A 57671-nucleotide genomic window follows, 5' to 3' on the forward strand; every position below is an offset into this window, starting at 1 on the left:
TTTAATAAACCCATTTTTATCTACAGCTATTTTGCGATTTAAGCAAGTATTGTGAAATTGAGATTCCATAAAAACATCTTTGTTTGGATTGAAATATTTTTTGGAAATAATACCGCAGCATTGCTCACTTGCAAGTGTCTCTTCAGTATAATGTATGGTAGATAATCCTTTCACAACTTCTAGGTCATTTGTCTGAGGAGCGCCATGAAGAATGACTGTTGCCACTTTTGTATGCTCATACAATAAAGTGTTTAGTATCTGAGGAGTCAAATGCTCAGAATAACTCGTATATAATTCTATAGATTCAATACAAGTGTTGGTAATAGTGCTAACAAGATGTGTTATTTCATCTATAGTAAGTACGGTATATGATCTGATTTGAAGTGCTTGGCAACGTAATGTGTCTAATTGTCTAATGACATCACTATAGTAGTTTGAGGTTTCATGATAGCTTGCAATATCAATAATCGCATTAGAAATAATATGTGGTGATTTCCATTGCTTTTTTAAAGGAGGAAATTGCTCTTTAGTTACTTCATCAGTTAAAAAAATATATTCGTCTCGTAATAAGAAGTCTAAATATGACTCAAGTATTTCTTTATTAGATGCTCCATACATTGTGAAAATACTTCCTAAAGGGAGATGTTTTGTATTTTCAAGAAATGTAACCATATCATTAGGAATGAGCTCAAATGTGCCTCTTTGCGTATCAGATAGTAATGCCCTATTTTTTCCTTTTGTAATTAAGCAGGAAGCAAAAAGACATACATATTTTGAATTGTTATTTTCGTTTATTTGAAACATCTCGAAATTGATTTTGAATATTTAGAATCTACAGGGAAGCTTTCAGTATCATATTTTTTTAATGGGATCATTTTTAGGTGCCCCATTTCTTCTAATAGCGCCTTTTTAACACTAAATTCTGACAAGAAGAATATGGCTTCAAAAAGCCCTGGTTGTTCTTTCATTTTTGTTTTAAACGTATCTATAATTTCTTCTTCTTCCATGGTTATAAATGTTTTGCTATTTCAAGGTCTAAATAATAATTACAAGGAACAGAGACCATATCATACTGGCCTATAGGATTAATTTCTAAGAAAATATATTCCCCTTCTTCAGAATATATAAGATCGAGGGATGCACTTTTTAATGTGTATTCTGCTAAGAGTTTTCTTAATTTATTTTCAATCTTCATAGGAAGATGATAAGGGACTACACGATTAGGCTTTTTAAAGTTATAATTCCTAAAATCTACTTTTGTTTGATCGTCACTTTGGGAAAAAATAGCCATAGAATAAAATCTATCTATTAGGAAGAAAGTACGTATTTCAAATTGCTTTTTAATGAGTTTTTGAAAAACGCTGATATGAAATTTTTCAGGCAATTGTTCAATATTTTTGGGTGTGACTAGTTTTGTAGTAACATCAACAAAGCATTCCCCTTTTATATTCGGATCAATATTATTTACAGCTTTAGTGATCACATCTCCATGCGTCTCTATAAAGTTAGAAACAGCTTCTCTAGTATTTGTGACCAGTGTTTCAGGAACAGTAATATCTAATGCCCTGCAACTCTTAAGTACTTTTGTCTTATTGATATTTGAAGAATTTAGAAATGTGTTTAATGCATTTGGTGCTAATTGACTTTCTATAAGTTCTACAATATCTTTTTCTGCTTCCTTCGTAAAATATTTAAGATACCGATGTAACCACTGTTGTTTTACATTCCCTAAACTTCCTCGTTGTGTAGAAGCCCATGAGCCACGTCTATACCAGTATGTCTTTATGTCTTTTGTATTAAATGAAATAGCGTCTGCCGTTATAGAAATAGCATCCCCATCGGTAGTAATATTATTTATGGGCGTTGTATCATTAATACGTACGTATGGTTTTTCTAAATGAAGTAACCATTTTATAACTTGTGTAGTAGAGTAGTCTTGTGCGGTTGATTTAATTAAGATCATAGTTAACTGTTTTAAAAAGAAGGAGTAATATCATATTACTCCTTCCAGAAATGTGTATTACATTCCTACTTCTTCATATCTCTCCTCATGAGGTAGTTGATCGTAATCATACCTTGTATCCGTCCATGAATCTGTCATAGGTGGATGAGGAGGACAGTTAGTTTGAGCAGATCTATACGTCGTAAATGACGATGTAGCCCCATCTGCTTGACTAGTAGCCCCTACAAAATGTCCAGGATTTTTAAGCTCCTTAGACTTGAATTTGCTGTTTTCTAAACTTTCAAGTTTTTTCATAATTCTTGATTTTTAAAGTGATTGCATACTCTCTTAAAGGCTTTTCTGCATACGCCTATCTGAAATTTATATGCTAGTATGACGTCTAGTACCAACATATCGGTTTGATGCATCTAACCAACCTATAGTATCTATTTTAAAATTTCATTACCCACATTATTGTGTATTATATAATTACGCTTTCGCGAAAGCGTATACGGTCGTGATATAAATGATATAATTTAATAGTTGAAAACATAGAGTTATGTGCCTGTTTTCAGGTTTCTTTTTTATCTTCGCCTCCTAATGAGATCATAAAAGATTAACTGCTTTCCTGCCTACCGGCAGGCAGGCGTGAAAGCAAAAAAAGATGAGTTTACAAACAGCTATAATGACAGCAATGAAAGAAGCAATGAAAGCAAAAGATCAAAATGCTTTAACCTCTTTGCGTGCTGTAAAATCTGCTATACTATTGGCACAAACAGAAAGTGGAGCTAAGGAAGAATTAACAGAAGAGCAAGAACTTAAATTATTACAGAAACTTGTAAAACAACGTAAAGACAGCGCAAAAATATTTGCAGAACAAGGGCGTAATGATTTGGCAGAGCCAGAATTAGCACAAGCAGCAGTGATCGCAAAGTTTTTACCAGAGCAAATGAGTGAAGATGCTATAGCTGCTATTGTAGATGATGTCATTACTGCAACAGGCGCTTCCAGTATGAAAGATATGGGTAAAGTGATGGGGCAAGTAAATGCAAAAGTAGCTGGAAAAGCAGATGGTAGTACAGTTGCAAAAATTGTAAAAAATAAACTTACCTAGTAGTAAAGAATATCCTCAACTAATTTTTTATCTTTACACTGTAAATAATACACCATTCCCCCGTCTTTATTGTTATAAATTATTAATCATTACCAATGAGTAAGAGAATGTGTTTACATCTAACATTACTATTGATGTTAGTTTGTATAGGATCAAGTTTTGGACAACAATCAAAACTTGCTCGGGCAGACAAGAAATTTGCGCAATATGCTTATATAGATGCTATAGAAATTTACAAAGACTTAGCAGCAGAAGGGTATGAGTCGTTTAAGATGTATACCCGTATTGCAGATGCATATTACTACAATGCTAGATATACAGAAGCTCAAGAGTGGTACACAAAAATATCTCAAAAGTATAAAGATTCAGTATCTAAAGAATTCTACTTTAGATACTCTCAATCTTTGAGAGCTGTAAAGGAATATGCAAAAGCAGATGAGGCTATGCATTTATTTGCATCTTTAGGTGGTGAAGACTATAGAGCTAAGCTATTCATAGAACAACCTGATTATGTTTCTGTAAGTGGGTATAAGAAGAGTGATTATAAAGTGGATATGATACGAGAGATTAATTCTCGATATTCTGATTTTGGACCCTCTTATTATAAAAACCAGTTAGTTTTTGCTTCTGCTAGAGATACAGGTGTTTTTTCAAGAAGAATTCATAAATGGAATAATCAGCCGTTTTTAGATTTATATTGGTCTACGATTAAAAAAGATGGAAGTTTAACGCCACCTACGGTATTTGTAAAAAAGCTAAACACAAAATTTCACGAAAGTACAAGTTGTTTTTCTGAAGATGGAAATACCATGTACTTCACTAGAAATAACTATACAGAAAATAAATACGGTAAATCAACAGCGGGCGTTAATAAGCTTAAGATCTATATAACAACAAAAACGGATAAAGGATGGAGTAGAGCAGAAGAGCTACCCTTTAATAATAAAGAATATTCCTGTGCACATCCTGCGTTAAGTAAAGATGGAAAGTTCTTATACTTTGCATCCGATATGCCAGGGACTATTGGTAATTCAGATATTTGGAGAGTAGCACTTATTGATGATGAGGATTCGGGAGAAAAAACATATGGAACACCTGAAAATATAGGGAGGCCAGTTAATACAGAAGGAAGGGAATCTTTTCCGTATATAAGTGATTCAGGGCACCTTTATTTTGCTTCAGATGGGCATCCAGGCTTAGGAGGATTAGATATTTATGTGACACATCCAAACGAAGAAGAAATGGTTATACTAAGTCTCGGTAATCCTATAAATAGTTCTAATGATGATTTTGCTTTTATTGTGAATGATAGTACAAAAACAGGCTTTTTCTCATCTAGCAGGAAGAGTGGTATGGGGAGTGATGATATCTATAAGTTTGTACAAAAAGAATTGCCAGATCCTACTTGTGATATCACGATAACTGGAGTTATTACAGATCAAAAAACAAAAGAGATTATACCAGATGCAAAAGTCCAACTATTGAATCAAGATAATGAGTTGGTAGAAGAAGTATCGGTCAATAAAGAAGGGCGATATTCTTTTATGACTGATTGTAATGAACGTTATATAGTAAGAGCTAGCGCCGACCTCTATTATTCTAAAGAGGTATTGGTTACAAATCCTTCTGCAACAGAAACGCTTACTAGAAATATTGAATTAGAAAATAGAGTTACAGAAGTAAATTTAGGAGATGACTTAGCAAAACTCCTGGATCTTAAACCTATTTATTTTGATTTTAATAAGTCAGATATTCGTCCTGATGCAGCTATTGAACTTTTAAAAATAGTTTCAGCAATGCGTCAAATACCTACAATGAAAATTAGTGCAAGATCGCATACTGATAGTAGAGGGCGTGATGCTTATAATTTAGTATTATCAGATAGAAGAGCGAAATCAACAGTAGCATATATCATTAGTAAAGGCATAGATGCCGATAGAATTACGGGGAAAGGCTATGGAGAAAAAGAACTGGTAAATGAATGTTCTAACGGAGTAGAATGTTCAGAAGAAGAACATCAATTAAATCGTAGGTCAGAATTTATTGTGGTTAGCCAATAAACGATACATTTGCACAAGAATTTAAAATGGCCTCGTAGTTCAACTGGATACCTGCCTGCCGGCAGGCAGGGAATATCAGAAATAATATATGTATTTTGTTTATGTCTTAAGAAGTGAAGTTGATGGTAGGTTGTATAAAGGACTAACACAAGATATAGAGAATAGACTTAGAGAACATAATAGTGGTAAGATGAAATCAACGAAAGGATATATTCCTTGGGTTTTGGTGTATCAAGAAAAAATAGAAACAAGGGTAGAAGCCAGAAAAAGAGAGAAATATTTAAAAAGCGGAGTAGGAAGAGAGTTTCTCAAGAAATACTTAAATACATAATGGCCTCGTAGTTCAACTGGATAGAATATCAGATTTCGGCTCTGACGGTTGGGGGTTCGAATCCCTTCGAGGTCACGAATAAATAGTTTCAAAAGAAAAAACGCCAAGCTTGCTTGAGCGTTTTTTTGTTGAAACTATTTTCAAAGCGGAGCTTTGCGGGATCACCGAGCGTAGCGAGGTAATCCTACTATAAAAGAGCATCAAACTCGCTTGAGCGTTTTTTTGTTGAAACTATTTTCAAAGCGGAGCTTTGCGGGATCACCGAGTGTAGCGAGGTAATCCTAGTTTAAATTAATTAAGCTTCCCTGAAAACAACTACTGCTTTCTGTATTTTAAAAAACTATTTACGCTTATAAAGCACGTTTTTTAATCTTAATGATATGTAGATAATCTAGACATTTAAGAAAGAAAAAAATAGGATCAAATTCATACCATTTTTTTGCCAAATTTAACTTGTGCGGAAACTTATGGTGATTGTTATGGTAGGCTTCTCCTAAAAATAAGAGGTCCAATCTTAAAATATTACGCGAGTTATCTGCAGTATTATAATTTCTATATCCAACTTTATGAGCCAAATGATTCACAAGTCCACCCTGTAAAGCTCCCATGGCAACTGTAATAGGAAGTAAAAGATAGTGCCACCATTGCTCAGCTATTACAGAATACAGAAATATATATACGATCACCCAAGTAACTCTACTTAACCAATGATGACCTAATCTATCTAAAAATTTCCATTCGGGATATGTTCTTGCAGGTTGACTGTTTTTACGACCGTGATATACGTCCTGATAACTATTTCTAGCCCTAACAATAGTACCCAAAAACCCCCATGTATTAGATGGAGTATGCGGATCTTCTTCCCCGTCTGCATGATGATGATGCAGTTCGTGCATTCTTGCAAAAGCAGCAGGACTCATATATGAAGAGCCAAATATGATATAATTGAGAATGAAAAAGAACTTTTCTAAGTATGTATTCATTTCAAAATTCTGGTGTGCAACATAACGGTGTAGAAATAAGGATTGTATAAAAATTCCTATGTACCAATGTGCTATAATCAAGATGACTACGTTCATATACTTGTTTTATAATTGTTTCTTTGCTTCTATTACTTTATTTCTAAGGTTGTTGAAAAACTTGAGACGATCTTTTTGGTTTTCAACGCTTATAGGAGTAGACTTACTCGCAATGGTATCGATATTATTTTTGGTGTAATTACTAAAATCTTCATCAAAGGTGGTGAGAAAGTTTATAGTACTATGATTAACATAGGCAATTTGTGCATTTGCAATTTGAATTAATTGCATATTGTCACCCATGGTAAGTTCATTCTTATACATCTTATAAGATACCTCACTTGTAGTAGGCTCTTGTCCAAGTGTGAGTTTTTTACCAGATTCAGCTTGTTGTTCAATATGATCTATCAGTTCAATAAGCTTATCATAGAGAATCTCTACATCATCTAGAGAGGCAAAAGACCCAATTTCTTTATAGTATTCTATTTGATGTAATGTACTTCTAATATTTTCTACATGCCAAATTTCAGTACTTGGAATAGATGAAAAAAGATCACTAATTTTTTTACACCACTTATAATAATGACCAAAGTCATCTGCTAATGAAAACTTTGCATTTTTGAGATCTTCGTAATCCAATACAGATCTCATAATAAAGTAAGATTTAAAAGCTGCAATTTCTGGAATAAGAAAATAATAGAAAAAAGGAATCTCCTTTGCCAAATAATACATTTGATTAGGTGGGTTATCTGCAATTTGTTGTAAATGTTGTACACATAATTTTAACCACTCCTCATAATTAAAATCCGAATTATTTATAATTCTTCCATTAAAAAGAAATGTATTATTGTTAATCTGAAATAACTTGTCAAGAGAGATATTAAAATGAGATGATAATTTATAAATCTCATCCAGTATTAATAACTTTTCCCCTCTAACGCGTCTATACACACTATCATGACTCACATCAAGGAGTTCTGAAACTGCAGCAACTAATGACAAATGAGGAGGAAGCTTTAACTTTATTTCCTGAAATAGTTTTTCTTGTAATTGTATTGGTGACATTTCTTTCTTTTTATATGCAGTATTCATAGAATACGATGGTATGTTAACAAATGTATCTAAAATAGTATCTTAATGAGCATGAACCATTCGCGTTATTTAGCAATAGTTGAGGATGATAAAAAAAGTTTTTGCATAAATTACTAAAACCGATGTTATTAAACTAAAGTTTCTATTAGATGTAGTTCTTCTTTATACGCTTTCGCGAAAGCGTATACAAATTTTTAGCAAATGTATAGATGGAGATGCAATGTTAGAAGTTCGTTTTGTAACTCAAAAGAATTAAAAAGCCTATATGGTATCTCCAAAAAACACCTATTTATATATAGACAGCGGAGTATTGATAAGGACCTAAAAGACTATTTCCAGTGTTTTGATAATGCGTCAAAATTTTTTTTTTCGGAAACAATAATCTGATAATGAGTAAGCTAAGACATGGTGCTGTTTTATTTTTTTTATCTAATGTAAGTTGCTTTAAAATCACCGTCAATAAGCGATAAGGGTCTATTGAAATAGAGGTCCTTTTTTAGGTAAGTTAGAAACAATATATCGCTTATTATGGATCACGAAGAATCAGATAATTCAAAGAAGTCTATTGAATGTTTGTTTGGAAAGATTGCTTTTCCAATGCAAAAAGGATTTAGGTTTGAGGACATTAACGATATACTCTATATTATTGCAAACGGAAGCTACTCTGAGGTTTACTTTAAAGATCAAAAACAGCTCTTAGTATCTAAAAACTTGAAATTTTATGAACTAAAATTATGCAATAAAGAGTTTATGCGTATCCATCCTTCGGCATTAATCAATTTTCAATATATAAAAGAATTAGACCGTTCTGAGGGTGGTAGTGTGATCATGCAAGATGGAAAACAACTTCCTATTTCTAGACAGAAGCGATTAGAATTAGAAGCACTCATTCGTGAAAACTAAACCATCAATATATGATATGATTGCAAATGAATCTAGGAATATATTCTTCCTACTTTAAAAATCATATTTTTTCTATAAACACACTTTCTTACATTGGTAAATACTATTTTTTGAATAGTAAGTAAATTAATACTATTAATGTATAAATCAATACTGTATTCAAATGAAATAGCATTTATTTAGGTACTTTATTACAGATATATTGCATTTTAATAATAAGAAATACTCATTCTTTTTATCATGGTTCCCTAAATCATCCACTATGAAGTATATTACGTTTCTAGTACTCTTAATTTCACAAATATGTTTTTCTCAAATAGGTATTAATACTGCAGACCCAAGTGCTTTATTAGATATTAATAGTGAGACTCAAGGTGTGTTAATGCCTCGAGTAAAACTAGTAGAAACTATGCAAGCATTACCTGTAGTAAATCCTAAAGGAGACCCCCTTGAAGATGGTACCCTTGTCTATAATACAGAAACTATAAATGATGTACGACCTGGTTTTTATTATTGGCTTATTAATAGATGGGTGCGATTAAGCTCCGAGCCACAATTTTTACAGTTTACATCGATAACCCTCCCTTTTCCATCTAGTGCAAATGAAAATGTAGATTTTCTTCTAGATGGTATAAACTATACGTATAATGTCTTTAGAATAGAACATGCTGGTGCAGATTTAGGCGGTATAATAGGCGGTGAGCATGGAAGAATTCTCTATATATACAATGGAGATCCTATTAATGATTTAAAGCTATTAGCTGGTGGGAATTCAGGTTCAGATCCTGAAAATCAATTCTCTCTTCAAGGAGATGTTATATTAAAGCCAGGAAATGCCATTATTGTTTTTTATGATGGTATTTATTTAGATCGCTGGACTGTAGCTAGATCAGATAATTAACCCCCTTACCTGATACGTTTTCTAGTGATTATTTTACTAAAATAATCTTTCATCCCTATATAAAAACCTCACTATAAATCAGTGAGGTTTTTATATGTACTTTCTAGAAACATTGTGACGTAGGAGTTTATCCTAGGTATCGTCGATGTGCAAGCGCGTATATTCCATACGTCTAATAATTCATTTTATTTCAGAAAATAACAGCGTAGAATATATGATGAAACTACGGTTCTTTTAACCCTAGTTTATGATTGTTTTTCAATAGCTATTTGATTTAAAAAGATTAAATGGAATTTACTGAAAAGACTGATTTACAACCCTTAATTATTTCAGGAAATCAATATATACAGAGTAATTTGTAGTGTATAAAAAACACTGTATGATATGGATTTAAAAGAGATGTATAGAAAAAGAAAAGAAATTATTAATGGACATATGAATGAATTATACACCCTTGCAGGAATGACAAGCAAGAGTGATGCCGCTGTATTTAGCATTCGCGAGAAAATATGTAATGATTGTCCACTTAAAATAAATAATACATGTAATACCAACTTGTGGATTCATCCAACAACTATGGAGACTTCAAATTCAGGTAAAGAAGGATTTGTAAGAGGATGCGGCTGTAGATTAAGCGCAAAACAAAAATCAAAATATAGCAAATGCCCAGCAGGTTTTTGGGGAGATGAGTTTAGTTCAAAATAGAAATACACTATGGAGAAGCATATTATACATAAAGTATATCTAGAACTTAACACTTCAAATGTGGCCGAAGCTCAAAAATTAAAGGAGAATATAGGAAGCTTTCTTCGTTCAGATGTATTTCCATTATTAGAAAAGCAAATTGATATTATAAACGACGAAGTGCCGCAATATGCAATCCAATTAGATAAAATTAATGTTGAAATTACTGAAAAAGCAATTCGTTTAGACAATGAGCTGAAACATACTATTGTAGAAGCTATTGAAACCGAAACACAGAAAGTGATCAAGACTATTGATGATGATGAAAAAACAGAAGAAGGAGTCGTTAAAAAAAGAAAACTATCTTATAAAAACGAACATCAATTAGAAACGTTTATTCACTTTCTAAAAACGGGCACCAACCCTTGGTGGAGTAACGAATCTATTACACAACTGTTAATACCTAAAAACTTTAAAAAAATACTAGCGACACGAGATTTTGTACCAAAAGTAGTGCGCGTTCTTAGAGATCAAAAGGTGAGAGCTCGTATGCTGAATCAACTTACGAGAGCCTCTGTAAAAGAAATATGCATGGCTATTGCTAAAGAAAGTGATATACTAGATATAGCAGAAGTTGAGGTGCAAAAAATAAGGAAGCGCCCTGTCGTACAGCAACAACAAATTTGGAGAGTGCTACTAGCAGCAATAGTCTACCAAGAACCTATTGATATAACAACGATAATTCGTACAGTCAAGGAGGCAGAAACGCTTAAAAAGCAAGCAACGAAGCAATCTCCAAAAGAGAAGGAGAAAGATACCAAGAAAGCAATACAGTCTAAGAATCAAGAAAAAGAAGCAAAATCTAGCCAAGTTTCAGAAGAAAACCTACAACAAACAACAATAGACAAAGCATTTATTGAAGCCCTAGTAAACCCAAAACAAGATGTAAAAGCGCCAAAAACAACACCAACAGCAATAACAACAAATGCTGATGCTGTAATAGAAGGCGAATATGTTCAAAATGCAGGCTTAGTACTTGTACACCCATTTTTAAGGCACTTTTTTAGCCATTGCGGTTTACTAGATGAAGAAAATCAATTAAAAGATCCAGAACGCTGTGTCCATTTGTTACACTATATCGCAACAGGAAAAACAAAGCAAGTAGAAAGCGATATGGTATTTGAAAAGTTCTTGTGTAATATTCCGATTCATGAGTCTATCAATAGAGATATAACAATCTCTAAAAAACAAAAAGAACAAGTCACCAACCTTTTAAATGCGGTCAATGAAAATTGGGGCGCTTTACAAAAATCGTCACACGCATTATTACAGAACGAATTCTTACAACGTGTGGGGAAAATAGAAAAAAACAGTAACGGGACAACCATTCAAATGGAACGTAAAGCACAAGATATTTTACTAAAAAAACTGTCTTGGGGATTAGGATTGATACGGCTCCCATGGAAAAAGGAATTTATCTATGTAAACTGGTAATACCCAGTTGCCTTAATCAAGACTGTAACCTACTGAAACTACAGATTCCAAAAGAGGTTTTACTTGTTTTTAAGAGCACTTGACAGCATCTTTGTTATCTGATTATAGAAAGTGTAGTCGCAACATAAAATGCACTATACTTTATGGTTTTTAAAGTTAAGTAAACGACCTCTGGGTAAGCTCTTGAGGCATTTATACGAAACTGAATTTTAATTTTAATTTCGAGGTAAACCTAGGAGTAGAAAACCTTTTGGCAATGCCAATATAATACAAATAACAATTGACTATGCGTTTAGAACAGAAGGGCACACAACAAATTTTTGACTACCTAAAAGAAGTAATTCTTTGGCGATTAGAAAATACGGAAACACCACTTAAAGTGTGCCCTTTAAAGTATACACCTTCAACCTATGAAGAAAGTTCTCTAGGGAACTATATTGCAAAACATGCCTTAGATCAAGAAGAGATTATTTCGCTTTTACTCTCATTAGTACCACATGTATATCCTACATTTTTAAGAGATGTAAGTATCGAAAGCGAAAACGGAGTATTGTATTTCTTTTCACAAACACGCGCAGATCAAAAAAATGCAGACCCAACAGCAGAGACCATTTTGTATGCACTCGCAGGAGATGATGTAGCAGGAAGAATCGCTGCGATTCACTTCTTACATAACAATAGACTATTTAATGAATTACAAGTCTTACATACGGCTCCTACAGAAAAAGGAGAACCCGCAGTACGAGGAAAACTACTCATATATCAAGACGCTTTTCAGGAAATTGTACTAGGCAGTACTATTATACCTAAACTCAGTGAAGAGTTCCCTGCACAAGAAATCAAAACTCAAATGACATGGGATGATCTCATCTTATCAGAAAACACCTTGCAAAAACTACAAAACAGTAAGACATGGCTCAAGCATAACGATACCTTATTAGAAGAGCTGGGAATGAAAAAAAGGCTCAAACCAGGATATCGTGTGCTCTTTTATGGAGCGCCAGGAACAGGAAAAACACTTGCAGCGAGTCTATTAGGGAAGTATACTGGAAAATCGGTATTTAGAGTAGATCTCTCTGTATTGGTCTCTAAATACATAGGAGAAACAGAAAAACATTTAGCAAACCTATTTAACAAAGCAGAAAAGAAAGATTGGATTCTCTTTTTTGATGAAGCAGATTCTGTATTTGGAAAAAGAACCAATGTGCGAGATGCCCATGATAAATATGCAAACCAAGGCGTTTCCTATTTATTGCAAAAAATTGAAGCCTATCCAGGTATGGTGATTCTAGCATCAAATTATAAAGACAATATTGACACCGCATTTATGCGTCGTTTCCAGTCTATTATTCATTTTGAATTACCAAAAGCAAAAGAACGTTTACGTATCTGGAAGCATAATATTCCAGAAAAACTAGAACAAGATGCTTCATTAAAACTAGACGAAATAGCCTCAAAATATGTCCTGAATGGTTCTAATATTATGAACTGTATTCAAGATGCAAGTTTAAAGGCACTGGCAAACAAAGATAGAATCCTAACACAGGCAATGGTGTTAGAAAGTATAAAGAAAGAATATCATAAAGAAGATAAGGTGTTTTAATTATAGACATCTCTTTTTTATTTGGGCGTGACCATATTCCTGAAATCTTTTCAGGAATATGGTCGGGCTTTACACTACAATTCCTCGCACTTCCTTACAGTCAGGCTGTGGGATTTTCATTGCAATCCCTCACGCAAAAAATGACTAGTAATAACCGTGAGAAAGGATACATATGTCATGACATATTGTAAAAGACCATAATAACAATACTATGAGAACAGGTACGCAACCCGAAATAAGAGCATCTCAATTAGGTGCTGCTCAACAAAACAAAAAAGCAAAAAATGCTGTTGCTCTCCAAGGAAAGAAACAGCAAAAAGCAAATAAAGGAGTTCCTCCGTCGTTAGACGAAGCCCTCTTTGGAGCACCTCAAAAAATAAACACAACAGGTCTTAAGGATACAGACTTTAATGCAAAACAAGTAGGGCAGTTGGCAGCAGATCCTACAGTGGGAATACCCGATATTCTAGATGCGCAATTTTTAGATATCGCAAGTATTCCTACAGCAAAAGTATCAGTGCCAGAAGTTCCAAAAGAACCTGTTGCTAAAGAGACACCTGCTGTAAAAAATGAAGGTGAAACAATAACAATTGTCCAAAATACAGAAGCAAAAGCAGCAGCGCCAGCAACTACAAAAGATCCAGTAATAAAAGCAGCGCCAGCTATAAAAAATGCAGGAGAAGTGCCAGTAATTACAGAAAAAACAGAAGGAAAACCAATCCCAGAAGCTGGCACAAAAGCAGGTGTTCCTGTAACGATAGCAAAAACTCCAGAAGAAAACGAAAACTTCCAGGCTTTAAAAATGGAAGTAAGTGAGACTGCCAAAGGACAACAACAACATGAGTCGTCTGGCAAAGCAAGTGCAAAAGCACAAGCTGCAGCACCTTCACCAAGTAATGAGCGTGAGAGTATAGCACAAGCCAGACAAGTAGATGTCATGGCAGCGCAAGATGCAGAAGAATTTAGCGCAGCTGCTTTTAAAGTGCAATTACAAAGTCGTATTGCAGAAATGCAATTACCCGAAGATGAAGAGGCGGCAGATAAGTTTGATGAAAATAATAATATTGCAGAAGTAAATAAAAATGCGATGGGAGATGTGAGTGGTGCCTCACAAAAATCTTCAAGCGCGATTGCAAGCGCCACTTCTGCAAAACCAAATACGGCTGCTACACCTAAGCGAAATGTGGCCAAAATGCCAACCCCTAGATTTGGTAAAAAACCAAATGTAGCAGGTGCTGGAAAAGCCATGCCACCTACACGTACTGCTGCTGAGGTAGAGCAACCATTACAAGAGCAAAATAGTACCGTAGATAACGAGATGGCAACACATGGTGTAACCGATACTATGCTCGCCAACTCAAACGAAGCTTCTTTTACAGGAGCATTGGCAGAGAAGAATGCAGCCAAAGCGCAAAGTGACGCAGCTACACAACAATTCAGAACTCAAGAAGAGCAAGAGCAACAAAACGTGCAGCAAAACGCACAACAGCAAACCAATGCACAAATTGGAGGCATGAATGCAGCACGTGTTGCTGGGTTGAATAAAGTAGCAGGAAATCAAAAACAAACCGCATCCAAAGATTCAGCAGAACGTAAACGTATCGCCGATGCAATTAATGGAAAATATGAAGCAGCAAAATCTAAAGTAGATACTATTTTAGACCAACTGGATACAGATGTTGCCAAAGAGTTTGTAAAAGGATCAAATGCTGCCAAAAAAGCCTTTGAAGATCATATAGACAAAGAAATGACGGCCTATAAAGAAGAACGTTATGGAGGTGCTTGGTATAGCTGGAAAAACATTCGTCGTGTAGGCGATTACTTAGGAGGACTTCCAGAAGAAGTCAATGAATTCTTTGTGACAGGACGTGAAGTATATATCAACACCATGGATGGGTATATCGAAACCATTGCCAATATGGTAGCAAATAGACTCAATAAAGCAAAACAAGAAATAGCCAATGGTAAAAAAGATGTACAAGCGTATGTAAGTTCTTTAGATCCTAATCTACGTAAACTTGGTAAAGAAGCCGCTTCTGCTATAGAAGATAAGTTTGATAGCCTAGAACAAACCGTAAATGATAAGAAAGATACGCTTATAGAAGCATTAGCAGAACAATATGCAGCCAATATCGAAGCGGTAGATGCTCGTATTGAAGAACTCAAAGCTGCCAATGAAGGATTGGTAAGTAAAGCCCTAGGAGCTTTAAAAGGAGTCTTCGATTTTATTATCAAAGTAAAAAACACCTTAACCAATTTACTAGCAAAAATAGTAGAAGTAGTCGTGGCCATTATCGCAGATCCAATAGGATTCTTATCCAATATGATGGCAGGCGTAGGGCAAGGAATTTCCAACTTCTCTTCTAATATTGTAAAGCATTTACAAAGCGGTTTGATAAGTTGGCTTACAGGAGCCATGAGTGGTTTGAGTATTACCATGCCAGAAGATGTATTCTCTTTGAAAGGAATCTTCTCGCTGTCTTCACAGATCATGGGCTTTACCTGGCAAGCCGTGCGTAGAGTAGGAACCAGAGTGATTGGAGAACCGGTGATGAAAGCCTTAGAAACAGGCTTCGAACTCGTTAATATCCTACGTACAGAAGGACTCGCAGGATTGTGGGAATACATAAAAGAACAATTCCAAGATCTAAAAGCAACCGTCATAGATGCGGTGATGGACCTGATCCAGACACAAGTGGTACAAGCAGGTATCAAGTGGTTATTAGGATTACTTTCTCCAGTTGGGGCTTTTGTAAAAGCCGTGATGGCCATTATAGATGTGGTGAAATTCTTTATAGAACGTGCTGCACAAATCGCTGAGTTAGTGAGTGCCTTTATGGATTCTGTCTCAGCTATTGCTTCTGGAAAAGTAGGCGCGGTTGCAGCCTCTATAGAAAAAGCGCTAGGAAAAGCAGTACCCGTAGTAATAGGACTCCTAGCCTCTATTTTAGGTATAGGTGGCTTAGCGCGAAAAGTGATCAAGCTCTTTAAGAAAATCCAAAAACGTGTAGAAAAAGCATTGGTAAAACTTTGGAAGAAGATTAAGAAGATGGCGAAAAAGTTCTTGAAGAAGTTTAAAACTAAAAAAGGTGATGCAAAAAAGATCAAAAAAGAAAATGAAAAAGGTGAGATAGAGCAAATAACCTCAGAAGATAGAGCAGAGCATAAAAAAATTGCAAAAGCAATAAAAGTAAAACTAGAAACAACTCCTAAGAAGAAAGATCTTTCTTTTGAAGAACTATATGCAATTAAAAAGAAAGAAGCTACTACTTTAGAAGATGAGTATCAACCTAAACTTAAAAAAGGAATTAATTTAGATGTTAAGTTTAATCCAGTCATTTCTGATCAAAAAGATACTGATGTTGATATGCAAATTAAAATTGCACCTAATGACACGGTTGTTAATGCTACTTCTGAACTGAATTCTGAAAGCGAAAATAGTTTAGAGAGAATAAAATTAAAGGTAATTAAATTCAATTTGCCAGTTAAGAGGGAAACGCACCCTGAATTCAAAAGACAAATAAAGATTCAAGAAGAAGAGCTTAATAAAACTCTTGTGAGTAGATGGTTGAAAAATAGAGATTTGTTTATAAAAAGAGCTATTGAAACTGGTGAAGGAAGGGATCCTGAAGGAGATAAAGAAATAACAGAACTAAGAAAAATAATTAAAAGAGATTTAGCAGATTACTTTATTAGAGAAAATGGATCTAAACTAAGAAGTCAAGGAAAAACAAGAGATGAGATTGATATTTTAGCGAAAGAACATGCTGGAAATCTTTTAAATAAAAATAAAGTAATATTACATAACCCTGATCAGATAGCAGGAGGTGATCCTTTAGTAATTGAAAAGTTTAAGAAATTAAATAAAATTCATAATAAAGAGACGTTAGAAAACCACAAGATGGTTGGTGATAGATCTGCTAATAGCTCAATAGGTTCTCAATGGGGTAAGAAAAACAGAATAGAAGATTTACATTCACATGTTAAAAAAGAATATGACAAATTAAATGAAGATCAAAAAAAACATATTAAATTGAACGTTCAACTCAAATATTAAAAAGAAATTATAATGAAAGATATATATAAAGAGTTCATTTCTTTTATGGGTGACTCAATCAAATTCTCTAATGTCTCAGAAAAAGAAATAAAAAAATATCAAAAAGTTTTTATGGGGCCTAAAGATGAGGTTAATATTATAACTGAAATATGGAAAAATTATGGTTATTGTTCTTATAGAAATGGTTTATTTTCAATAATCAACCCAGAGGAATATAATGATTACGTAAAAAAGTTTCCTAGTATATCAAATGATGCAATTGCATTTGCAAAATCTGCTTCAGGATGTTTTTTTTTGTGGGATAAATTTAATTTCGGTTGGGCAATATCCCATTTAAATATACACACTGGTAAAACTAATATTTTAGGTTCTAATTTTGATATGCTTTTTGAGTGGAACCTTACAAGTGAAAATTTTTGGAGAGAAGATTGTTATGGGAATATAGAATTAGAAATAGTTAAAAAGAAAATTTCTTTAGAATTTGATGAATGTCTAACTTTTATGCCAGCATTAGCATTGGGAGGAGAAGAAAAAGTTTCTAATATGCAAAAAGTAAAAGTGAAAGAAAATTTAGAACTTTTAGCTCAATTTTATCAAAAAAAATAATTTGACACTAAATCATAATGAAGCATAGGTTTAATAAATATTTAGAATATTATTTAATCGAAGTTGAGAATGAAGAAAAAATTGAAAGCCTTAATTTTGAAATCCCCAATAATTTAGAATCAAAATTACCTCAATTAACTGCTTTGGATAAAGTACATTTCGGGATTGAAGATTTTTATGAAAATGCTTGCAATGGTTATGATATAGAATGGAGGAGGGATAGTGAATCGGAAGTTGGAGGTAGAATGAGACTTAATGACACGGAGTTTATGTTTAATGCACCTTACGAGCCAGATGAGTATATAGTGTCATTAAATCCTGAACTAGCTGATTTTAGAGATTTTGACCTATGTACAGATGAATCTCAAGTTGGTTTTCTTATTAATAAAGAAGACAATACAATTTCTAAATACTTATATTATCATATATCCGGTGATCCTGATTTGCATTTGTTAGATTTAAATTTTAGTGGATATACTCAAATGGCGGTTGAAGCTAGAGTTTTTTATGGTTGGCAACGGATATTACTTCACTATGATGGTTGGGAATATGGAAAAGAAGAAACAAAATTATTTAAAGAAGAAATGCCTAAATTATTCTCAGATTGGACATGGGAAGGTTTTATTGAGAAGTATGAGAGTTTAAGACTTTCAAAGAAATAAATTTACATAAATAGAGATATATGCCCCACAGTAACTTGTGGGGTTTTTCTTTTCGCGAAAGCGTGAGATAAAATATTATAGCTGAGATATACTTTGTAAATTGAAGAGACACTATTTCCTGCTAAATCACCACCAGTTACAAACTGGCAAATTCATAGTGATATGACTGATGATGAAAGGAAAGAGGCGCTAAAAAGATTGCAAAAACTAAAACAACATCCTAGAAGAGTTGAGGAGGTTTTCTACTTTGCTGTTGTAAAAGATGAATTAAAAAGAACTTTAGGAAAAGTGAGAGCTAAAACTGCTCATGGAGATATTTGGCTAGATAAATTATTTAAAAAATAAACTTAATGAAGAATATCAAGGATTTTTTAGATTTTTTGTTTGAAAGAGAACAAGAAGCACTTAATGCAGATAATTATAAAGAAGATTTTCAAAAATATAATAGTATAGTTGAAGAGATACAAACCCACCTTTATAATATTTCTGCAGGATTCAATTTACCAATATTAAAAAAACCAAAACCAGATTTCTTTTACTTAAAAACAAAGAATAAAGTTTTTCCAGCAAGACGTTACTTGTTTAAAATAAGTCAGTATGATAATAAAAAGTATAATACTATTTGGGCTTGCTATACCTCTGAATCAGATCCTACATCTGATAAAGTAAAAATGCTTACTACATGTTTTCTAATTGCAGAAATAAATAATGAATTAAAAATAATAGTAAAAAACAGACGTAATTTAGATAATGACAAGTGGGAATTTTTTGGAGGAGATGATGATAAAACATTACGATTACATGCTCTAGGACAACCTAAGGAAATTATACGTTATATGGAACCATTAGAAGATGAAGGAGGGTTAAAGTTATATAAAAAAGATATGTAATTTATTAGACTATTAAATTCAAAACCTCACAGTAACTTGTGGGGTTTTTCTTTTCGCGAAAGCGTGAGAGAAAATGTTATAGCTGAGATATACTTTGTAAATTGAAGAGGTACTATTTCTTACTCAAATCACCACCAGTTACAAACTGACGGTCAATGTCATTAAGTTAATGATGTATCTATTTGATTTTTAGTTATTTACATTTATTTGTTTGATGTTTATTTTGTGTATTATATTGATAATCAAATATTTATTGTCTTGAAAAAAACTGCTGTTTTTATTTTTGAAAAACTGAAAATAGAATTATTTAGTGAAAGTTTAAAAAATGAATTTCGTGCATCTGAAAATAATTTTATAAGAATTAGGAAACAACAATTTTCCCATACCTTGTTATTTATGTTAAACATGCTACGTAAAAGCCTATCTCTAGAGATTGAAAACTTTGTAAGTTTTCTGAAACTCAAAACACATCAGAGATTTACAAAAAGTGCTTTTGTTCAAGCTAGGATGAAAATTAAATCAGACGTTTTTAAATATCTTTCTCAAACTTTAATAAAAGAGTTTGGGGGTTATGATGATTTAGATGATCTAGAATTCCTCTTAGAAGAGAATGTTAAAATGAATACAACTAATCTGGAGAATTTGAATGTCTTGCTATCTTCTAAACAGAAAAAATTAATTACATTCAATTAAAATAATAATAATGCAGTATCCATTAACTAATAGTTTTAAGAGAATTAAAGAGGAAATTGATTCCCCTAATATAACCAACAAGATAATAAATTGTCATTTCCTAAACTATGAAGAGGAAAAGCGCGTTAAATCTAGAATTAAAAGATATGAAAGAGTAGGTTATTTAAATGTAATAGAAAGGTATATTGATGTCATAAATATTGATAACTTTTACTTTTATGCAGAATTAAAACTAAATGAATATTTTTCTAAATTAGAGTTCAGTATTGAAAACTTGTACTCAGGATTAAGATTACTGGAGAATGATTATGATTCTAAGTTATGGTATGATGGGCAATCAGAAGAAGAGATTGCTTTATGGAAAACATTTAGGGTTTTTGATACTCGCCCAGAGATAGGTGATGGTAAGATGGCTGTTTTTAGTATAAAGGAAGGGGAAGCACCTCCTAATGAACCTGAAATTTACTTTATAGACAGAGAAACTGCTTATAAAACTAACTTGACATTTGTTCAATATTACGAGGCAATATTGGATATGTTAGGTATGGCAAATTGGCAATATTTATACACAAATGTTTCTTTTAATGATCCTGTTAAGGAATATTTGTATGATAATATTAAAGAATCTCTAAATGCATTACAAAAAGCATTGCCTGATAAGAATTATCAAAAATATTTTGATTTATTGGAGGCTCGTAATAGCTAAGATTAACTTAAATTTAAATAAACCTCACAATGATTTGTGGGGTTTTTCTTTTCGCGAAAGCGTGAAAAAAGAAACTGTATATTAAACCAATCATATTGAGATAAATCCTCTCTTTTCTCATGATGTATTATACAATATATATTTAGCTCTGCTCGGGATAAACTTCTGTGTCACGATGTCCTTTAAAGTGTACAAAAATCTTAAGAAATCTTCTTTAAGGTACATGCTATAATCCTTACAATTCTTAAGTTTCTAAAGTGTAATAAAGATATATTTATTTGTAAAATGTGTTATTCTGATAAAAATATTACAAAATATAAGTGATTGGTTATTAGTTGTTTAATGTGTTTTTGTTGCTTACTTACTGAAGCTACGGATTAGACACTATCAAATGTTTTGAGAAACTATGTTCTCTGTGTATGTTTGTACTGTGATTAACAAATAACACAAGAAGTACTTCACTTATTAGCAATCACATTTGTCTTACCATTCTAGAAAATCAAGACAAGAAAAGCTAGTTGCACTGGCTACATAATAAATGCTTTTAGACAAAAATAAATCAATAAAAAGGAGACCATGATCTACGATGTATTAAGGATAATTAAAAATGAAATAGGAAATTATCTGGATGATGAAAACCTAGTAGTATTAGAGAATATAGCCAAAGCAGAAGATGCGAGTAATACGTCATTAAATGATAAAGTAATTGTTACTTTATTAAGTACAGAAGAAGAGTCTACACTCAAAAATACACCAAGACACGAAATAAAAAACGGCACTAAAGTTTATAAAAGTGGCGCAGCATATCTCAATGTGTATATGATGGTAGCAGCCAATAGAAGTACGTATGAAAAATCATTGCAATCTATTTCTAAAGTAGTAGAATTTTTTCAAGACAAATCCATTTTTACAAATAACAATACAGATACGTCCATTTTCACAGGAGATGAAGCAGACCCTCAAATTGAGGAATTCAAGTTTATGGTAGATCTCAAGTCACTTCGTATTGAAGAGTTGAGTTATGCTTGGACCGTATTAGGAGGAAGAACTATGCCTTCTGCTTTATATAAAGTGAGTATTGTAAAAGTACAGAGACAGAAAGTAAAAGGAAAAGGACCTGCTATTACTACAATACAAAAAACCGCACTCAATCTAACAGAAAATTTAACGGAAAACTTTACAGAAAATGAGTAGTACAATCAAATATGTGCAAATATTTAATTTAAATATTTTTCACAATTACTTTCTGGATAAGAAAGATACAACTGATAATGATATAATAGTAGTTTTTGACGATACTCAAAAAACAGAAGATTTATCAAGTTATAATGTGTCTGATTTTCTTCGAATAACACCTAGTCAAGACACAAAAAGAATACTGGCAAATCATAAAGTAGTTTTTAAAACAACAACAGATGGTGCTACTTGCTTTATTTCGGTAGATCAAGATTCAAAACCAATCATTGATAGTACGGGTGCAACGGTAGATTTACTAATCTATAGTCGAGATACTTTTCTGGAAAAGTATACAGATATGGATACAAATTCAGAGGGTATTTACTTCTTTACAAATGATATTGCAGAACCTGCAAATTCGATCAATACTTTAGATGCTGTTCCAGCTACAGATTTAGAACTATATAAAGTAGGCGTGAGTGCTGATCCAATGAGTAAATATCAAACACTTGTAGGCTCATTAACAGGAAGAGAACAACGCTCTTTATTGGGAATTGTATCTATACAACTAGATACATTATTAGATGGAGCAGGAGCTGTTGTAAATCCTACAGAGTTCAAAGTAGTTCTAAAGAATAGAAAAACAGTATGGGTATATCTAAATGATGATGGCACTGTAGCAGCAGAAACAGCTACGCCACAACCTTTTATGAATAAAGGAAATATTATCCCTAGAGATGCATCTAATGTTGTGATTCCGTATAGAATGGCAACTCCTTTTGATGCTTTTGCATTTCAAACAGATCCAAATCAGCCCATAAAAACACAAGTATATATTTAACCAAGAACTTTTTTAAAATAGATAAATATGTTAACACAATTGAAAACACCAGGAGCATTTATTGAGGAGGTATCAAAATTTCCTCCATCAGTAGCACAGGTGGAAACAGCAATTCCTGTATTTATAGGGATTACTGAGAAAGCAACAAGAAAGGTAGAGGGGGATTTGTCAGAGTCGCTTGTAAGAATTACGTCTTTACTAGAGTATGAAACGCTTTTTGGAGGCGCAAAGAAAGAAACAGTAGAGTTGATAGATGATGCCGAAAATGGACTTACACTGGTTGCACCAGAGGTGAAATTCTTGATGCCATATGCAATGCAATTATTTTTCGCAAATGGAGGAGGGCCTTGTTACATCATTTCGATAGGAGGGTTTGTTGATGAATCTTCATCAGAACTAAAATCAAGAATAGAAACATGCTTAGCTGAGGCAGCAAAAGAAGATGAAATTACATTATTAGTTTTTCCTGATGCAACGCAAACCCTTAATGAAGAGGATTTTTATGGAATGTATCAAATTGCATTAGATCAAGCAAATGAGTTGAAAGATCGTTTTGTACTTATAGATACGTATAAAGGAACTACTACAGATCTGACAACCATTGATACAAATGTAGATAAGGATACAATTTTCCATTTAAGGAATAATGTGCCTGGAGATAAATATGGAGCAGCCTATTTTCCATACTTAAAGACAATATTAAATCCTGTTTTTAATGAAAAAGCAGCTATTGTTCATACAGGAACTGGATATGATTACAGTGCTGAAGAAATACTATTAAATAATTTAATAGTTGAAATTAATGCTGATACAGCTGGAGATGATCTTGAAGAGAATAGAACAGCGCTTTTAGCCATTTTTGAAACAATCAATGAAACATATGATTTTCCATTTGATTTAACCCCATATATAGATGCTACAACTTCAGCAGAATTGGCAGCGGCATACTTTAATAATGTTGTAGATGCAGGAGGATTTAGTAGTGATAACTTAGGAGCTCTTAGCGGTCAAAAATTAGAGGATTTAAAGGGAACTACTCTTTACAATGAAATTCAAGCGTTAATTAATGCAGTTCCAGTTGTACTACCTCCATCTGCAGCTATGGCAGGAGTGTATGCTAAGACTGATAGCACTAGAGGAGTTTGGAAAGCGCCAGCAAATGTAGGATTAAACTTTGTGGTTGGACCTACAGAAAAAGTAGATAATACACAACAAGATGGACTAAATGTAGATGCTACTGCTGGAAAATCAATCAATGTGATTCGCACATTTACAGGAAAGGGTACCTTAGTATGGGGCGCAAGAACATTAGATGGCAATAGTAATGGGTGGCGTTACATATCTGTTCGTCGTTTCTTCAATATGGTGGAAGAGTCTGTAAAGAAAGCTTCAGAACGCTTTGTTTTTGACTCAAATGATGCCAATACGTGGATCAGAGTAAAAGGAATGATCGAAAATTTCTTAAATACCCAATGGAGAGCAGGAGCACTTGCAGGAGCGACACCAGAAGATGCCTATTTCGTAAGTGTTGGATTAGATGAAACGATGTCTGCACAAGATATTTTAGAAGGAAGAATGATAGTGGAAATTGGAATGGCAGCAGTACGTCCAGCAGAATTCATCATACTTCGATTCTCTCACAAATTACAAGAATCATAAAAATTAAACAGTAAAAATTAAAACAGAAAGTTATGAATGAATACCCATTAGTAAAGTTTTCCTTTCAAGTAGATTGGGGAGGAACTCAAATAGGTTTCCAAGAAGTGTCAGGATTAGACATCGAAGTAGAGCCTATTGAGTACCGTCAAGGAGCAAGTCCAGATTTTACAAAAATTAAGATGCCTGGAATGACCAAGTTTAGTAATATCACATTAAAACGTGGATCGTTTAAAGGAGATAATGAATACTTCGATTGGTTTAACAGTATCCAATTAAATACAGTAGAACGTAGAACGCTTACTATCTCATTATTAGCAGAAGATGGTGCTCCAGCAATTACTTGGAAAGTAAATAAAGCATTTCCAATTAAGGTACAATCTACAGACTTAAAAGCAGAAGGAAACGAAGTAGCAGTAGAATCTATCGAGATTGCTCATGAAGGATTAGTAATCGAAAACAGTTAATAACACATTAAAAATAAACATTAAACATTTTATATTATGAATTATAAAACACCAGGTGCATTCATAGAAGAGGTATCAATATTTCCACCTTCAGTAGCACAAGTTGAAACAGCGATCCCAGCTTTTGTGGGACGTACAGAAAAAGGTCCACAAAACGAACCTACTCGAATCACGTCTTTACTAGAGTACGAAACATTATTTGGAGGCGCAGAACCTCAAACAGGAATTACAGTGACTATTACTGATGGAGTAGCAGTAGCAACTCTTGCAGCAGCAAGCGCATTCAAAATGTACTATGCAATGCAAATGTATTTTGCTAATGGAGGTGGTCCTTGTTATATCGTATCTGAAGGAGTTTATGGGCCAATAGCATCAACAGTTACGAGTATTGGAGAAGGGTTAGCTGCAGTAGCTAAAGAAGATGAGCCAACATTATTAGTATTCCCAGATGCAGTATCATTATCAGAAAGTGATGCGCATTCAGTCTATAACAGTGCATTAGATCAATGTACATTATTACAAGATCGTTTTGTAATTATGGATACGGTTGCAGATAATCAAGCATCTGTAGATAGTTTTAGAACAGGAGTTACAAGTGATTTAAAATACGGAGCAGTATATTATCCACACTTACAAACGATCTTAAACTATGAATATAATGATGTAGATGTAGTTGTTGCCGCTAGTACAAATAGTGATGGAGTTGCAATTGCAGCAGAAAATTTAGCAGAATTAAAAGCAGAAAATTCAGGAGCTTATAATGCAGCTAAAAACGAGATCGCTTCATCATTACGTGTAGTGTTAGCGCCATCATCTGCAATTGCAGGAATCTATGCAAAAGTAGATAGTACAAGCGGAGTATGGAAAGCGCCAGCAAATGTAGGATTAAACTATGTAGTGGCACCTACAGTTAAAATTTCAAGCCAAGATCAAGAAGATCTAAATGTAGATCCTGTAGCAGGGAAATCAGTAAATGCGATCCGTACATTCACAGGAAAAGGAACTTTAGTTTGGGGAGCGAGAACACTAGATGGTAACAGTAACGAATGGCGTTATGTATCTGTTCGTCGTTTCTTTAACATGGTGGAAGAGTCTGTAAAGAAAGCGTCAGAACGTTTTGTTTTTGAATCTAATGATGCTAATACATGGGTACGTGTACGTGCTATGATCGAGAATTTCTTAAATACACAATGGAGAGCAGGTGCACTTGCAGGAGCGAGTCCAGAAGATGCGTATTTCGTAAGAGTAGGATTAGGAGAAACCATGTCTGCACAAGATGTATTAGAAGGTAGAATGATTGTAGAGATTGGAATGGCAGCAGTACGTCCAGCAGAATTCATTATTCTTCGTTTTTCTCACAAACTACAGGAATCATAAAAATAATTTAAGGGATAAAAATATAAATACGGCGTACGCTTTCGCGAAAGCGTAAGAAGGCTCACCACACGTAATTTATATTCTTTATTACAAATTAAATTAGAATAATTAAACAGTAAAAATTAAAACAGAAAGTTATGAATGAATACCCATTAGTAAAGTTTTCCTTTCAAGTAGATTGGGGAGGAACTCAAATAGGATTTCAAGAGGTTTCAGGTCTAGATATAGAAACAGAAGTAATTGAATATCGTCAAGGGGCGAGTCCTGATTTTACAAAAATCAAGATGCCAGGAATGATCAAGTATAGTAACATTACTTTAAAACGTGGATCGTTTAAAGGAGATAATGAATACTTTGATTGGTTTAACAGTATCCAATTAAATACCGTAGAGCGTAGAACAATTACGATCTCATTATTAGATGAAGCAGGAGTGCCAGCAATCACTTGGAAAGTGAATAAAGCATTCCCTATGAAGGTTCAGTCTACAGACCTAAAAGCAGAAGGAAACGAAGTAGCAGTGGAGTCTATTGAGATTTGTCACGAAGGATTAGTCATCGAAAACAACTAAAATCATGGCAGCAATATATCCACCAACTAGTTTCTCTTTTATTGTCAACGGGGTTTCTACTTTAGAAGGTATTGATTCTCAATTTCAATCGGTAACAGGTCTTAGTACTGAGATTGGAGTTGAAGAATATGCCGAAGGTGGAGAAAACAGATTCTTACATCAACTACCTACGCGTCCTAAGTATCCAAGCTTAGTTCTGAAAAGAGGGTTGATTACAAACTCTGGCTTGATTAAATGGAGTAGAGATGCTATGGAGAAATTTCAGTTTGAACCTCGAGATCTTATTATAACACTTAATGGAGGCTTAGAATCTACAGCACCTTTAATGGTGTGGAATGTAGTAGGAGCGTATCCTGTTAAATGGGATGTATCAGAATTCAATGCTGAAGAGAACAAATTGGCAATAGAAACTGTAGAGTTAAAATATAGATATTTTACAATACCTAGCGCTAGCTTTAGCTTATAAGTAATCAAAAAAATAACACATAGCGCACTGACTCACAGGAAGTAAATCAAAAACATTTTTTGAATAATACATACAGATTCATGGATATTCCGTGATGCTGATAGGACGTGCTATGTGTTTGATTTTTGAAGATGTTGTTTTAAAAAAAGAGTAAAACATAAGTAAATAAAACAATATGCCAATAGAAATTAAAGAGTTACACATAAAAATTAATGTGGACGAGGATACTACAGGAAGTACAGGAGTAACTACTGTTGATCAGAAAAGAGTGACGCATTTGATACAAGAAAATGTCGCACAAATAATGAAAATACATCACCGTAAAAAAGAAAGATAATGGAAGGCGAATTAGCAAAACTAGAAATAGCTACTTATACAAAGTCTGACTATAAAACTAAAGTAAGGAGCGGGGCATTTAATGCTTTTATAAATCCAGAAAGTTATTCTATAACGTATAAGAACAATTTTAATACTGATCGTAGTCCAGGTCAACAAAGAGATAATTATAAGTATGACTCATCAGTTTCGCCAGATTTAGATCTAGAGTTCCTTTTTGATGGTACAGGAGTAGTACAGCAGAATAGTGGAAACAGACTTTTGAATTTACTTTCAGGGGGTGCTGATTTTGTTAAGGATACTGTGAAAGGGCAGATTGATAAATTTTTAGAAGCTACCGGAGAATATGATGGTACTATTCATAAACCTTATAATGTCATTATAAGTTGGGGTGATTTTGAATTTAAAGGAGTGTTATTAGAATTAACTCTTGATTATAAGTTGTTTACTCCGGATGGAAAACCTCTTAGAGCAATAGGTAAGGCAAAATTTCATGAATCCATTAGTCCAGAATTAGCCGAAGCAGAAGTGAAAACTAATTCTCCAGATCTAACCCATATCAGAATGGTGAAAGCTGGTGATACATTACCATTGATGACTGAACGTATTTATGGAGATGATAAATACTACTTAGAAGTAGCTAAAATCAATAACATTACAAGTTTTAGACAATTACAACCAGGGACAGAAATTTTCTTTCCACCGATTGAAAAAGTATCATAGATATGAATAATAGTGGATACATACAAACATCAAAAAACCCTGACTTAGTTACTTATAAGGTACTATCAGGAGGCAATGAATTACCTGGGAAATATCGTGTGAAAAGCATTGTGGTAGAAAAGGAAGTCAATAGAGTTCCTTATGCTCAGCTTGTTATTTTAGACGGAAGTTCTCCAGATCAAGAGTTCGAATTGAGTAATGAAGAATTACTCATTCCTGGTAAAGAAATTGAAATTACTGCAGGATATCACTTAGATGAAGAAACTATTTTTAAAGGAATAGTTATCAAGCATAATATCAAGGTTAGAAGCGGAATTTCCTATCTCATTATTGAATGCAAGGATGAAGCAGTAAAAATGACCATTGGTAGAAAAAGCAACTATTTCTATGAAAGTACAGATAGTGATATCATTGAAGAGCTTATAGGTAATCAAGGATTAACAGCAGATGTAGAAGCTACAACAAATACACACCAGGAATTAGTACAATACCACGCTTCCGATTGGGATTTTATGGTCACAAGAGCACAAGCAAATGGAAAATTATGTTTTGTTGATGATGGTATTATAAAAGTTGCTACTCCAGAGTTAAGTGGAGATACGATAGAAACCGTAGTTTATGGATCATCCATTCATGAATTTGATGGAGAAATAGATGCTAGAGATCAATTTGATCGAATTACATCATATAGTTGGAATTATACAGATCAAGAACTTTTAGAAACAGAAGCACAAGATCCAGGAGTAAATCTTAATGGAGACATAGCTTCAAGTGATTTAGCTAGTGTTATACAATTAGAAAATCTAGAATTAAGACATGGCGGTAGTCTTTCTCAAGAAGAATTACAAGATTGGAGTGACGCAAAGGCATTGTATCAGCAATTAGCAAAAACCAGAGGTCGTGTAAAATTTCAAGGTATTCCAGCTGTAAAGCCAGGAGTTCTATTACAACTAGAAGGAATAGGTAATCGCTATAATGGAACTATTTATGTAACAGGAGTACGTCATGAAATTACTGATGGAAATTGGTTAGTAGATGCTCAATTTGGATTATGTCCTACTTGGTTTTCAGAAACCTATGATATTAGTGAAATGCCTGGTTCAGGAATCATACCTGCCATTAGTGGATTGCATATAGGAGTGACTACACAATTAGAATCAGATCCCGATGGAGAAGATAGAATCTTAGTGCAAATACCTATCATTAATAATGAAGAACAAGGTATTTGGGCACGTATAGCCACGCTAGACGCTGGAGAAAATAGAGGGTCTTTCTTTAGACCAGAAATAGGGGATGAGGTGATTGTAGGATTTATTAATGATGATCCTAATGATGCCGTCGTTTTAGGAATGCTAAATAGTAGTACAAAACCAGCTCCGCTAACAGCCTCTGATGATAATCATGAAAAAGGAATTGTCACTCGTAGTGAGATGAAAATGATTTTTAATGATGATAAGGTTTCATATGTGCTAGAAACCCCAGCTGGTAAAAAAGTAACCTTAGATGAAGATGCAGATCTCGTTCAAATAGAAGATGAACATGCAAATATTCTCACGTTTAATAGTGATGGGATTACTATGGAAAGTGCAGGAGATATAAATATTAAAGCTACCGGTGATGTCAATATAGAAGGAATGAATGTGAATGGAAAAGCAAATGCACAATTGACTGTTGAAGGTAGTGCAGGAGCAGAGATATCATCTGGAGCAGTAACAATTGTTAAAGGGTCACAAGTACAAATTAATTAATAAAAATAATAAATGAAACCAGCAGCTAGAATTACAGACATGCACACCTGTCCTCTGGTAACAGGAACTACTCCTCATGTAGGAGGACCTATACTACCAGCAGGAGAACCTACCGTATTGATAGGGAAAATGCCTGCCGCTAGAGTGGGAGATAAGGCACTATGTACAGGGCCTCCAGATACGATAGCAACAGGATCAGCGACAGTCTTAATTGGAGGGAAACCTGCAGCAAGATTAGGCGATACCACAGTTCATGGAGGCATGATAGTAGCAGGAGAAGCAACGGTTTTAATAGGAGGATAATTATGAAAATAGATAGAGATTTTTTAGGAAGAGGGTGGAGTTTTCCTCCTGAATTTAATAAGGCTCAAAAAGAGGTGACAATGACAACAGATGTAGAAGACATCAATAATAGTTTGATCATTTTGCTTTCTACTCGATTAGGAGAGCGTGTAATGCTTTCTGATTATGGGTGTGATCTGGAAGAACTATTGTTCAAACCACTTACGCTTACACTAATAACACAAATAAAAGGAATTGTAGAAAGAGCGATACTTTACCATGAACCAAGAGTTGATATTTTAAATATTGATATAGAAGGGTCTAATGAACTAGAAGGAGAAGTGTTAATAGCTGTTGAGTACTTAGTCAGAAATACAAATACAAGAAGTAATATCGTCTTCCCTTTCTATAAAGGAGAGGCAACAGAAATCTAAAAACATGAAGAAACAAATAGATACATTTTCACACTATAGCGACGGTAAATCACAATCGCAACGCTTTTTAGAGACATTAGATCCTAAGAGTTTCAAACTTCATGATTTAAACATGGCAGATTGGTTGCTTTTTGCATACAATTTTGCAAAGCATGTGAACTACTTTGATAAAGAAAATGACACAACTCCTGAAGGAAACTGGCAAGACTTTTTTAATTATTTTGATATTGATCAAGACAGTATTCCTAGAAGGGAGACTATTGCGTATAAAAAATTAGAAAAGAATGTTTTAAAAACGCTTTCTGAATTTGAAAATGAAAGAACGCTTACACCACATTTAAGTCTTTTTGTATGTTTTATTAGATTATTAGAGTTTTCTCAAGAAAAATTTAATAATCTCACAAAGAGACATCTTGACTTCTACTATGGAGAAATATTAAAAATAGAAAAGAAAGAGGCGGTTGCAGATAAAGCGTATATCATTTTTGAACTTGCTAAAAAAGCAATACAAGAAAAAATACCAGCAGGTACCGCATTAGATGGAGATAAAGACACTCAAGGTAAAAAAAGAGTATACAAAACAGATGAAGAGTTTGTTGCAAATCAAGCGAAGGTTGTTGCTTTAAAAAGTTTTTTGAATGATGAAAATAAGCAAGAACTTAAACTTGCTAGAAGAGCAGATTCCTTAGATGGTTTAGAAAAAGAGTTGCCAGAAGAAAGTAATTTTTGGTGGCCATTTGGATACAACTCTGACGAGGCTAATTATGAAGAATTACCAGATGCCAACTTAGGGTTTTCTATAGCTTCATCATTATTAAATCTAAAAGAAGGAAAAAGAAAAGTTACTGTAAAAATAGATTATGAAACTTCTTCAAGAGGTGTATTAGATTTTACAGCAAATGACTTTAGAAATACTATTGAAATTCAGTGTAGTGGGGAAGAAGAATGGTTGTCTGATATTACATTAAAGAATGTTACTAATGCCAATAAATCATTAACGCTTTCATTTGAATTAGCAAAAGATTTTCCTGCAGTTGTAAACTACAACCCAGAAGTGTTATTAGAAAGCTTTGATACAGAATTTCCAATTGCTCGATTTTTAATTAAAGGAAATAAAGGGTATGAATTATACCAAGCATTATCAGCAAAGGCAGTTAAAAATATAACCGTTTCTGTAGATGTAGAGGGAATAACAACCGCTATGATCGAGAATGATAACGGAACATTAAATGCAGAAAAGCCCTATTTTCCATTTACAGGACAACCTACTAGAGGTTCTAATTTTTACATTAAACATCCAGAAATTTTTTCTAAAAATTGGAATAATGTAAATGTTAAAATAAACTGGAAGAATACTCCAAATTCTATAACAGATCATTATAAAGCTTATGTGTTTAATTCTGGAGATAACCTCTCACAACAGACTTTTAAAACAATAGCTCCAACAGCAAGATTAGAATCTAGTTCAGAAGTATCACCTTTATCACAAGCGTTTTCGTTAGCAACATCTCAAGCCACAGGATCAGTAGTAAATTCGGATGCTTATTTTAGAGCCAATGCTTTTCTATTAGATAGAAAAGAATGGAACTTGAAAAATGCAAATGTTGTATTATTCAATAAAACAACAGATGGCTACAATACTAATTTTACAATCACAAATACAACAAGTGATGTAGGTACTGCAGAAGCAATACGATTATCTCTGAATCAAACAGCATTACAAGATGTATATCCTCAACTATATACATTGGCATTATTAGACTCTAATACAAATACGACAGGAGATTCTGAAACATTAATTCCTAATGAGCCGTATATTCCTGAAGCGCAAGATATTGAGTTAAGTTATTCAGCGTCAGATGTGGCTTATTCATACTTGTCAAAAAGTATAAGTGAAGGACCTTCGAAAAGTAAAGAAATAACGGTGTTTTGTGAAGATGTCTTTGGGCAATATGCAAAAACATCAAATTCTAAACAGTTGGTACCTGTATATGGTCCAGGTGGAGAATTTTATGTAGGATTAGAAGCAATGCCTAATCAAAGAATATCATTGCTTATTCAAACATTAGAAGGAAGTGAAAACCCTCTAGTTGAAACTTTTGAAGATCGCGAAAAAATAACTTGGGAAGTACTCTCAGGGAATGCATGGAGAAATTTGTCAGAATATATTCTAGAAGACAATACCAATAATTTCTTACGATCAGGAATTGTAAAATTTGATATTCCTAGAGATGTAGATGTAAATAATACCCGTCTTCCTAAAGATCTTATTTGGATAAAGGCGAGTATGAAGAGAAGTTATGATGCCGTGTGTAGAGTGCAAGGAGTTTTTGCACAAGCAGCTTTAGTAACATTTGAAAATAATGAGAATGACGTATCTCATTTAGAAACAGGACTAGCCGCAGAAACTATTAGTAAACTTATTACTAGGATTCCTAAAATTAAATCTGTAACCCAAAATTACAACTCATTTGGAGGTGTATATGAAGAGTCAGATGAGCAATATTACAGAAGAATTAGTGAGCGTTTAAGACATAAAAATAGAGCTATTACTTCATGGGATTATGAACAACTTGTTTTAGAAAACTTCCCAGAAGTGTTTAAAGTGAAATGTTTAAATCATACTTCTGAAGACTCTTTTATGTCGCCTGGTAATGTAACACTAGTTGTTGTACCAGATACGAGAAATAAAAATGCTTTTGATATTTATCAACCTAGAGTGAGTAGAAATAGTTTGACGACCATAAAAGAGTATGTAAATAGTTTAAACACAGCACATGTAAATGCTTCAGTAATGAATCCTAATTATCAAGAGGTAGAGGTGTCTATAGCTGTAAAATTCTTTGAGCAATTTGATGAAGAATTTTACAAAAAGCAATTGGATGAAGACATTAAAAAATACATTTCTCCTTGGGCTTTTGAAGCAGATCGTTCTGTTGTTTTTGATGTGTCTTTAAACACAAATCTCATGTTAAACTACGTGGAGCATTTACACTATGTAGATTACATAGACAACATTGCTGTATATGTAGATGGGGTATTACAAAGTAGCGCTTCGATAACGGCAGATCCTAAATCTATTTTAGTATCAGCAAAACAACATCAAGTAGTTATTACTCAGAAAGTTTGTGCTAGTACCGATAGTTTTCAAAGGACAGGTGAAAATAGTGAGGCTATGAGTCCACCAGAAAATCCAAATCCACCAACTGTAGGTTTATAAGGCGTTTACGCTTTCGCGAAAGCAAAAAAAATATTAATTAAAAAGTACATGTCATCTTGGTTTTGTACTTAGAAAAAACATAAATAAATGTTAGAAAATCAGCATATCAGTATACCTAAAAAAGTTGAGACTCAAGATGATTTGGATTTTCAATTTTTGAGAAGAACAGGTATTAATTATATAGAGCAATTAGGAAGTAAACTTTGGACTGATTTTAATTCTCATGATTCAGGTATCACAATATTAGAAGTATTAAGTTATGCCATAACTGATCTAGGTATGAGAATGAATCTGGATACCGCAGATATCTTAGCATCAAATGAAGCAACAAAAGGTATACAAGATCAATTTATCAAAGCTTCAGAGATTTTACCTGCCAAACCTTTAACACAAATAGATTATAGAAAGTTAATCATAGATATTGGAGATGGCTCAATGGGTGAAAAGCTCGTGAAAAATTGCTGGATCATGCCTAGAGAGCAAACGCTATATGTAGACTGTAAAACGGGCGATATCGCTTTTGATAGTGCAGAATTACAGACAGATAAGTTGCAGATTTTTAATGTAAAAGGACTTTACGATATCTTAATTGATTATAATGATGAGATAGATGATTGTGGGAGGTCTACAGTGTTATCAGAAACATTAAATCGATTTCATGATAATAGGAACTTGTGTGAAGATCTAATAGAGATTAAAGAAGTGCCTACTCAAAATATTGCGGTATGTACAAGAATTGAAGTAGAAAATAATGCAGATGAAGAATGGGTACATGCAAATGTTTTAAAAGTAATCAATAACTATCTAGCACCAGATATTAATTTCTATTCTTTAAATCAATTATTAGAACAGGGATATGCTACAGATGAAATATTTGAAGGTCCTATTCTGGATAATGGATTTATAAAGACAGAAGAATTATTGAATAGTCAATTACGTAGAGAAGTACGGGTTTCTGATCTTATTAAAGAAATTATGTCTGTAGAGGGTGTAAAAGTCATTAATGAAATTTCTATTAATAATTGTGATGGAAAAGTAAATCTAGATGATTGGGTGATATGTGTAGATTATGGGAAGAAACCTGTATTATGCGATTTAAGCTCTTTTAGTTATAGTAAAGGAACATTGCCTTTAAATATTAATGATGCACAAGTAAAAGCTTTTCAGCAACAAATTAGAGAAGAGGAAGCACTTGCTAGAGAAAATGCAAGACTTAATAAAGAATTAGTAGTACCACAAGGAACTGTTTTAAATATAGAAAACCATACGACCATACTTAATGATTTTCCAGACACGTATGGTGTAGGAGAGTCAGGTATTATAGGGAAATCCTCACCAGAAAGAGAAGCATTAGCAAAACAACTAAAAGGATATCTATTATTCTTTGATAAAATGCTTGCTAGTTATTTTCAGCATTTAGGAAAAGTGAAAGAGTTGTTAAGTGTGAATGGTTCATTAAAGCGCACGTATTTTACACAAGCAATAAAAGGGGTAAAAGGATTTGACGAATTAGTAAATGATTATACAACTTCTGATGATGATCAACTTACAGATGATCTTTACAAGGCATTAGATAATAGTGTAGAAAGAAGAAATCAAATTTTAGATCATCTTATCGCAAGGTTTTCAGAGCAATTTAATGAATATACCTTTTTAATGAAGACGCTATATGGAAGTGCTTCAGATGAGATTATTGTAAATAATAAAGAAGCATTTTTAGGAGCCTATAAAGACATTAGTGCAGAGAGAGGTTTAGGGTATAATTATTATGCACAACCAGATTCAGAATTATGGGATACTTCAAATATTTCGGGTGTACAGAAAAGAATAGCACGATTATTAGGAATACAAAATTATGATCGTAGATATGTGTCAGATTCACCCGTAGTGATTAATAGTGCGACAAGTACAGATGGAGATACCACGTATACTTGGAAAGTGAAAAATGCAATTGGAAATATTGCACTCTCATCTGTAAATACAAAAGAACTAGAGTATGCTGCTTTACAAGAAATGTATGAAGCCGTTTTTCTTTCTATACAAATAGATACGGAAGATCTTGACATTGCTTTTGAACAAACGTTAGAAGATGGAGATTTTGTAGGAAACTTAAAAATATGTGTATCTGGTTCAGGTAGATATTATTTCAAAGTAGTTAAAAGAGAAGTCGTAGATGGTGTTTCTACAGAAGAAGTAATAGCCGTTCATAATCCTACTTATATCACGGAGGAAGAATTAAAAGATGTTATTAGAACATTGATTGCTTACTTCAAGTTTGAGTTTTCAGAAGAAGGAATCTTTTTAGTAGAACATTTACTTCTAAAACCAAGAACGGCCCTTGATTATGAGCTTTTAGGTATAGGATGTATGGATGTAGATAGCAGTTTTATTGTAGCATCTGATGTCAAAACTGATGTTGAACCGGGGAGTGAAGAATTTATGACTTCTTGTGAAGAAGAGTGTGAAAAAGATGCGTTTGATCCGTATTCATATAGAGTAAGTATTGTGTTGCCAGGATATACGTTTCGTTTTTCTAATCCTGATTTCAGAAAATATGCTGAGACATTAATTAGAGAAGAACTTCCAGCACATGTATTAGCTAAAATTTGTTGGGTAGGAGATAGACAAGACGGTACCGCTGCCGCAAATGATCTTTATGACTTTGAAAAAGTATACAGGAAATATCTAATAGATAAGTCAGGAGAAGATCTAGCGAGCTTAGCTGAAAGCACAAGAGGTCTTATAACAGCAATGAATAACTTAAATAATATATACCCTCCAGGAAGACTTCTAGATTGTGATCAAGATAGTAATGATGACTTGAATGGAAAAATAATCTTAGGGCAATCAAACATTTAAAAGCGTTTAAAAAAAATAAAAGATGAATACTAAATTAGATAATATAACAGCACAGTATAGAAAGTTCAATGAGAACCAGGCGCTTACAGAAGACCAGTTGAACGAATTTATAGACTATTTTGAAGATCAAGATCGCCTTTCTAGAACCCGACTTAGTGGTACAGGTATTGTTTGTGGATTTTCAACAACTCCATCATTTGGATTATCAGATCCTACCTTAAATGGATTAGGAATTAGTCAAGGGGCAGGAGTGACAACAGATGGAGACATTATTACTCTTAGAAACAATTTAAACGGTTCTAAAGAAGTGTCAATAGATTTTCCTGGGAAAGTATATACACATTACAGAGCGTATGGAGCTAATGATAAAATATTTAAATACTCTCATTTTACGGAAGTAACGACTATTCTTGAATTAAGAAGTTCAAATGATATTCAAGATGATGAAGTAGGTTTTGTAGCATTAGATGAAGCTACTTTAGCAGGGAAAGTAGTACTTCTGTATTTAGATAGTTATGTAAATGAAGCAGGGGCTTGTGATACTGTAGATTGCGATAGTCAAGGTGACGAGCAAGTGTCAGAATTAAAGGTATTATTAGTGAATACTTCTGAGGCTCAAAATATTATAGAAGGCAACACTCAAGATACTATTTATAATGTGCACAATGCTTTTGAAGTGCTTTACGATGCCTTACCAAATATAGAAGTTGCTAGAGCCTTTTTAACAGCAGATGTAACAACAAACGCAGGAGTAAGAACAAAGTTTGCAAGCGCGATTGAAAGAGATAATATTCTTACAAATTTACGAACAGGGTTTTTATCAATTAGTTCAGCATTTAATATTGACTTAGGTGGATTGTCATTAGAAGAGGAATTAAACACTAATAATGGGTTGCTAAGTACAACAGGTACGGATTTTCAGTATCGTTATGATGTATTAAAGGACTTAGTAGCAACATATAATGAAATTAAAGGGTTGCTTTTACATTTGAAAGCTGAATGTTCACCTAGTATTTATTCATTTCCTAAACATCTTATGTTAGGTCCAGTAGGAGCTTCTCTAGAATTAGGAGAGAATACTATATATCGTCATGATTTTTATAAATCTCCTATTCTTTCAGAAGAAGATGAGAATTATACAAGAGTAGTATTATTAGCAGAACGTTTTGTGCAAAAAGTTAGAAATTTCAGAAAGTTTATTGGGCCTGTAAGAATTACACCTTCTAAAAAAGATACTGATCTAGGAGAAAAAGCAGTTCCTTTCTATTACAATGTGACAGATGATTTATTAGAGACTTGGGATTATGAAAAATCAGAAAATGATAAAGAAGATCATAATTTAAGTTACCACAAAGGAAATTTAGCTGATGATGATTTTATTCAAAATCCTTTAAACTACACATTAGATGATAATAACTTCTTTAGAATAGAAGGTCATTTAGGACAATCGTATAAGATTGCGTATGAAAATATCAATGCGATTAAGACAAAATACGGATTGCCATTTGATATTAAGACATTAATGTTGCGTAGAAAATCGGCAGATGTAATTAGTAGTGGTCCTATTCTTGGATTACCTACAAGAGAGATACCAACGACAAGAATTTCAGCAGAGCCTACAGAAACCTTAGGTGATATACAAAAAGTCAGTGCAGATGTAGTAAATAATGAAGACCTTTTAAGGAGAGCAGAATCATTTCCTGAATTATCTCTAGATTCTGAAGCGACAAAAATTTCGGTTGCAGATTTAAGACAACAATTATTAGAAGTGTCAGAAGCTTTTGTAAGTAACGCAGAAGTAGATCAGCAAGAGACATTACAAACGATTGCTAATCTAGATTATCAACTGAATTTATTAAATGAAGTTGAGGCTTTGACAAAACCACCATTAACACAAGACGGAGGTGTTACCGTAGTAACACAAGATCCTAAAGAAGATGAAATAGAAAGTGAGTTGTTGAGTGATTTTATGGAAAGACACTCAGGGTTAGAGCACTTTGCTGGAGTAGAGCCAGGAGGAACATTTATTCTTCTACATGAATCGGAAGATAGTCCGCAAGTGATTGCTGATTTCTCATTACCATATTTATGTTGTGATAAAAAAGATCCTGTATTCTTAGTATTACCAGCAACACAACTTTGTGAAAATGATGCACCTATTCCAATGACAGTAATCCCACTAGATGGAGAGATTAAAGCATTTGCCAATGGTGTAGCAATTTCAGGTATTGTAGCTCAAGGAGGACAAAGTGTATTCAATCCAAGCTTAGTGCCAGCAGCAAATCATGGAAGTCAAATTACATTTACGGTGAACGATGATCCAGTAGAAACAGTATTAACAGTAGTGCCTCAGTCACAAATAACTGTTGTAGCTGATAATATAGTATACGATGATAATGCAGAAAGTGCAGAAGTAGATTTTGTAGTAACAGGTCATAATTCAAGTTATACCTATGAGTGGAACTTTGGTGATGGTAGTCCATTAGTTGCAACTCAACCAGTAAAAGGTATTGTAAAGCATGTATACAACTTAGTAGTAGGACAAGAGGATATTTATAATCCAACTCTTACGATTACTAATGCAAATGGGTGTAGTACAATGGTAAGTATAGAACCTTTATCACTTAAACTTGTAATTAATAGAAATACACAAATACGTATTTATTTTGATTCATCAGGATCTATGAATTCTTCTCTAGCTCCTTTAACAACGATGAAAGACGGAATACTTAAGAATACATTATTGCCATTATATGATAATGATGTAGCAGCATATGAAGATAAGGTTAGAATACGTAATTATTCAAATGAGAGAACATTTAATGTACTTAATTTAGAAGGAGAAGTTGCTCCAGAAGGTAATGTGATTGTATTAGTATTCCAAGATGAGGCTAGTCCTGTTTATCATTCAAGTTCTATTACACCAAGAAGAGGTCAATTTGATACAGATATAGCAACATTTAAGAGTAGATTATCGAATAATTTTGGAACAGGAAATCCAAACTATTATAGAGGTATTGTATTCCAAGTAGATGGGAATGGAACATTTAAAACTTTAATGCAAGCCGTAGAAACGGGTAATCAATCTGAATATGCATCAGTTAGTAATAATTTAATTACAGAAGTAGCAGATGGTCAAGTACAATTCCAATATGATATTGAAGATGGAGATACAGCTCAGGACTACTTTAATATTATTAAAGCAGCGTTAGAGTCATTTGGATACGAAATACCTAATGCTACGTCACGAACTACTTTACCAGAAAGTCCGGCATCGCCTACTTCAACGCTATAATTGCTAAAAAAATAAAAGATGATGAATAATCGATTAACTAATATAACAACAGAATATAGAAAGTTCAGCAAAGGACAATATGTGGAGCATACGCAATTTAATGAGTTTTTAGATTATTTTGAAGATCAAGATCGCCTCTCTAAAACCTTATTACGAGGAGTAGGTATTGCCTGTGGATTTAAACACCAGCTCAAGTATTCTAATGCTAGAACCACTAATGGTATTAGAATTGTAAATGGAATAGAGATATCTCAAGGAGTTGGTGTTACTACAGATGGCGATTTTATTACACTTAGCAATACTTCACAAGTAAGTGATGAGTTAGGGGTAAGTGATCTAAAAACAATAGATTTAAAAGGTATATGTTATTCATACTTTAAACCTTATGACAATTCAAAAGCAAATTATCCTCCTTTTTATGATGATAATGGGGATCAGATTAGACTTTGGGAATTATCAGAAACTAATAAGGGAAGTGATGATTATATGCCTATTAATGAGACTAGTGATTCTATTTTAAATGCACTATATCTACTCATTTATGTAGAGTCATATGAGAAGGAAGTGCGCCCTTGTAGAGGAGTAGATTGTGATAATCATGGATTACAACAGGTACAAAATGTAAAAGTACTGTTTACCAATTTAAAAGGAATTACCAATATCGTTAATAAAGGGGATACACTATATCCTCATCCATTAAATACTTCTATTCCAGAACTGAGGTTAAAACGAGCTCTTGTAGATGCTGACATAGACAGTATTGATGATTTTAAAAAAGTGTACAGCGATATTGTCTTAGATACTACGTTGCTAAATGAAGTGTCTACAGGAATATCAAGGATCACATCACATTTCAGAATTGAAAATAGATTTGATGAGTTAGATGTAATATCAAAACTAACTAATGTGATAGCGCTTGGTAATGATGGGACTACAGGGTTTCAATATGCATATGACTTTATGAAAGATTTGGTAGAAACATATAATGAAATAAAAGCATTATTGCCAAAATCATTCACAAGTTGTTTTCCAGATATGAATGCATTTCCTAAACACATAATGATTGGGAAAATTGTAGATAATACACCTAATAATTATAAGCATACATTTTATAATTCTCCAGTATTGGATGATGAAGAGATTGAAGCTAAAGTAAAAATATTGATTGAAAGGTTTAACGAATTAGTCGATAAGTTTACGTTGCCAGAAGTCGTTAATAAGATGGCTCCAGATATTAATATTACACCGTCTAGAAAATCAATAGAATTAGGAAATAAAGCAATTCCATTTTACTATAGTATAGATGAAGAATTTTTAAAAAGATGGAGTTTTGATAAATCAAGACACAGAATAGCTAATAGGAATTTGACATACAATAATTTAAATCCTTTGTTGTCAAATGATCCAAATGTAATAGCTGCTGTCGCATTTAACTTAGAAAAATATACTTTTTACAGAATAGAAGGCCATCAATCGCAACCTTATACCTTAGTAAAAGAAGTACTTGATTTTAAAAAAGAAGCCTCTCAATTATCTTTTGATGTGATGTCACTTTCATTAGAAGAGTTGAATAACAACAAAGATCTTTCTAAAGCATATTATAAAGAGTATGTAGCAGAACATCCAGGTATAGAGCACATGGCTGGAGTAGAGCCAGGAGGAACATTTGTAATAGTATATGAATCAGAAGCAAATCCAACAGTAATTGCAGATTTCTCTCTTCCATACTTATGTTGTGGACCAAAAGTAGATGTAAGTTTGAGTCTTCCTGTAGATGAGATTTGTAGTGGAAGTAAAGCCATTCCTTTTACAGTATCTCCATTAGATGGGGTTGTTGCAATAGCTGATCCTATCAAAGGAAACGGAGGCGTTGTGAAAAAAGGAGAACAGTATTTCTTTGATCCAACACTTGTAAGTTCATTATTTTATGATACTGATATTGCATTTACGGTAAACGGAAAATCTACAGGAACTACGATAAGAGTGGTATCACAACCTAATGTGTTAATCACTGTAGAAGATATAACACTTTCTGAAAATGATACAGATGTGTTTGTGAAATACAAGATAGAAGGTACAAATATCACTAATTATCAGTATGAATTTGATTTCTTAGGTAATGGAAACTATACCTCAGTAATACCTCTTAATGGAATCGTTGAATATACATTTATCAATTACAGGAATAGAAAGAGTTTAGAGGCACCCGTGACTAACGTAATAGTAAGTGGAAATGGTTGTTCTGATAGTATAGATGTACCGGTAGATACAAGAGCTGTACCTCTTATAACAAATATCCTGTTTCCAGATGGAGCATGTTGTGAAGAGAGTGTAACTCCAAAAGTTAGTGCTGTTAATTTCCCAACAAATTGTTGTGAAGAAAATATAATTCCAAAGGTTAGTGCTGTTAACTTCTCAACAAATTGTTGCGAAGAACAAGGAGTAACACCAAGAGTAGCGGCAGTAGTTTTCCCAGATCCCGCTTGTTGCGAGACGTTAATATCTTAAATAATAGAGTAGTCATAAACATCACAAGTACAATAAATAGAATAAGTATAATAGAATAAATAAATTTTAAATTATGTGTAGTATAAATTTCGCAGTAGTGCCAGAGAGTACTGTTGACCCTATTACTAAAATTAATGGGAGATATAGATTATCTGGACAAGTAAACTGGATTGATTTTCCAGTAACGATATCAAATCCACAAACTCCAAATATTCCTTTAATAGGTACCTATGATATGGGTATTCAAATTGTAACAGCAGGAGGCACTAGTGAATGGTTCGATACGATAGCAGCATTTACTGTCGCTAGGATATGCCCTAGAGACTCTGGTGAAGGTGGAGATGGTGGTCCTATTGATATTGGTGACGTTCCTATTGGTGATGATCCTATTGGTGACGGCGGTGGCCCTATTGGAGGCGGTGGCGGTGGCGATGTTGTCGAAATCACAGATGCAAGTGATGAACAAGTAGATGCTCGATAAAGTTGTTAATAACAAATAGTAGTAAAGCCTAAGAAACACATCTTTATACTTTGAACTATTGTTTTTAGAGAAAGGAGTTATAAAAGATTGTTTCAACGTATGGTGTGTTTTCTAGGTTAAATTCTTTACTTAATAAGTAAATACCCCTCAAGATGTATCTTGAGGGGTATTTATATACGCTAACGTATGATTATAATACGGTGTGCATAAGTGTAAGTAGGGATGCTTGCCTTATGTAATTTTGTTTTTTTATAAAATTACTGGAAAGAATTAAAAAAATTACGGATAAAACGTAAGTTGTTGATAATCAGTGAATTTTGTGTAAATTTAGATAATTACTAATCTCATAAACACACTATCATGTTAAAATCAATTTTAAAATTAGACGGAGTTAAAGAACTAAATAATGCATCACAACGACAAATAGAAGGAGGATGGATTCCTAGAAATATATGCCATTCTGATGAAGAATGTCATCCTACACAAGAATGTATTGCTTGTATTTGTACAGCTCCAGGTGATCCAGTATAATATATAGTATTAGCCAGTTAAGTAAGCGAACTTTTTTAAGTTCGCTTTTTTTATCACTATTCATTTACGATAGAAAAAGTAAACAGACTTCTGTTTCTATAAATGTCATTAGGCTGTAATATACTAGAAGGAAATTGATCGTTATTTGGGGCATCTGGGAAATGTTGATTTTCAAAGCATATTGCAGGATATGCTTTATATACCGTAGCATCTTTGAAGTCTAATTCAGGGAATATTTTTGGCGTATACACAACCATCGCAGGTTGATTAGTAGCTATAGTCATTAGAATCCCTGAAGAGGTACTATATAACGAAGCTTTTTCTGATTGATCATTTAGAATAAAAGTGTCATCATATCCCTTAAAATTTGTACTTCCAATTTTAGATCGTTGTGTTCGATCATAACAGCTATTTAGAACAGGAATATTGTTTCCAGTAGGAACTAGGTTTGAATCTACTTCTAAATAAGAATCACTCGCTATTTGTAAATGATGATCTAAGATACTGCCAGCGCCATTAAGATTAAAGTAAGAATGATTTGTAAGATTTACATAGGTGTCTCTATCTGTTGTAGCCGTATATTCTATAATAACCTCATTTTCTTCGGTAAGTATATATGTAACAGAAACGTTTAAATTTCCAGGATACCCTTCTTCAAGATGTTTACTTATATAGGATAATGTAATTGTTTGGGAATTTTTTTGAGTTTCAAATGTCCAATATTTTTTATCAAACCCATGTTTGCCTCCATGTAAATGGACTCCATCATTAAACGTGAGATTTGTTCCTTTAAGAAGATTACTTTCTTTTGAGTTTGAAATACGACCTGCATATCTTCCTATAGTACATCCTAAATATAACCCATGTTTAGTATAAGGTACTTGTGTATAGGCTTCAGGTGTAGAAAGACCCGCAACAACATTAACGCTTTCTCCATGTTTGTTGGGAACTTTTAATGAGATGATCGTAGCTCCATAATTAGATACTTCTAAACTACATCCATTCGTATTTGTAAGTGTTTTCGTTTTAAGTGTGGGCATAAAAAAACTATAGGATCGAAATATAACTAACTTTTAGATGACCACAAAAGTAATATCAGGAAGTATCTTTGTATACGCTTTCGCGAAAGCGTACCCAGAAAAAATAGCATTAAAAGAGAGGGTTTACTCACTGAACCATTTCCGTACGGTCGCTTCTGTAGCCTTATTATTAGGTGTGAATGCTGTGTTTTCTGTACCACGATATTCAAGATAACTAGGAAATTTCCACCATAAAATACCCGCACACCAAGGTTCATTTTGAATCCCTTCAAAAATTACTTCATAGCAACGTCGTTGATGCTCCTCATTAAAAGGCGTGTCTCCATCTGCATGCGGATTTTTCCAAGGCATTTCAATACTTCTAAATCCTATTTCTGTAAAAACAATAGGCTTTTTATACGTCTTATATACTTTTTCAATCTTAGTTTTAATCGTTTCAAAATTAGCTTTTAACTCCTCATCTGTAGGTGTATCATTTTTGCTTAAAGGATAATACGAATTTAAACCAATGAAGTCCAATTCATTCCAAAAATCGATGGTCTCAAATTCTTCTCCCCAGTTGGCAGCATACGTCAGATTTCCTTGATACAAACCTCTCGTTTTTTGAAACATCTCTTTCCATTGTTCGCTATGCGAAAGTGTCGCTTTTACAAACTCAACCCCCATACACAAGGCATCTATTTGATGGATTTCAGCAAGGAAAGCATAATGTCGTATCCATCTGTAGTAATAATCAAAAAACGCATCCCAATCGGCTTCATTCTCATATTCAAGAGCCCCAGGCCAACTACTTCCAAAAAATACTTGTGGTTTTAATAGTGATTGCATGCCTCTTTTTTTAGCTTCAAATACACTATGTATCACACCTTGGTCATTTTCAGAACCCGCTCTACTCCCTATAGAAAGGTAGGTAGGGGTACTTCCCATTCGGATATAACTATAGGGAACAATAGCCATCGCATTACTTCCCATCTCTTGTTGTTTTACAATAGCTTCTGTCGCTTTTTGAGATAAATATCCGTTATAAATACTGTATCCTTCATGTGCAAAATTGAATCCTTTTAGATATTTGATGGCTGGTTTTTCTCTTTTCTTTTTGGTATGCTTTAGGGCTTCTTTGGCTAGGTATTGCTGCCATTTAGGTTCTAAAGATTGTAACTCTTTTTCTGAAGGCGTCCAGTTATTATATTGGCGTAAAAAAGTTTCTTTTCCTAGATGATCTATTAAGAATACAACTAGAGATGCAGACATGCACTCGGTAAGTAAGGGTGATTCTTTTTCAATCAACTCATTGTCAAAAAGCTCTTTTAAGGTAAGGGTGTTTTTTGATTCAAATAACCGAGCAGACCAATAGCGATATCCTTCTCTTTGCCATTGGTTTGTAAAGGAAACGGCAAGCCCTTTAGAGAGAACCTTAGACGCTGCACCTCCAAGTAGATGCTGTATAATGAGTTCGTTTTCTTTTTCTATATAATTGTCAAGATATTTGTCATTAATGATGGTGTGTACCGCATTGTTTTGAATATCAATATGTGCTTGTTGTGTGTTTCCTAACAGTAATCCTTTGTCTTCTGCGGTGTCATATATGTGATATGCAATCTTAGGAATTGTACTTTTACTACCGGTAAAATCGATGATTTTCTGATATGTGTCTTCTAAATCCGTAATCAGCGAATTTGCTTCTTCTTGTGATAGCGATTTTTGATGAGTAGTAATGGTGTAATGTGCTGATTGCGCAATACCATGATTTCCTTCGGAGTAATCAAAATATGTCGTAGTATCTAATTGCCACTGGGTATTAAAATTTCCCATGACAACTCTATTGTTTGTATGGTAAAGTTCATAATCCATATTTTGCCAAAAGAAAGAAGCACCTGCTTTTTGGATACTACGTTCAAAAAAATTGTATAGTGTTTGGGCATCATTTCCCGTAAAGAAACTAAATGGAAGTTTCTTGTTATCTGGATTAGGATAGAAAGAAACAGATAAGACATTAGAAGCGTCAGTATATATTTTTGAATGAAATGAAATTCCTTGATTAGAGATTTCAATTGGCATTGATTTTGTAAATCGATGTAGTAAAGAATGTTCTTTAGGAGTGCCTATTAAAAAAAGAATCTTGTTTTCTATATCGGATGCTGTGATTTCAGAAACTTCTTTATATAAAAAAGTAGCATTTCTACGTCTTCCATTTTGAGGAAGTTGGTTGATTGTATCTAGTAAGGCTTTATATTTTTTATTGAGCGTAGCGTCTGTCGTTCCATAGGCGATAAGAACCTCTCTTTTGTCAAAAAAACTACGTCTTAATTCGCGTCGAGTAGGAGGAGAGACTACTTCTTCTAATACATTGTTTTCGTGAATCGCGATATCTTTTGATGCCGTTGTAAATGCAGAAACACCAAAAATGACTAGCAAAATAGAAAAGAGTATTATGCCTACATACGTGCGTTTCATGAGGTAGTGTCGTTAGAATTTTTTAAAAGTACTGTAAAAAGTAATATATAATCTCTAAATATTTATTAAAGTTGAGATAAACGCTAGATCATATAGTGTATAGAAAAATAGATGAGTAATACTGTAATTTTAGTAGTAACTTGCCTACATAGTATGCATAACCAATCTTCTTGAATTGATATTCCGTAAATACATATATATAGGTTTCTTTTTATTGAGTTATACACTGTCTAGTCAGCAATTACAAATAGATGGAGGTGTATTACTCAAAGCAGAAATCACATTAGGGAATCAGAGTCAATGGCTTAAAGTAGGCGCTTTTGGTTTTGGAATTGCAAATTATGGAGATGTATCATTAGAAAGCGGTTTGTCTTTTGCGTCCTATCAATTTTTTAAAAAACATACCAAAAAGAGATCGGGTCTTGCTTATAGTTATGAGTTTTTTGCTTTAGGAGGTATAGGTAAAAATACAAACCTCTTAGGGTCTTCTGTTTCAGAAATGAATACAGCAATCATTTTTGATCCTCGTAAAAAAGGAGGATTTAATGGTCTGGGTTTTGGTTTCGGAAAAGATTATTTACCAAAAGACTTAAAGAGTTATGGTATAAAAAGAGGTCAGTTTATTATGCGATTTAGTAATGCAAACCATAGTGTTCATGCTGTATTTTCAAACGACTTTAAAATTGGTAAATTATTTAATGGAGAACGTACAGATTATGCCACAACAGGATCACTCACCGTAGGATTTGCTCATATTCAAAATGATTTTAGGGTGTATCAAGCAGGATTAGGAATAGAATTATTTACCCCTCAACCTGATTATTCAAGATCTCCTAGAAACAAAATAAATTCAGATGATGGTCGAAAAAACGTATGGTTTACCTTACCACCTTTTAAAGATCTTTTTTATGCAAATCTTTATGCGTTTGGGACCTATCAGGATGAAAACTATGAACTACATTCTAAGCTAGGAATCAATAGTCAATGGATAGGAGCTTATGTGCAGAACACATTACATGATGGTTTTGGTTTAAATCCTCGTTTCCCTTGGAATGTTGAAGAGAAAGATAAACTGTTTTTTGAACTAACAGGGAGTGTCATTTATACCTTAGGAGTACCCAATGATTAGAAGCAGTATCATAGTCGTTTTTATACTTGTAGTACTGACTAGTTGCAGTACATACAATACCTTTTATGGAGAAACTGTTAGAAGCTCAGAAGTTACTACAGAAACAAGGCGTTTAGACCTTAGTTATCAAAATATGCAAGAGGGGTCAATTGCATTTGAAAAACTGCAATCATTACGTATGCTCAACGTGTCGGGTAATACACAAATAGATGTTGGTGCTGTTCTAAGATCGCTTCCGTCCCCAGAAACCTTAGAAGTACTAGTTTTAGATAGTTTATCCCTAGATGAATTACCAAAAGAAATTCAGTTATTTAAAAATTTAAAACAACTATCACTTGCCTATAATCCCTCACTTCCATTAGAAAAAACAATCACTACGATTGAAGAAATACCGCTGGAGTTTTTAAACTTAAAAGGGAATCAAATCACACAGTTACCAGAAACGATCACGCATTTAGAAAGTATAAAAGACCTTAACCTATCGTATAATGAATTACACGATACGCAGAGTTATACATATCTGAGTAAGATGCCTAGCTTATATTCTTTGTGGTTAGATCATAACAAGTTAAAAACACTTCCCGAGACCTTTGGAAAAATAGCTCAAATACGGTACGTATATATAGATCATAATGAGTTGACAACATTACCAAACCTTTCTGGGCTAAAAAATACTTGGGTAGTACATGCAGGACATAATCGTTTTACCTCATTACCTGAAGAATTAATGGAAATGCCTGGATTGTTTTTAATACATATGAATAATAATAATATAGGTGCAATCCCCAGATCGTATGGAGAAAAAGACTACTCGATGATGGCTTTAATACTCGATCATAATCCACTTCCTGAAGAAGAACGTATTTGGGCGGAAAAAACATTTAAAAAATTCTTCTTATTATCTTTTAAACAAACATTTTAAAAAAGAATATATACATAGTTTGAATTATTTTTTTTGATAGGAATGCTGTACATTAGTTGCCTGTAAAATAACCCATGCAACCAGACCAACTTATAGCGAAATTTCAACAAAAGGACGAGAGTGCTTTTGCAGAAATTTATGCACGTTATAGTGAGAATATTCTTGGAGTTATACACAGTGTTTTACACGATCAAGAGTTGTCTGAAGAGGTATTACAAGATGTCTTTGTAAAAGCTTGGAATAATGCTAGTTCTTACAATGCACAAAAAGGTCGGTTTTTTACGTGGTTACTCAATATTGCACGTAATGCAGCTATTGATAAAACCCGTTCTAAAGCATTTAAAAATAGTAAACGAAACCAAGATGCAGCTTTTTTCGTAGATATCCTTGAAGATAAAAATAATTTCTCTTCAAAGGTAGATGCAATAGGAATTAAAAAGTATATAGAAGTACTAGAACCTATTTGTAAGAAGGTTATACAGTTATTATTTTTTAAAGGATATACACAGAAAGAAACAGCTGAAGCGTTAGACATTCCATTAGGGACGGTCAAAACTCGCAACAGGATTTGTATTAATAAGTTAAGAGACGTATTAGGAGTAACGTGATAGATATTCAAGAATATATCGACTCGGGAGTTTTAGAACTCTATGTCTACGGGACACTTTCCGAAGCAGAAAGTGCTGAGGTATCCCGATTAGTAGCATTACATCCTGAACTCAAGGCAGAAGTTGAGCATATTGAAATCGCATTGCAACAGCTCACAAGTGCTGCCGCTCCGTTTACACCGTCCAGTTTTGACAGCATCCAATCTAAAATCCAGTCAACAAATGGTGAAGATGTAATCCCGCTCCTACCTATCGACGAGGAAAGTTCGCAAAGGCCAATAAAACAAATAAGTAAACGTACTATATTTATTTCATCTTTAGGTTGGGTAGCAACAATACTGTTGCTTGTAGTTTTAGGGTATCAATTTGCAGGTGGTAAAAAACTCGAAGATAAAATTACTACGTTAGAACGTGAGCAAATCCTTCAACAAGCCAAAACTGACATGGCCGAAGAAGAGCTGGTCAAAGCAAATGAAATGCTTGATATACTCCGTACAAAAGACATTATTTCTGTACCATTAGGAGCGCAAGAAATCTCGCCAGAAGCCTATGCTTCTATCTACTGGAATAAAGAAACTGATAAAGCCTATGTAGATGTACGTGGTTTACCTACACCTCCAAAGGGTAAAGTATATCAATTATGGTCATTGACTTTAGATCCGCTTACACCTACAAGTATGGCTGTACTAGATCAATATGATGCAAACGGCACTCAACTTTTTGAAGTAAATAATCCAAATGCCTCTGAAGCTTTTGGAATTACGTTAGAGCCAGAAGGTGGTAGCGCATCTCCTACCTTAGAACAACTCTATGTTCTTGGAGTTGTCGAGCCTTGATATCACTATCAAATAGAGTTTATACATTTGTATAATGAATTTGATAGAAAAATTAAAACGCCACTATTCTTTATACAAAGTCAAGAAGAATGTTCTTAAAAAAATTACTCAGCAACAGATTGCTTATAAATTATATAAAGATGAAGAACAAAAATCTTTGGTAGATTATACTAGTGAATTAGATAGTGAGATTAAAAGTTATTTAAAAAAGAATAAGAATACGATATCTGGTGTAGATAAAGGTTGGTATACATATGTCTATCAAATGATAGAAGAATTACTAAATAATGGATTGACTAATGAAGATGTTATAGGATATAAAGAAAAATATGCAACATTTAGATGCTATATTCAAGCCACAACTAAAGAGAAACAATACATTTTTGATAAAATTATAAATACGTATACGAATGTTATCAATACTAGATGTCAGTTCTGTGATAATGCAGGAGTCATACAATCAATTGAAGGATGGGATTTTAATTTATGTTTAAAACATTATTTAAAGTATAAGTATGACCTATCTGTAGATGATTCTATTTATAATTATAAAGATTATTTCGGAGAAAGATTAGACAAGAGAAATTATAAGGATGTTTCAAACTCTTTGTATAGTCAAATAGAAGAACAATACTTGTCAATTTATATTTCAATGTTAAAACATTATTTAGAGAAGCAAGAATCGATTTCTTTAGAAACTATAAGAGTCGTATTAAAAGATTATTTTATGACGTTAAATGATATATGGGAAAGAGATGATGTTTTATCTATTGATAATAAAAAGTATAAAGCGGAAATAAATTTTATTGATGAAGAAGGTAACCGTATTATGATGCCTGATATTGATAAGAGTTTTCAAAGTAAAGGTGAGACTATAAGGCATCTTATAAATAAGTCTTTTAAATAAAACCGATAGATTCTCCTAAAATCATCATTTACTATGACGAAATCATCATTTCGTCAGTGTTTACAAGCTATTATGACGTATTTAGCATCATCAAAAATAAGATTATGTCTAAAAAACGCCGCATCCTTAAGTGGACATTCATTACATTTTTATCCTTAATAGTTATCCTTTTTTGTTTTGGGTTATGGTTTAAAAGCTTATTGCCACCTAAAGAAATAGGATTAGAAAATTCACTAGCTAAGAATTTGCCATATCTATCTGAAAATATACAACCCAAACGAGGTAAAATACTAGCCATAGTAACAAGTACAGATACGATGGGAAGTAGCGAAAAAGCAACAGGATATGAGTTGACAGAACTAGCCAGAGCTTATTATGTATTTGAAGCCAATGGTTTTGAAGTAGATATTGCAAGTCCATTAGGAGGAAAACCGCCAGTGATTATTGACGATGATGATATGGGAGCTTATGATTATGCGTTTTTAAATGATTCCATCGCGCAATATAAAACAAGTCATACGATAGCTGTAGAAAATATAGATCCTAGCGAGTATCAAGCCGTATTTTTTGCAGGAGGCAAAGGCGCTATGTTTGATTTTCCTGATAATAAAGCGATTCAATCCATTATCCGTGAGTATTACCAATCAGATAAAGTAGTTGGAGCCGTATGTCATGGTCCAGCAGCATTGGTAAATGTCGTTTTAGATAACAATCGTCCTTTGTTAGAAAACAAAACAGTAAGCGGTTTTACAAACGAAGAGGAGTTACTTCTTATCCCTGAAGCAGAAACCATATTCCCATTCTTATTACAAGATAAATTAACAGCCCAAGGCGCACAAGTAGATGAAGGGACGATGTATTTGGAGAAAATTAGTCATGATAAAAATTTAATTACGGGACAAAATCCATGGTCTACATGGACGTTAGCAGAAACGATGATCAAACAATTAGGACACACACCTAAGTATAGAGAAATTACCGCAGAAGAAAATGCAGTACAGGTATTGTCTGTATATCATAATGAAGGATCTAAAAAAGCAAAAGAGATCATCAAAAAAATGATAGTAACAGATAAGAAAAAAGTGAACAGAGTTTTGATTGCGGCCCATAGTATTGTCGCTGCAATGAAAGGAGATATAGGACAATTTTATGATATGATTCGTCTCGTGTCATATACTAAAAAACAGGAATCCATCTAAGTGAAATATAAGTACATTTGAAAAAAATAATCTATTGAGTTTTTTAGATATTCTTCTTATTATCATAAGTAGCGCAGGACTTTTGCATGGAGTTTTATTTGCGGTCTATTTATGTGCTATAAAAAAGAAGCGAACACTTCCCAATATTTTATTAAGCTTTATTTTAATCTGCATGGCATTCAGAATAGGAAAATCTGTGATGCTAAATTTTGGACATGAATTGGAACCTTTATTCATATTTGCAGGCTTATCTTTTTTATTACTTATAGGTCCTTTGTTACGATGGTACGTTTTAGGAATGACTCAGAATACATTTGAATTACCTGCCTATTATTACATAGAGCTTATTCCTTTTGTGATAGTATTTATTATGAGTTTTTTTATAACAAAAAACTGGTTTGATGAGGACAATAAACAAGCAATTATTGTATTTGGAAGTGTTCTGATATTTATATACCTACATTTTGCAGGCTATATTATTAGTGCTATTACGCTTTCGCGAAAAGCAAAAAAGAAGCATACAGATAGGCTTCATATAAAAGCAACGAAAGATATTTTTGAATGGTTATCAGTACTCTTAATTGGTTTCATTATTATTTGGTTTTCATATGTTTTGAATATTATTGAAGATACGGTTCCTTATATTGTAGGTCCTATTGTATATTCTGTAGTTATTTACTTTTTGAGCTACAAAGCATACATATTAAAAATTACAGATATTGATGGAAATGTGTTTCAGGAAAATGATCATGTGTCATTGTTTCATAAGATGAAAACAGTAGTGATAGATCAGAAATTATACCTAGAACCTGATGTTTCTCTTTCTCGCTTAGGAAAATTAATAGGAATAAGTGCTCAGAAAACATCTAAGATTATTAATCAGGAATCTGGTCGAAATTTTAATGACTTCATCAATTATCATAGAGTACAGCAAGCAAAAAAACAATTGCTCGATGCTTCTAACGTACATCATACTATTTCTTCTATAGCATTTGATACAGGTTTTAGTAGTCTATCCTCTTTTAATAGTGCTTTTAAAAAGTTTGAAGGAATGACACCTTCGTCTTATAGAGATAGAAAGAAAGGTTAATTTGTATTTTAAAAAACGCCTTACTCAATTAATCAGCAAGAGTAAGACGTTTAACTAAACAAAACCAAAATCAAATCAAACGTGTGGGTTTTTATTATAAGTCTTTAAGCACATTAGCGGTTAATGGACCTAATTCATAACTAGCATCTTTTAATTCTCTTTTTATAGAAATAACTTGATTATAAAGCTCATTTGCTTTATAAATCTCCGCGAGATGGTATTGAGCTACTGGCTCAAAGGTTTTATCTATGACATATGTATTTGCAATGTCAAGCGCTTTTTTATAATCCCCTTTTTGGTAGTATACATAAGCTAGTAAATCATAAGATAACGGGGTAGGTCTATTGGTAACTTCTTTCTGGGCAATTGCGAGTGCTGTATCATATGCTTTTTTTTCACTTACAAGAACTTCTACAGTGTGCATATTATACATGTCTCCATATGCGGGTTTTTTAATTTCTTCAAAGTATTGATTGAGATATTCATTCTTAGCAGTATAATCGTTCTGGTACTCGGCTATTTCGGCTTTTAATAAATAATAGTCTGGACTTTGATGTTGTTTTTGGATGATATCTAAAATACGTAACGCTTCCGTTGGATTTTTTTCGTGTGAATACGTAATCCATGCGATCCCTTTTTTCGCGTAAGCGTTACCAGGATCTATAGCTAATGATTTTAAATAATAATTGTATGCATCTTTAATGCGTCCTGCATGTCCATAATAATCACCAAGATTTGTATACGTCCATAACTTTAGCTTTTCATTATTGCTATATTCTGCAATTGCTTTTGCACGTTCCATATTATGAATGGTCGCATCTAGGTTGCCTTTATAATCTTTCCATTTTGCAAGACGGATAAGATAATTGAAATTAGAATAATCTGTAATTAAATATAAATAGGTTTCTGCAGCTTTATAGTTACCTAGTTCCATAGCTACATCAAATTGCATATAATGAGTTTCTAGTTTGTTAGGGGAAAAGAATTGTGCTTTTTGTAAAGCTGTAGCAGCTTCCTTAAATCTATGTTGAGAGATAAGATTCTTAGCGAGAGCTCTTAAATACCCGTCTTTAGAGATATGAGCATTATCTGCAGCTTTCTGTAATGCTATTTCTGCTTTTTTAAGAGACTCAATAGCTCCTGTGTTTTCAAAAAGTGTTGTGTATACTTGTGCACTTTTTCCTAACGCTATGATTTGAATACTGTCTTGTTTGATTCTAGTATTCCAAAATTGTAAATGTTGTGTTGTGAGGTCTTTGTTTTCTAGACTTGTTTCTTCTAAGTATTGATTGTAATCTTTAGGATTTGTGATTTGTTTCTCTTGACAAGCGTATAGAAAACAAATACATATAATTAGATATACTGATTTCATAGTGTTTTGATTTGTGTTTGTTGAGGTGTTGTTTTAAAAGGAGTTTGCAATACCTGCAAACTCCTTTTAAAAGAGATTTTTAATTATGTGGAGCTTCTAAGTATGGAAATGAATTAGAAGGTGTTTCTCCTGCAGCGCTTACTCCATCTGTAACCAGAATTGGCAAATCAGGAGTTCCATCACCATCTGTGTCTTGCCCATTAAAGCGATCGCCGTTTTGACCTCCAAAAAACAGAATAAGAGAAATGTCAATCACATCATCAGTTAATGTACGTCCTGTTAATACATTTGTACCGTCAAAATAAGATGTAGGTGCATCTGGTGCTACTTGTAATACATCTGATGCTAAAATCGTTGTAAGGGTTGGTGCATCTAGTCCTAAAATATTTGTTTCATATTCGACACCAAAGGCAGCGTGTAAGTCTACCGCGCGTTGTAAAAATGTAGGTTGAAATGCAGCTCCTTGTTCTGATGGGATGGTTACGTTAAAAGCATTTTCTGTGGTACTGTCTGGACTTAGTACCGTATTAATTCCTGGACGTCCCATTTGATCTTCTTGTACAAAAGTCCCAGAGAAGTCAACAACGACCATGTCATCATCGTCATCGTTCATCATCATGTCGTCTGTTGGGATTGTGGCATCATCATCATCACTACAGCTCATAAATACAACCATGGCTAGTAGTATAAATAGTGTTTTTAAATTAGTAAGTTTCATAAATATGTTTTTTAATAAATTGATTATTGTTTTCTTTTTGCTTCTACCCAAGCATTAAATACTTCGACACCTGTTCCTGCTGGATGCGTAAATGTGCCTCCTAAAAGAGTGTTAGGTACCTCGACTACAATAGATAATATGTTAGTGCCGTCAAAGTCATCATTACCTGGGTTATTAAAACCATTTGGTGCCATTCCTCCAACGACAGCATTAAATTGATTAAAGTCAAAGAAAAATGGATCTTCACGTAAACCAGCAAAGTAAGAGATACCATTTGCCGTTTCTGTAGTAGCTGTAGCTCCTGTAGAAATGTCTACTTGTCCCGTAAGTTGTGTGTCTGCATCAATAGTACTGTTGAGTCCAGTAGCACTAGGTGAATACGGGCCAAAGAAATACATGACACCATCTCTTGGAATTGCTTGGATAATAAGGTCCTCTACTAAATCTCCGTTATTGTCAATATTAATTTCTACAAGAACATTCTCGTCAAATTGCGCTGTACTTCCCGGAGGTAGTAATCCTTGAACATTTGCTACAAAAACAGTATTGTCTTGTGTAGCGCCTTCAAAAGCATAAAAATCTGTGATATCTGTTGTAGTTGTAGCTACATCAGGGGCATCAACATGGTCTGCAGCAACTAAACCAAAAGTAAGTGACAAAGCCATGCAACTGCCTAGAATTAATAAACCTGTTTTTTTCATAATAGTTGTTTTAAAATTGTTTTACGCCGAGACTTACGAAGATGAATGAAAGGCGGTTTTAATAGAAATGTTAAAATTTTCACAACAAAAAATGAGATGATCTTTTCTTACTTGTATTTTAAATTTCATTTTTAAAAGAAAAGACCTAATTTAGTTCACTATCAAAAACATGTTATTGTGGGGAAAAATGAACCAAAATTAGATCTTCTCATTCCAAAAGTATTAGTCTTATTATACCTTATTATTGGTGTGGTACCAAGGTTTAAAGCTGTAGATCCGATTGGTTCTCAATGGTTTTATTTTTCGGTAATTAATTTGCTAAGTCTTTTTTATATCTATGCAAATAGAAAAGAGATCGCTTTTTTTAGAAAACAACGACAGGTGCTTTTATTCTTTGGAAGCTATATCCTCTTCTTTTTGCTAGGAGGTATTTCCATATTTGGTGCTTTTAATGTCTCAGAAGCACTTAAAGATTTAGCAAGAATAGCGATAGCTCTTATTGCTGTTATGAATCTTTTTTTGATTTTGAAGATAGCACCCAAAGCATTGTTTGAATATATTGTTAAGGTGTCTCATATATTAATAATGTATATAGCAGTTCAAGTAATTTGGGTGTTTTTGGATGCCGATATTTATAGGAATGGAACATTGTTAATGAAGACATCCCTTGGAACTTATGGAACTCAAAATGCAACTGCTGCTACATTGGCTATTCAGATTCCTTTTTTGATATGGGGTCTTATGAAACATACTGGTAAGTGGAAAATAATTAGTATTGTGAGTCTGTTTTTGGGTGTTTCAGCATTACTTTTTATAGGCGCTAGAACGGCAGTTTTAGGAGCTATAATTTATATGGCGATTTTCTTGATATATTTTCTTTATGATAATTTATTAAAGAAATCGATGGTTATTTCTGCTAAAAAAATAATGCTTCCTCTTGTTGGAATTCTTGTAGTGTCTTACCTTTTT

General features: G+C 33.4%; 52 protein-coding genes and 1 tRNA gene (2 of these 53 only partly in view). 42 read left to right on the forward strand and 11 right to left on the reverse strand.

Going from position 1 to position 57671, the window contains the following annotated elements:
- The 4 genes in view from gwsS to Q1A60_RS01870 are tightly spaced (at most 57 nt apart) and all read right to left on the reverse strand, a layout consistent with a single transcriptional unit that may run on beyond the window.
- On the reverse strand, window positions 1–804 hold the 5' portion of the coding sequence (gene gwsS / locus Q1A60_RS01855) for a grasp-with-spasm system SPASM domain peptide maturase (RefSeq protein WP_299763384.1). 309 nt of this gene lie to the left of the window's left edge; 804 of the gene's 1113 nt are visible here — the first part of the coding sequence; the start codon lies at window positions 802–804; its stop codon lies beyond the left edge, outside the window.
- A complete protein-coding gene (locus Q1A60_RS01860; protein WP_299763386.1) occupies window positions 792–1007 on the reverse strand; it encodes a hypothetical protein in 216 nt (71 codons plus the stop codon). Before Q1A60_RS01860 ends, gwsS begins: the two co-directional genes overlap by 13 nt.
- Before the next feature lie 2 nt (window positions 1008–1009).
- Window positions 1010–1963: a grasp-with-spasm system ATP-grasp peptide maturase gene (gwsG, locus tag Q1A60_RS01865; RefSeq protein ID WP_299763388.1), complete on the reverse strand. Its 954-nt coding sequence runs from the start codon at window positions 1961–1963 to the stop codon at window positions 1010–1012.
- Window positions 1964–2020: 57 nt separating this feature from the next.
- Window positions 2021–2257 carry a hypothetical protein gene (locus Q1A60_RS01870; protein ID WP_299763390.1) on the reverse strand — a complete coding sequence of 79 codons (237 nt, stop codon included), beginning with the start codon at window positions 2255–2257 and terminating at the stop codon, window positions 2021–2023.
- A gap of 349 nt (window positions 2258–2606) precedes the next feature.
- Between Q1A60_RS01870 and Q1A60_RS01875 the strand changes: the two genes are divergently transcribed.
- From Q1A60_RS01875 to Q1A60_RS01890, 4 genes are all read left to right on the forward strand, one after another.
- Window positions 2607–3056 (forward strand): GatB/YqeY domain-containing protein, encoded by a 450-nt coding sequence (locus Q1A60_RS01875; RefSeq protein ID WP_299763392.1) that lies wholly within the window; start codon window positions 2607–2609, stop codon window positions 3054–3056.
- Window positions 3057–3190: 134 nt separating this feature from the next.
- Window positions 3191–5116 carry an OmpA family protein gene (locus tag Q1A60_RS01880; protein ID WP_299763394.1) on the forward strand — a complete coding sequence of 642 codons (1926 nt, stop codon included), beginning with the start codon at window positions 3191–3193 and terminating at the stop codon, window positions 5114–5116.
- 88 nt (window positions 5117–5204) lie between these two features.
- A complete protein-coding gene (locus tag Q1A60_RS01885) occupies window positions 5205–5447 on the forward strand; it encodes a GIY-YIG nuclease family protein (protein WP_299763396.1) in 243 nt (80 codons plus the stop codon).
- Window position 5448: 1 nt separating this feature from the next.
- Window positions 5449–5522: transfer RNA gene (locus Q1A60_RS01890), tRNA-Arg, on the forward strand.
- A gap of 275 nt (window positions 5523–5797) precedes the next feature.
- Here Q1A60_RS01890 and Q1A60_RS01895 read toward each other — a convergent pair.
- Both Q1A60_RS01895 and Q1A60_RS01900 read right to left on the reverse strand, forming a co-directional pair.
- Window positions 5798–6526: an acyl-CoA desaturase gene (locus tag Q1A60_RS01895; protein ID WP_299763398.1), complete on the reverse strand. Its 729-nt coding sequence runs from the start codon at window positions 6524–6526 to the stop codon at window positions 5798–5800.
- A gap of 9 nt (window positions 6527–6535) precedes the next feature.
- Window positions 6536–7558 carry a hypothetical protein gene (locus Q1A60_RS01900; protein WP_299763400.1) on the reverse strand — a complete coding sequence of 341 codons (1023 nt, stop codon included), beginning with the start codon at window positions 7556–7558 and terminating at the stop codon, window positions 6536–6538.
- Between the two features lie 528 nt (window positions 7559–8086).
- Between Q1A60_RS01900 and Q1A60_RS01905 the strand changes: the two genes are divergently transcribed.
- The 30 genes from Q1A60_RS01905 (at window position 8087) to Q1A60_RS02050 (ending at window position 43726) form a co-directional block, all read left to right on the forward strand.
- Window positions 8087–8461 (forward strand): LytTR family DNA-binding domain-containing protein, encoded by a 375-nt coding sequence (locus Q1A60_RS01905; RefSeq protein WP_299763401.1) that lies wholly within the window; start codon window positions 8087–8089, stop codon window positions 8459–8461.
- Window positions 8462–8723: 262 nt separating this feature from the next.
- Entirely contained in the window at window positions 8724–9362 is a 639-nt protein-coding gene (locus Q1A60_RS01910) for a hypothetical protein (protein WP_299763403.1), read from the forward strand.
- A 384-nt stretch (window positions 9363–9746) separates the two neighbouring features.
- A complete protein-coding gene (locus Q1A60_RS01915; RefSeq protein ID WP_299763405.1) occupies window positions 9747–10067 on the forward strand; it encodes a hypothetical protein in 321 nt (106 codons plus the stop codon).
- 9 nt (window positions 10068–10076) lie between these two features.
- Window positions 10077–11540 (forward strand): contractile injection system tape measure protein, encoded by a 1464-nt coding sequence (locus Q1A60_RS01920; protein ID WP_299763407.1) that lies wholly within the window; start codon window positions 10077–10079, stop codon window positions 11538–11540.
- A 286-nt stretch (window positions 11541–11826) separates the two neighbouring features.
- Window positions 11827–13143 (forward strand): ATP-binding protein, encoded by a 1317-nt coding sequence (locus Q1A60_RS01925; RefSeq protein WP_299763410.1) that lies wholly within the window; start codon window positions 11827–11829, stop codon window positions 13141–13143.
- Between the two features lie 211 nt (window positions 13144–13354).
- Window positions 13355–17200 carry a polymorphic toxin type 15 domain-containing protein gene (locus Q1A60_RS01930; protein WP_299763412.1) on the forward strand — a complete coding sequence of 1282 codons (3846 nt, stop codon included), beginning with the start codon at window positions 13355–13357 and terminating at the stop codon, window positions 17198–17200.
- A 12-nt stretch (window positions 17201–17212) separates the two neighbouring features.
- Window positions 17213–17806 (forward strand): T6SS immunity protein Tdi1 domain-containing protein, encoded by a 594-nt coding sequence (locus Q1A60_RS01935; protein ID WP_299763414.1) that lies wholly within the window; start codon window positions 17213–17215, stop codon window positions 17804–17806.
- Between the two features lie 17 nt (window positions 17807–17823).
- The gene (locus Q1A60_RS01940; protein WP_089373163.1) at window positions 17824–18468 is read left to right on the forward strand and encodes a hypothetical protein; all 645 of its coding nucleotides are present in this window, start codon (window positions 17824–17826) and stop codon (window positions 18466–18468) included.
- Between the two features lie 162 nt (window positions 18469–18630).
- Entirely contained in the window at window positions 18631–18813 is a 183-nt protein-coding gene (locus tag Q1A60_RS01945) for a hypothetical protein (protein WP_299763420.1), read from the forward strand.
- A gap of 5 nt (window positions 18814–18818) precedes the next feature.
- Entirely contained in the window at window positions 18819–19358 is a 540-nt protein-coding gene (locus Q1A60_RS01950; RefSeq protein ID WP_299763422.1) for a hypothetical protein, read from the forward strand.
- Window positions 19359–19616: 258 nt separating this feature from the next.
- A complete protein-coding gene (locus tag Q1A60_RS01955) occupies window positions 19617–20051 on the forward strand; it encodes a hypothetical protein (RefSeq protein ID WP_299763425.1) in 435 nt (144 codons plus the stop codon).
- 10 nt (window positions 20052–20061) lie between these two features.
- Window positions 20062–20757 (forward strand): hypothetical protein, encoded by a 696-nt coding sequence (locus Q1A60_RS01960; protein ID WP_299763427.1) that lies wholly within the window; start codon window positions 20062–20064, stop codon window positions 20755–20757.
- A gap of 576 nt (window positions 20758–21333) precedes the next feature.
- The gene (locus Q1A60_RS01965) at window positions 21334–21951 is read left to right on the forward strand and encodes a DUF4255 domain-containing protein (protein ID WP_299763429.1); all 618 of its coding nucleotides are present in this window, start codon (window positions 21334–21336) and stop codon (window positions 21949–21951) included.
- The gene (locus tag Q1A60_RS01970; RefSeq protein ID WP_299763431.1) at window positions 21944–22774 is read left to right on the forward strand and encodes a hypothetical protein; all 831 of its coding nucleotides are present in this window, start codon (window positions 21944–21946) and stop codon (window positions 22772–22774) included. Before Q1A60_RS01965 ends, Q1A60_RS01970 begins: the two co-directional genes overlap by 8 nt.
- Before the next feature lie 27 nt (window positions 22775–22801).
- Window positions 22802–24433, forward strand: a complete 1632-nt coding sequence (locus tag Q1A60_RS01975; RefSeq protein ID WP_299763433.1) for a phage tail sheath C-terminal domain-containing protein — start codon at window positions 22802–22804, stop codon at window positions 24431–24433.
- A 32-nt stretch (window positions 24434–24465) separates the two neighbouring features.
- Window positions 24466–24897, forward strand: a complete 432-nt coding sequence (locus tag Q1A60_RS01980; protein ID WP_299763435.1) for a phage tail protein — start codon at window positions 24466–24468, stop codon at window positions 24895–24897.
- A 36-nt stretch (window positions 24898–24933) separates the two neighbouring features.
- The gene (locus Q1A60_RS01985) at window positions 24934–26274 is read left to right on the forward strand and encodes a phage tail sheath C-terminal domain-containing protein (RefSeq protein ID WP_299763437.1); all 1341 of its coding nucleotides are present in this window, start codon (window positions 24934–24936) and stop codon (window positions 26272–26274) included.
- Between the two features lie 137 nt (window positions 26275–26411).
- Complete coding sequence (locus Q1A60_RS01990; RefSeq protein WP_299763439.1) at window positions 26412–26843, forward strand: phage tail protein; 432 nt, start codon at window positions 26412–26414, stop codon at window positions 26841–26843.
- A gap of 4 nt (window positions 26844–26847) precedes the next feature.
- Window positions 26848–27309, forward strand: coding sequence for a phage tail protein (locus Q1A60_RS01995; protein ID WP_299763441.1), 462 nt, complete (start codon window positions 26848–26850; stop codon window positions 27307–27309).
- Window positions 27310–27484: 175 nt separating this feature from the next.
- Window positions 27485–27646, forward strand: a complete 162-nt coding sequence (locus Q1A60_RS02000; protein ID WP_299763443.1) for a DUF5908 family protein — start codon at window positions 27485–27487, stop codon at window positions 27644–27646.
- A complete protein-coding gene (locus tag Q1A60_RS02005) occupies window positions 27646–28368 on the forward strand; it encodes a LysM peptidoglycan-binding domain-containing protein (RefSeq protein WP_299763445.1) in 723 nt (240 codons plus the stop codon). The genes Q1A60_RS02000 and Q1A60_RS02005 overlap by 1 nt, the downstream gene beginning before the upstream one ends.
- 2 nt (window positions 28369–28370) lie before the next feature.
- Window positions 28371–30116, forward strand: a complete 1746-nt coding sequence (gene vgrG, locus Q1A60_RS02010) for a type VI secretion system tip protein VgrG (RefSeq protein ID WP_299763447.1) — start codon at window positions 28371–28373, stop codon at window positions 30114–30116.
- A 12-nt stretch (window positions 30117–30128) separates the two neighbouring features.
- Window positions 30129–30419, forward strand: a complete 291-nt coding sequence (locus tag Q1A60_RS02015; protein WP_299763449.1) for a PAAR domain-containing protein — start codon at window positions 30129–30131, stop codon at window positions 30417–30419.
- A gap of 2 nt (window positions 30420–30421) precedes the next feature.
- Window positions 30422–30832, forward strand: coding sequence for a GPW/gp25 family protein (locus tag Q1A60_RS02020; RefSeq protein WP_299763451.1), 411 nt, complete (start codon window positions 30422–30424; stop codon window positions 30830–30832).
- A 4-nt stretch (window positions 30833–30836) separates the two neighbouring features.
- Complete coding sequence (locus tag Q1A60_RS02025) at window positions 30837–34052, forward strand: baseplate J/gp47 family protein (RefSeq protein ID WP_299763453.1); 3216 nt, start codon at window positions 30837–30839, stop codon at window positions 34050–34052.
- A gap of 87 nt (window positions 34053–34139) precedes the next feature.
- Window positions 34140–36911 carry a hypothetical protein gene (locus tag Q1A60_RS02030; protein ID WP_299763455.1) on the forward strand — a complete coding sequence of 924 codons (2772 nt, stop codon included), beginning with the start codon at window positions 34140–34142 and terminating at the stop codon, window positions 36909–36911.
- Window positions 36912–36933: 22 nt separating this feature from the next.
- Entirely contained in the window at window positions 36934–40206 is a 3273-nt protein-coding gene (locus Q1A60_RS02035) for a PKD domain-containing protein (protein WP_299763457.1), read from the forward strand.
- Between the two features lie 18 nt (window positions 40207–40224).
- On the forward strand, window positions 40225–42714 hold the full coding sequence (locus Q1A60_RS02040; protein ID WP_299763460.1) for a hypothetical protein: 2490 nt from the start codon (window positions 40225–40227) through the stop codon (window positions 42712–42714).
- A gap of 73 nt (window positions 42715–42787) precedes the next feature.
- On the forward strand, window positions 42788–43195 hold the full coding sequence (locus Q1A60_RS02045) for a hypothetical protein (RefSeq protein ID WP_299763462.1): 408 nt from the start codon (window positions 42788–42790) through the stop codon (window positions 43193–43195).
- Between the two features lie 360 nt (window positions 43196–43555).
- Window positions 43556–43726, forward strand: a complete 171-nt coding sequence (locus Q1A60_RS02050) for a hypothetical protein (RefSeq protein ID WP_299763464.1) — start codon at window positions 43556–43558, stop codon at window positions 43724–43726.
- A gap of 56 nt (window positions 43727–43782) precedes the next feature.
- Here the strand turns inward: Q1A60_RS02050 and Q1A60_RS02055 are convergent, their stop codons facing one another.
- Window positions 43783–44766, reverse strand: a complete 984-nt coding sequence (locus Q1A60_RS02055; RefSeq protein ID WP_299763466.1) for an aldose epimerase family protein — start codon at window positions 44764–44766, stop codon at window positions 43783–43785.
- 123 nt (window positions 44767–44889) lie between these two features.
- Window positions 44890–47220: a glycosyl hydrolase gene (locus tag Q1A60_RS02060; protein ID WP_299763468.1), complete on the reverse strand. Its 2331-nt coding sequence runs from the start codon at window positions 47218–47220 to the stop codon at window positions 44890–44892.
- A 214-nt stretch (window positions 47221–47434) separates the two neighbouring features.
- Between Q1A60_RS02060 and Q1A60_RS02065 the strand changes: the two genes are divergently transcribed.
- The 7 genes from Q1A60_RS02065 to Q1A60_RS02095 all read left to right on the forward strand — a co-directional run bounded on the left by Q1A60_RS02065 (window position 47435) and on the right by Q1A60_RS02095 (window position 53911).
- On the forward strand, window positions 47435–48349 hold the full coding sequence (locus tag Q1A60_RS02065) for a hypothetical protein (RefSeq protein ID WP_299763470.1): 915 nt from the start codon (window positions 47435–47437) through the stop codon (window positions 48347–48349).
- On the forward strand, window positions 48342–49271 hold the full coding sequence (locus tag Q1A60_RS02070) for a hypothetical protein (protein WP_299763473.1): 930 nt from the start codon (window positions 48342–48344) through the stop codon (window positions 49269–49271). The genes Q1A60_RS02065 and Q1A60_RS02070 overlap by 8 nt, the downstream gene beginning before the upstream one ends.
- A 74-nt stretch (window positions 49272–49345) precedes the next feature.
- Window positions 49346–49879 carry a sigma-70 family RNA polymerase sigma factor gene (locus tag Q1A60_RS02075; RefSeq protein WP_299763475.1) on the forward strand — a complete coding sequence of 178 codons (534 nt, stop codon included), beginning with the start codon at window positions 49346–49348 and terminating at the stop codon, window positions 49877–49879.
- Window positions 49876–50715: an anti-sigma factor gene (locus Q1A60_RS02080; RefSeq protein ID WP_299763477.1), complete on the forward strand. Its 840-nt coding sequence runs from the start codon at window positions 49876–49878 to the stop codon at window positions 50713–50715. The genes Q1A60_RS02075 and Q1A60_RS02080 overlap by 4 nt, the downstream gene beginning before the upstream one ends.
- A 34-nt stretch (window positions 50716–50749) precedes the next feature.
- Window positions 50750–51622 (forward strand): hypothetical protein, encoded by an 873-nt coding sequence (locus Q1A60_RS02085; RefSeq protein WP_299763479.1) that lies wholly within the window; start codon window positions 50750–50752, stop codon window positions 51620–51622.
- Window positions 51623–51726: 104 nt separating this feature from the next.
- Window positions 51727–52821 (forward strand): type 1 glutamine amidotransferase domain-containing protein, encoded by a 1095-nt coding sequence (locus Q1A60_RS02090; RefSeq protein WP_299763481.1) that lies wholly within the window; start codon window positions 51727–51729, stop codon window positions 52819–52821.
- 172 nt (window positions 52822–52993) lie between these two features.
- The gene (locus Q1A60_RS02095) at window positions 52994–53911 is read left to right on the forward strand and encodes a helix-turn-helix domain-containing protein (protein ID WP_299763483.1); all 918 of its coding nucleotides are present in this window, start codon (window positions 52994–52996) and stop codon (window positions 53909–53911) included.
- A 94-nt stretch (window positions 53912–54005) separates the two neighbouring features.
- Here Q1A60_RS02095 and Q1A60_RS02100 read toward each other — a convergent pair whose 3' ends face one another.
- The 3 genes from Q1A60_RS02100 to Q1A60_RS02110 form a co-directional block, all read right to left on the reverse strand.
- Window positions 54006–55283, reverse strand: a complete 1278-nt coding sequence (locus Q1A60_RS02100; protein ID WP_299763485.1) for a tetratricopeptide repeat protein — start codon at window positions 55281–55283, stop codon at window positions 54006–54008.
- Between the two features lie 79 nt (window positions 55284–55362).
- Window positions 55363–56001, reverse strand: a complete 639-nt coding sequence (locus Q1A60_RS02105; RefSeq protein WP_299763487.1) for a DUF4331 family protein — start codon at window positions 55999–56001, stop codon at window positions 55363–55365.
- Between the two features lie 23 nt (window positions 56002–56024).
- Window positions 56025–56702 (reverse strand): DUF4331 family protein, encoded by a 678-nt coding sequence (locus Q1A60_RS02110; RefSeq protein WP_299763489.1) that lies wholly within the window; start codon window positions 56700–56702, stop codon window positions 56025–56027.
- A gap of 177 nt (window positions 56703–56879) precedes the next feature.
- Between Q1A60_RS02110 and Q1A60_RS02115 the strand changes: the two genes are divergently transcribed.
- Window positions 56880–57671 carry the 5' portion of an O-antigen ligase family protein gene (locus Q1A60_RS02115; protein ID WP_299763491.1) on the forward strand. Its footprint extends 1581 nt past the window's final position, so 792 of the gene's 2373 nt are visible here — the first part of the coding sequence; the start codon lies at window positions 56880–56882; the stop codon falls past the right edge of the window.

The sequence above is a fragment of the uncultured Dokdonia sp. genome (genome assembly GCF_947492535.1).
GTDB lineage: Bacteria > Bacteroidota > Bacteroidia > Flavobacteriales > Flavobacteriaceae > Dokdonia.

Coding starts and splice junctions, on each gene's coding strand:
- Q1A60_RS01860 (WP_299763386.1), bottom strand. CDS start 1,007: ATGGAAGAAGAAGAAATTATAGATACGTTTAAAACAAAAATGAAAGAA.
- gwsG (WP_299763388.1), bottom strand. CDS start 1,963: ATGATCTTAATTAAATCAACCGCACAAGACTACTCTACTACACAAGTT.
- Q1A60_RS01870 (WP_299763390.1), bottom strand. CDS start 2,257: ATGAAAAAACTTGAAAGTTTAGAAAACAGCAAATTCAAGTCTAAGGAG.
- Q1A60_RS01875 (WP_299763392.1), top strand. CDS start 2,607: ATGAGTTTACAAACAGCTATAATGACAGCAATGAAAGAAGCAATGAAA.
- Q1A60_RS01880 (WP_299763394.1), top strand. CDS start 3,191: ATGTTAGTTTGTATAGGATCAAGTTTTGGACAACAATCAAAACTTGCT.
- Q1A60_RS01885 (WP_299763396.1), top strand. CDS start 5,205: ATGTATTTTGTTTATGTCTTAAGAAGTGAAGTTGATGGTAGGTTGTAT.
- Q1A60_RS01895 (WP_299763398.1), bottom strand. CDS start 6,526: ATGAACGTAGTCATCTTGATTATAGCACATTGGTACATAGGAATTTTT.
- Q1A60_RS01900 (WP_299763400.1), bottom strand. CDS start 7,558: ATGAATACTGCATATAAAAAGAAAGAAATGTCACCAATACAATTACAA.
- Q1A60_RS01905 (WP_299763401.1), top strand. CDS start 8,087: ATGGATCACGAAGAATCAGATAATTCAAAGAAGTCTATTGAATGTTTG.
- Q1A60_RS01910 (WP_299763403.1), top strand. CDS start 8,724: ATGAAGTATATTACGTTTCTAGTACTCTTAATTTCACAAATATGTTTT.
- Q1A60_RS01915 (WP_299763405.1), top strand. CDS start 9,747: ATGGATTTAAAAGAGATGTATAGAAAAAGAAAAGAAATTATTAATGGA.
- Q1A60_RS01920 (WP_299763407.1), top strand. CDS start 10,077: ATGGAGAAGCATATTATACATAAAGTATATCTAGAACTTAACACTTCA.
- Q1A60_RS01925 (WP_299763410.1), top strand. CDS start 11,827: ATGCGTTTAGAACAGAAGGGCACACAACAAATTTTTGACTACCTAAAA.
- Q1A60_RS01930 (WP_299763412.1), top strand. CDS start 13,355: ATGAGAACAGGTACGCAACCCGAAATAAGAGCATCTCAATTAGGTGCT.
- Q1A60_RS01935 (WP_299763414.1), top strand. CDS start 17,213: ATGAAAGATATATATAAAGAGTTCATTTCTTTTATGGGTGACTCAATC.
- Q1A60_RS01940 (WP_089373163.1), top strand. CDS start 17,824: ATGAAGCATAGGTTTAATAAATATTTAGAATATTATTTAATCGAAGTT.
- Q1A60_RS01945 (WP_299763420.1), top strand. CDS start 18,631: ATGACTGATGATGAAAGGAAAGAGGCGCTAAAAAGATTGCAAAAACTA.
- Q1A60_RS01950 (WP_299763422.1), top strand. CDS start 18,819: ATGAAGAATATCAAGGATTTTTTAGATTTTTTGTTTGAAAGAGAACAA.
- Q1A60_RS01960 (WP_299763427.1), top strand. CDS start 20,062: ATGCAGTATCCATTAACTAATAGTTTTAAGAGAATTAAAGAGGAAATT.
- Q1A60_RS01965 (WP_299763429.1), top strand. CDS start 21,334: ATGATCTACGATGTATTAAGGATAATTAAAAATGAAATAGGAAATTAT.
- Q1A60_RS01970 (WP_299763431.1), top strand. CDS start 21,944: ATGAGTAGTACAATCAAATATGTGCAAATATTTAATTTAAATATTTTT.
- Q1A60_RS01975 (WP_299763433.1), top strand. CDS start 22,802: ATGTTAACACAATTGAAAACACCAGGAGCATTTATTGAGGAGGTATCA.
- Q1A60_RS01980 (WP_299763435.1), top strand. CDS start 24,466: ATGAATGAATACCCATTAGTAAAGTTTTCCTTTCAAGTAGATTGGGGA.
- Q1A60_RS01985 (WP_299763437.1), top strand. CDS start 24,934: ATGAATTATAAAACACCAGGTGCATTCATAGAAGAGGTATCAATATTT.
- Q1A60_RS01990 (WP_299763439.1), top strand. CDS start 26,412: ATGAATGAATACCCATTAGTAAAGTTTTCCTTTCAAGTAGATTGGGGA.
- Q1A60_RS01995 (WP_299763441.1), top strand. CDS start 26,848: ATGGCAGCAATATATCCACCAACTAGTTTCTCTTTTATTGTCAACGGG.
- Q1A60_RS02000 (WP_299763443.1), top strand. CDS start 27,485: ATGCCAATAGAAATTAAAGAGTTACACATAAAAATTAATGTGGACGAG.
- Q1A60_RS02005 (WP_299763445.1), top strand. CDS start 27,646: ATGGAAGGCGAATTAGCAAAACTAGAAATAGCTACTTATACAAAGTCT.
- vgrG (WP_299763447.1), top strand. CDS start 28,371: ATGAATAATAGTGGATACATACAAACATCAAAAAACCCTGACTTAGTT.
- Q1A60_RS02015 (WP_299763449.1), top strand. CDS start 30,129: ATGAAACCAGCAGCTAGAATTACAGACATGCACACCTGTCCTCTGGTA.
- Q1A60_RS02020 (WP_299763451.1), top strand. CDS start 30,422: ATGAAAATAGATAGAGATTTTTTAGGAAGAGGGTGGAGTTTTCCTCCT.
- Q1A60_RS02025 (WP_299763453.1), top strand. CDS start 30,837: ATGAAGAAACAAATAGATACATTTTCACACTATAGCGACGGTAAATCA.
- Q1A60_RS02030 (WP_299763455.1), top strand. CDS start 34,140: ATGTTAGAAAATCAGCATATCAGTATACCTAAAAAAGTTGAGACTCAA.
- Q1A60_RS02035 (WP_299763457.1), top strand. CDS start 36,934: ATGAATACTAAATTAGATAATATAACAGCACAGTATAGAAAGTTCAAT.
- Q1A60_RS02040 (WP_299763460.1), top strand. CDS start 40,225: ATGATGAATAATCGATTAACTAATATAACAACAGAATATAGAAAGTTC.
- Q1A60_RS02045 (WP_299763462.1), top strand. CDS start 42,788: ATGTGTAGTATAAATTTCGCAGTAGTGCCAGAGAGTACTGTTGACCCT.
- Q1A60_RS02050 (WP_299763464.1), top strand. CDS start 43,556: ATGTTAAAATCAATTTTAAAATTAGACGGAGTTAAAGAACTAAATAAT.
- Q1A60_RS02055 (WP_299763466.1), bottom strand. CDS start 44,766: ATGCCCACACTTAAAACGAAAACACTTACAAATACGAATGGATGTAGT.
- Q1A60_RS02060 (WP_299763468.1), bottom strand. CDS start 47,220: ATGAAACGCACGTATGTAGGCATAATACTCTTTTCTATTTTGCTAGTC.
- Q1A60_RS02070 (WP_299763473.1), top strand. CDS start 48,342: ATGATTAGAAGCAGTATCATAGTCGTTTTTATACTTGTAGTACTGACT.
- Q1A60_RS02075 (WP_299763475.1), top strand. CDS start 49,346: ATGCAACCAGACCAACTTATAGCGAAATTTCAACAAAAGGACGAGAGT.
- Q1A60_RS02085 (WP_299763479.1), top strand. CDS start 50,750: ATGAATTTGATAGAAAAATTAAAACGCCACTATTCTTTATACAAAGTC.
- Q1A60_RS02090 (WP_299763481.1), top strand. CDS start 51,727: ATGTCTAAAAAACGCCGCATCCTTAAGTGGACATTCATTACATTTTTA.
- Q1A60_RS02095 (WP_299763483.1), top strand. CDS start 52,994: ATGGCATTCAGAATAGGAAAATCTGTGATGCTAAATTTTGGACATGAA.
- Q1A60_RS02100 (WP_299763485.1), bottom strand. CDS start 55,283: ATGAAATCAGTATATCTAATTATATGTATTTGTTTTCTATACGCTTGT.
- Q1A60_RS02105 (WP_299763487.1), bottom strand. CDS start 56,001: ATGAAACTTACTAATTTAAAAACACTATTTATACTACTAGCCATGGTT.
- Q1A60_RS02110 (WP_299763489.1), bottom strand. CDS start 56,702: ATGAAAAAAACAGGTTTATTAATTCTAGGCAGTTGCATGGCTTTGTCA.